The following is a 57,671-nucleotide window of genomic DNA, read 5'->3' on the forward strand; positions in this document are numbered from 1 at the left end:
GACCAACCTACGAATACGAAGCGATCGCGCTTGAGCCAGTCGTCTAAAACGTCAAACCACCCTCTACTAGGGGCGCGTCCAACTGCGATGGTCATGAGAGCAAATCTCCAAATGTTTATAAGTACAGGTTGTATCTATATTATAGACGGCTATATAAAAGCCATCCATAAGCAGAAAGTTAACCGGTTGTTAACCAAGTTTACAATTTTTTACGAACCTTTAATCATATTAGGTGTAAATCGCTAATTTTTCTAGGGGATTTGTCATAAAAATTAATTTTTGATCCAGATGAGGTCAAATTAAAGAGGTGGGGGGCAGGGGGTAGAGGAGCAGAGGAGCAGAGGAGAATAACCAATACAACTCTTGGAGAGGCTGCGCCCTAAGCGTAGCTATGCGGCAGGCTTTACGACGCCGCTCAGTACAAGTGCCCAATGCCCATTTACCCTAGAATCACTCAGCTGACGCTAAAATGAGTCCTACAGTTAAATTTGATTATTGCTAAATGTTTACCATCGATTTAAGCATCAGAAACACTGCTTTCCCGATCTCAGTACAACGTAAGTCAGCAGAGGATGCTGAGGCTGTCTATCAGCTAATTTTGGCAGCAATCCGTTCTGGGAACCCTGACATTGTAGAACTCAAGTGCGAGGGCAAGACAGAGAAAAAAATTGCTGTTCGCGCTAGTGAAATTTCTGGGGTGCAGATTGTTCAGAAAGATGGTACAACCCCTGGTGGTGGCAGACCACCTGGCTTTTTCGCTGTAGCTGCTGAGTAACCAAGGTTGACAAATGGCTCAAGTGGGCATTGAGGTCAAGGATTTAAATTTCAGTTGGCCTAATGGAGAGAAAGTTATCAAATCTTGCTCTTTAGAAGTACCCAAGGGTGAGTTTTGGATGCTCTTGGGTACAAATGGCAGCGGTAAATCAACGTTACTTAGACTGCTGGCGGGGTTATTAGCTCCTGAGTCTGGGAAAATTCGGGTTTTGCACCCCGTTGGCTTTGTCTTCCAAAATCCAGATCATCAACTGGTGATGCCAACGGTTGGTGCTGATGTGGCTTTTGGATTGGTGGAAGAAAAGTTGCCACCTGCTGCCACTAGAGCAAGGGTTGAGGAGGCGCTAGGGGCGGTGAATTTGCTTGCCTTCCAACGACGCCCTATCTATGCGCTCTCTGGGGGACAAAAACAGCGAGTCGCGATCGCAGGTGCGATCGCCCGTCGCTGCGAAGTCTTATTATTAGATGAACCCACTGCCTTACTAGATCCAGATAGTCAGTTGGATTTAGTTGCTGGTGTCCGCCGTCTGGTCAAAAGTCGAGGTATTACAGCCCTGTGGGTGACACATCGATTAGACGAGTTAAATTACTGTGACGGCGCTTTCTTACTAGAAAAAGGCTCTTTGGTAGATAGGGGTGAAGCCCAACGCCTCAAACAACGTCTGATGCAGGTACACAGCGAAGCCTCTTAATTAAGTGCCCAATGAAGTAAAAAGTACTCAGGACTTTTATACCTAGTACATGCTCCGCTTTTTATCGGTGGTCTTTTAACTTAGTACTCTTCATTTTCACCATTAGTGAAAATGAACTGCGACGCGCCTTTTAAACAAAGGCGCGTTTTAAGTTGGTGCGTCTGTCTTAGGTTTTAGTTTTGTGAGGCTGCCGTACTTTTTATTTATGTAGCATAGTGTTACAGACAATGCATCAATTATTATAAAACTTATGAATGAATTTTGTTAACTCTAGAAAATTGTGATTAAAAACCATGCCCCGTTCCTTACTCCAAGCCGTTTTGTTAGTAGACGGCTACAATATAATTGGCGCTTGGCCTTGCCTTAAAAAAACGCGTGATAGTGTTGGGCTAGAGGCAGCACGGGGTGAACTTGTGGAAGCAATGACTGGTTATAGTGCGTTTCAAGGTTATGCAACTCAGATAGTTTTTGATGCCCAATATCAGACTTCTTCTAGTAATAAAGAAATTATTACTGAGCATTTATCTGTTTATTACACTGATTTTGGGCAAACAGCAGATACTTATATTGAAAAATCTTGTGCCTCTATGCGCCAGCAAATAGCCCAGTGTTTGATTTCTCGTGTGATTGTTGCTACATCAGATCGGGCACAGCGGTTGATGATACAAGGGTATGGGGCTGAATGGTTGTCGGCACAACAACTCTGTGGGGAAGTGGAAGCTACCGTCTGTCGGATGCGACAGAAGTATCATACGCGCAAACAATCTAAGAGTAGGTTTTTAGCTAATGCCATTGATGCTAAGGCGCGGCAGCGTCTGGTTGAATTACGAATGGGATTACAGTAGATATTAGTATTTAAAAGTCTCTGCTTGAGTTGCTGAATGGATTTTGGCTGCAAAATTCTATAATTAAGCGTCTAAAAGAATATTGGCGAAAGTACTTGCCAAATCTTATTTTTAGTCCTAATATTATAAATCGTGAGTGATCCTCAGTAGCTCAGTGGTAGAGCGATCGACTGTTAATCGATTGGTCGCTGGTTCGAATCCAGCCTGGGGAGTTTAGTAATTTTGGATTTTAGATTATCCTTCAATAATCTATGGTCGCTTGATCCAGCTGTGACGTTTCTAAATCATGGGTCTTTTGGTGCTTGTCCTAAACAAGTGCTGGCAGTTCAACAAAGACTGCGATCGCAGTTAGAACAAGAACCCTTACGCTTTTTTGGTAGAGAATGGGAACCGCTATTAGACGATGCCAGAAGTAAGCTGGCGGCGTTCGTGGGTACTGATGTCCAAGATTTGGTATTTGTCCCCAATGCGACGACTGGTGTTAATTCGGTGTTAAGGTCGCTGACGTTTTCACCAGAAGACGAAATACTCACAACCAACCACGAATATAATGCTTGCCGCAATGCACTTGATTTTGTTGCCAGTCGCACTGGGGCGCGGGTGGTGGTGGCAAAAATTCCTTTCCCCATTGACTCGCCGCAGCAAGTAGTGGCAGCAGTAATTGAGCGAGTTTCACCAAAAACACGATTAGCACTTTTGGATCATGTTACCAGCCAGACAGGGCTAATTTTCCCGATTCAAGAGTTGGTGAAGGAGTTGCAACAACGGGGTGTAAATACATTGGTAGATGGTGCCCATGCACCTGGGATGATTCCCCTCAATTTGGAAGAAATTGGCGCAACTTATTACACCGGGAATTGTCATAAATGGCTGTGTGCGCCAAAAGGAGCAGCATTTTTGTATGTGCGACGAGATAAACAGTTAGAAATTCGTCCTCTGACAATTAGCCACGGGACAAATTCGCCACGCACTGATAAAACCTGCTTTCAGTTGGAATTTGACTGGACAGGTACAAACGATCCTACAGCTTATATGTGTGTACCAGAAGCGATCGCTTTTATGGGTTCTTTGCTACCTGGTGGATGGACAGAATTGATGCAGCAAAATCATCAGCTAGTGTTGCAGGGAAGACAGCTACTTTGTGAAGCGCTGGAAGTACAGCCGCCTTGTCCAGAAGAGATGATTGGTTCAATGGCGGTTGTGCCATTGCCTACCATGTTGGAAAACCGCGATTTCATGTCTATACATGATGAGTTGTTTGATAAGTTTGGTATTCAAGTGCAGATGATTCCGTGGCAGGAAAAACCTCGGCTGTTGGTAAGGATTTCGGCACAGATTTATAATACACCGGAACAGTATGAGTATTTGGCAAAGGTTCTAAAGGAGTTGCTCTCCGGTTAATCTAGTTTAAGGAAACTGGCGATCATCGCATCAAAGGTCTGTTCCAATACAGTTCAGTTAAGGCTTAACTCTTTATCAAAGTCAATTTTTTAACGAACCGCCTTCGCGCAGCGTCTCGTTAGAGAAGGGCGCAAAGAACGCAAAGGAAGAGAAGAATTAAATGCTGAAACCCTGAGTTTTATTAAACAGCAGTACAAAGTCTTTAGGGATAAGTGCTGGTATATCATCAATAACTTTTAACAAAATCTCTCGTTTTAGTTGAGGCTCTTGTTGAAACCTTTTTAGTTGAGCAAAAATGTTTTTGAGTGTGCTTTCTAGTTGATGTCCTTGAATTTGTAAAAACCATAATGGCAAGGAGATTACTTGTCCACCAATATATTCACACGATAACCTATCTCCTTCGTTCTGTTTTGATACATAATCTGTAACTCTTTTTACTATAAAGTCAGCTACTATCTGAAGCCGAATGCTATCAAATTTAGCAAGGTGGATATAAGTCTCATTTTCATCTAGCTCTACCACAGAACGTTCAATCCACTTTTCTCGAAGCAACAAAGCTGCTACAAGAATTGGATCAAGTATATAGTTCTCAATACTATAACGATTTCCTTGCCCAATGACTTTTACCCGTTCACTCTCAGAATTTTTTAAATCCCAATCAATTATTCCATAAACAGTTCTATTGCCACCAGAATATAGCTGATTTACAACCTCTTTCACTTGGTCACAGTTTCCCTGACCTCCTACCCCTGAGGAAATAAAATTGAGCGATATTTCGGGTATCAACTTATCCTTTAACTTTTCATATATTCGTTCATAGAAAAGAACATCATACTGACTTTCAACAAATATTTGGCGGCGATTCTCATAATCAATGCTTAGGGTAGGTACTCCTGTTGTCAGAATAGTTAATGCCTTATCTTTTGTAGTCTTTTGCAAACGTTTATGGTCTGCCTAATACATAGCATATAGTGAGGATCCTGGCGCTAAGGCGACTGTTGATGGCGAATGAGTTGTCAATATTACTTTAATATTATGCTGATTAATAAGTATCTCTTGAATTGTACGTAAGAGAGATTGAGTCATAGAAGGATGCAGAGGCGCATCAATTTCATCAAACAGTAAAATTTTTGGGTAATCTACAAGCTGGCGACGATCTTCAGCATAGTAAAAACACAATGCAAATGACATCAATATTTTTTCACCAGAAGATAGATCGGCAAACTTCACCTGTGTTCCTCTTACTTGATCAGTAAGAATTGGTTCGTAAGGACGATCTTCGTATTTAAGTGGTTGATTGATTCTGAAATCTAGGCTTGCAGCTTCAAGAATGCTATTTACAAAATTCCAAGGTGGTTCTCCATATCTCATTAAAAACTCCCCATCCGTCAGAAAGTTGACAGGTTCACCTTCAGAATTTGCAAAAGCTTTGAGTCGATTATTGAGCCAATTTCTCTGGTAATCTGCAAAAAGCCTGCCAAAGGACTGTTGAAACATATCAACAGGTGTCCAAATTCCAGGGAAATTCTCGTAAAAATCATCTTCCTCAAAAGCAATAAGAGGAATGTTGCTATTCTCTTCCAAGAGATTGACTAATCGTGGACGGTTATATGGATCATTTTGCACAAACCTATTAGTTACATTTTTAGTTACATTAGAGGCTACATTTTGGATCGCTTGGAAAATTTGCCTTGCTTGGTCTGGATCACTACCTGTTGCTATTAGGTCTGCTTCCGTCATCCTCACAAGGTTACGGATATTTTTACTTCCAAGATCAAGCCGATTCAATTGCCGTAATGTCTCTACAAACTGAGGGCGAAACTCTTTAATATGCTGAGAAATTTCAGTCCAAAATCCATGTCTTTCTTGGGTTATTTGATACGGTGCAAAAGCCCCACTGTCTTGAGTGCGGCTAGAGACTGAATCAGTATGGCGATTGAGCGAATTAGGATAGCGATCGCCAAAATGAGTCCGGTGTCAGTACCCGAATATTCCGGTGGGATTTGTAGGAAATCAAAATTAGTCGGGGGATTTTATGGACAGTTTACCTCGCTCTGATCCCCATTATTTCGTTAAAAGACAAGTCACTGGAAGTTATTGAAAATAATTATTAATTAATAAATACGTCCATCTTACCTCAATGCTAAATAGGATGCGATCAAGGTTGTAAATGCAATTATCCAACTTACTCGCTGTCAGCCTTATCTTGTTCAGTTGGTATGTTATGAGTTGGTGGAATTGCTAAACCGCGATATCAGAAAAAACAGGCCAGAAGCAGATACAGCAAAAGCTACTGTACAGGATGTTAAAGAAGTTATACCTGTTGTGCTGGAGCGAGGCGTTCAGTATTTTCGGGAATTATGGACGAGTTTAGCAGAAAGTGATCGCTCTCTCCTGCGCCAGATAATCCACGGTGAAACTCCCACACAGCAGGACAAAGGTGTTATCCGCAAACTAACGCGAAAAGAGATTTTGACTCAAGAAGGCAATGCTTTTCAAGTGCCTTTAGTGCAAAAATATATAGAACAGTTGCTAGAAGAAGAGTAATATAACAGTCCTATTCAAAATTTTCATCGTTATATGGCAACCGATATCGCTACAGGGACAACGGATGTCACTACAGGAACAACGGATGTCGCTACAGGGATGACGGATGTCGCTACCGTCGCAGCTTCGTGCTATAGCAACTTGCTAAATTAAAATTAACTATGAAATATGACAGTTAGTAGAGGCAGGAACGCCAACAAAAAGCCATGCCAGGATTGTAATTGAGCTTCTGGGGTTGCTTCTGGTGGTGCTAATAGAGCTTCTACTCTTTGTTCTAAGCGATCTGCACCAGATGAACCCAATGCAGCACAGCAAATTTCCGATAATACTGGGCTGGTACTAACTACTAATAAAAGTGATTCCGCTAACACCAAAGGGTCTACCTGCAATGCTGCATAACTGTCGGCACGGAGTTCACGCAAAGCTAACAGTTCTTCCCACAAAGGCTCTGTATTCGGCAACCATGCTGTGCAGGAACGCACCCAACCCAGCCAAAAAAACCAGAACGTATCCTTGTAATAGTGATGCCCTTGCTCATGGGCTAAGACGCTTTCTAAATGATCTGGTGAGAGAGTTTGCAGTAATCCCTGGCTAATCACTAGTTCTGGTTGCCAAAAACCAATTTGACCCGCAAACAACGCGCCTGTTTGCAGTAACCTGGCTCGTTTATCCCCCAAATTCACCACAGGACAGTTACGAGCAGATTCCACAGACTGCCAACCCTGGAAGGCAAGTTTAATGCATAAAATGGCAAAAAATGCCACATAAATTAATGCCACTACATAGCTGACGGAGCCTGTGTACATCCCGCCCATTTCTCCTTGGGGGCCCATAAACAGCACGGCGATCACTGTCATGAAAATTAGCAAGGGGGGGAAGAGGAACAAAAATAGCGATCGCTGCCACCGCAGACTCCAATTACCTTGGCGTTGATTCCAGGAGGATCTTAACCACCAAGCAACTGCCAAAGCATTCAAAATCATTATTAGATGCATCATTTTTCCTCCCTGGCTTGGCGTGCAGATTGAATACGTTTGGCGATCGCTGCTATTTGCTCACTAGCTGCTTCATCCAGACTATCAGCAAAGGCAGCAACAACATCGGGGTTCCCCACCGCTAGAAATCGCTGTAACTGCTCGTGAGCTTTGATCACATCTGCTTGTTGCTTGCTCAACAATGGTCGCCAATAGAATGCTCGCTCTTTCTTGTCACACGCTAGCCAACCTTTATCAGTGAGGCGACGTAAGACGGTAGTTACAGAAGTATACGCTAATTCGCGGTTGGGATCAGCCAGAATGCGATCATGTACATCCTTTACTGTGACTGAACCAAATTCCCAGATGATATTTAAAATTTCCGCTTCCAATGGGCCTAAAGATAGTTGTTTAGGACGGTAATCGGGTAAAGGTGCCATAGCGATTTCGATGGGGAGTGGGGAATGGGGAGTTGAAAATGGGGAAGGTGGGGCCCCCTCTGGGGATAAGGGGTAATGGGAAATGAGTGAATATCCGTCCCTTTGCGCTGTAATCTTGAAGCTGTAACTTTTTCCCCTTTTACAAGGTGTGTTCTTGTTTTAGATTACAAGATAGTGCAGCAAGTCTGAAAGTCTAAAAGCATAAAAATGGGCTTTTTGAGTTAGGGATTAAAGACTCTTAAGATTTAGTTAAAATCCTGCTCTTAGTAAGCGGATTTATTGCCTGACAATTCAGGTCATTTAGCAAAGCCCACGAAAAACCTAACCCCCTAACCCCCTTCTCGACACGGGAAGGGGGAAAATTCAAAGTCTCTCCTTTTAGGAGAGAAAAATATAAGTGAGGTTTTCCAGATGACCTGAATTGTCAGATTTCTTCCCTACTTCCCACATCCATTTATGTATAAAATGTCATGCATCGTGCATTTTGATGGGAAAAAATGCTCCACGAGCAATTGTGACTATAGTTAAGTGACACCAACTGGGTAGAATGTTATTTGCGGCAGTAGTATTAAACCAGGTGTATCCAGCGCGTGAAGCTATTCGTATACCACACTCCTGAATTAACTCCAACGGATGAAGCGCCAGAATGTGCGATCGCAGTCGATGTCTTGCGAGCCACTAGCACGATTGCGACAGTTTTGGCAGCTGGAGGCGAAGCTGTACAAGTATTCAGCGATTTAGATCAGTTAATTGAAGTTAGCGAAAAATGGCCACCGGAAAAACGGCTGCGGGCTGGAGAACGCGGCGGCGCGAAAGTACCTGGCTTTGAGTTGGGTAACTCTCCCCTCGACTGCACACCAGAATTAGTGCAGGGGCGTCGCTTATTTATCAGTACCACCAATGGCACCCGTGCTTTACAACGGGTGCAAGACTCCCCAAATCTATTAGCAGCAGCCTTGATTAACCGGGCGGCGGTGGTGCAATTTCTCAAAAGAAAACAACCAGAGACAGTCTGGATTGTCGGTTCAGGTTGGGAAGGCAGTTTTTCTTTAGAGGATACAGTTTGTGCAGGTGCGATCGCTCATAGTCTTTTGGAGCAAACCACGTTGTCACTGGAGGAATTAGCTGGTAACGATGAAGTAATTAGTGCGATCGCTCTTTACTCTCAGTGGCAAGATAATTTATTGGGATTACTTCACCAAGCTAGTCACGGTCAACGATTGTTGCGTCTTGACTGTCAAGAAGATTTAAAATATTGTTCCCAAACTGACATTTTAGATGTCTTACCCATACAACAAGAGACAGGAGTTTTAAAAAGTCAAAAAGGATAGGGGATGAGGGAGACAAGGGGAATAACCAATACAACTCTTGGAGAGGCTGCGCCCTAAGCGTAGCTATGCCGCAGGCTTTACGACGCCGCTAAGTACAAGTGCCCAATGCCCTATGCCCAATGCCTTATTTTCAAATCTGTGAGCATTTGTCGGAGTTTTTGTCGCCAATGAGGGGGATATGTTTCTAGAATTGCTGAAATTTTCCCACAAGCAAGGACGGAATAAGCAGGGCGACGGGCTGGTGTCGAATATTCGGCGGTTGTAATCGGGACAATACGTTCAACTTTTAAAGGGAAGCCTAGCTGTTGGGCTTCTTCAAAAATCGCAACGGCAAAATCATACCAGCTAGCAACGCCGCTATTAGTGTAGTGATAAGTGTCTCTAATTTCTGGGGTTAACTGGGGAATCATCTGGGCTATGACTGTGGCTATATCTTGCGCCCAAGTCGGGCTACCAATTTGATCAGACACAACACGGAGTTCTTGGCGTTCTGCACCTAGTCGCAGCATAGTTTTGACAAAATTATTTTTGCCAAAGGTTCCATAAACCCAAGCAGTGCGGAGGATGAGGTGATGGGCGCAAGTTTCCCGAATTGCTTTTTCTCCAGCAAGTTTGGTTTTACCATAGACACTCAAGGGATTAGTTGCATCGGTTTCCAGGTAAGGGCGATACCCATTACCATCAAAAACGTAATCGGTCGAAATATGAATTAGCAAAGCTCCTAACTTTTGGCTTTCTTGGGCAATAATTAGGGGTGCGATCGCATTAATAGCGGTAGCAAGTTCGGGTTCGCTTTCTGCTTTGTCCACAGCAGTATAAGCAGCAGCGTTTATGATGATTTGCGGTTGGTTGGATCTGATAACGCTGCATAGAGTATCAGGCTGGGCAAGGTCTACTGTTGGGCGTGCGACTGAGATAATATTGTCGGAGGATGAGAGGATTTGTTGCAGTTCCTTACCCACTTGACCGTTGCTACCAATCAGTAAAATTGATTTACTCATCCTAATTAGTTCTCGAACCTAACGCTCTTTCATCAAGCTTAATTAAATATTTCAGCAGTTTTGAAAGGTTTTCCGGCTTGGTCTTTAGCGGATAAAATCGGTGGCGCATTCAGAGGCCAATCTATTGCTAAATCTGGATCGTTCCATAAGATGGTGCGATCGCCTTGGGGTGCGTAGTAATCTGTAGTTTTGTAGAGAACTTCAGCTATTTCTGAAAGCACGAGAAAGCCGTGAGCAAAGCCTGGTGGTATCCACATTAGGCGTTTGTTTTCAGCACTGAGTTCATAACCTACCCAATTCCCAAACGTAGCCGAACTTTTTCTAATATCTACGGCTACGTCAAAGATGGTACCGACAACACAACGAATGAGTTTACCTTGGGGTTGTTGGATTTGGTAGTGCAGCCCACGCAGGACGTTTTGCTTAGAGTAAGAATGGTTATCTTGGACGAAGTTGACAACACTACCTGTCTGTTGAGCAAATTTTTGGTGGTTATAGGCTTCAAAAAAGAAACCGCGATTATCTGCAAATACTTGGGGTTCGAGTTGTATAACTTCGGGAATTTTGGTATGTACAATGTTCATTAAAATAATTCGTAATTCGTAATGATGCTCAATAGTGCAGTGATAATACTTTTCCTGTTTTTTACAAGTAAATTACGTTAGTTCAATTTTACAGTCATCGCCAATTAGAAATCGCAAGGCTTTAGGGCGACGAGGTGCAAGAGTCAATTGTGCCCGTTGCCCAATCACACTATCAATAATCCGCTGATGAATTCCAGCAATTTTAGCACCTTCTAAAATCACACTGTGTTCTAAATCAGTATCAATGAGTGTCGCATTGTTAGCAATGCTACTATAAGGGCCAATAAAGCAGTTTTCTAAATAACAATTGTTACCAATGATTACTGGCCCCCGAATTGTGCAGTTAATTACTTTAGATTTTGCACCGATTTGGACTCGGCCAATAATCTGACTTTGGGCATCAATTTCGCCGACAACTGATGCTGTCAGATAGGTGTCGAGAATCAATCGGTTAGCTTCTAATAAGTCATCTTTTTTACCAGTATCTAACCACCAACCTTGGAGATTGTAGGCTACAACCTGCTTTTTCTGATTAATTAGGTATTGAATTGCATCAGTGATTTCTAGTTCGCCTCTGGTGGAAGGTTGGATATTTGCGATCGCATCATAGATGAGGTGAGAAAAGAAATAAACCCCTACCAATGCCAGATTTGAAGGAGGAACTTTGGGTTTTTCAATTAACTGTAATACCCGTCCTTTTTCATCTACCTGAGCCACACCAAAGGCGCTAGGATTGGCAACTGAACGCAAGAGAATCAAAGCATCTGGCTGTTGTTGGCTAAATTGTTGCAGAAAGTAACTTAACTCACCTAGTTGAATCAGGTTATCGCCCAAGTACATAACAAAGGGAGAATCACTTAAAAACGGACGGGCGATTTGGACGGCGTGAGCAAGTCCAAGTGGCTGGTCTTGTACAATGTAGGTGATGTTTGCTCGAAAGTATTCTCCATTTCCGGTTTTTGCTTGGACTTCTGCCCCAGTTTCCGGGCTGATAATGATGCCAATATCAGTAATACCAGCAGCAACCATTTCTTCAATGCCATACCATAGAACAGGTTTATTAGCAACTGGTACAAGTTGTTTTGCTCCGCTGTAGGTGAGGGGACGTAGGCGTGTACCTTTCCCGCCAGAGAGAATTAGTGCTTTCATCAGGATTGAGGATTAGTTGTAAGTCATTAGTCAAGATAATCTGAAATCTGGACAAAATCCCAAATCCTGATATCTAACATTCTGGCGTTAGTTTATCTTTCATAGGTAGCGGGATAAAACTTCGACGGTTGCTTTTCCTGTTTTTTCCCAACTAAATTGTTGAGAGTGAGTGATCCCTTGGCTAGAAAGGCGCGATCGCAACTCCAAATCAGTTGCAATAGCCTGCATCGCTTCTGTAATTTCTCCGGTGTTGTAGGGATTGATCAGAATCGCCGCGTCGCCTGCTACTTCTGGTAAGGAGGAGAGATTGGAGGTAATAACCGGAGTACCACAAGCCATTGCTTCCAGGACAGGTAAACCAAAACCTTCCCAGAGACTTGGGAAAACCAGAGCGATCGCTTCATTGATAATTTTTGGTAATTCGCTGTAAGGAATATAGTCTAGGAACTTCACTTGATTAGTTATACCTAGTTCTGCAACTTGCGCTGTTAAAGTTGGGGTATAACGGCGATCGCTTGGCCCTACTAACCACAATTCATAATCCTTGCTATTAGCTAACGCAGCAAAAGCAGTGATCAGTCGCTGTATATTTTTGTAAGGGTCTTGGCGACCAATGTAGAGAAAGTAGTTGCGCTTAGGGAGGTTCAGGGGGCAAAAGTGAGTGCGATCGTAGGCGAGGGGGATGGAGGTAATTTTGTTTGCAGGAATTCCGTAAAAGTTGGTGATATCCTGAGCCGTAGTCTGGGAGATGCAAATAATGTGTTGTGCTTGCTTAAGAACTTGGGGAGTGTAGTAGCGGTGGTAGGGTGTAAGTGGTGAAAAGCGTTTAGGAAACCGCAACGGTATCATGTCAAAAGACGTGACGACAAAACGACAGTTGCTATAAAGGGGTGCTTCCGGCAGCGGAGAGAATAAGAGACTCGATTTGAGGTTTTTATATATTTGCGGGAGTTGAAATTGTGTCCAAACCAGGCGGTTAAAATGACCTTTTGTGCCGTGGTCTGGGGTTAAGTTTGACGGGATTAGATAGCAGTCAAAATCGGGATATTTTCGCGCTACTAATAGAGTGGGTTGGAGAGATTTTAAATAAGGAAAAATGTTTTGAGCATAGTTACCTATACCTGTTGGTTGAGACAATAGAATAGATAAGTTAATAATTAATTGTTTGGCAGAGGTGTTATTTACTATTTTCATTAAAGAATGGTTCTATAAGCATTTAATGTTTCTTGTGCCGTTCTTTCCCAGGAAAATAATTTTGCTCTAGCTTTCCCTTTATTAATTAATTCTTGGCGTAATTGGGAATCACTGATTACTTTCAGTATGGCTTCCGCTAGTTGGATAGGGTTATTAGGGTCAACTAGAATAGCTGCATCTCCTGTAACTTCTGGAATAGAGGAAGTATTGGAACTGATCACAGCAGCACCGAGAGTCATTGCTTCCAATACGGGTAAACCGAACCCTTCATAGTAAGATGGATATACGAAGACATCAGCTTTTGAGTAAAATAATGCAACTAATTCATTAGATAGGTAATTAAGATGATGAATTTTGTTTGCCCAAAGTGAATTCTCAATAGCTGCAAATACTGGCTCGTAATTCCATCCTTTCTTACCAATCAATATTAATTGGTGTGGAATTTTATATTGCTCTTTTAAAAAATTAAATGCCGAAATTATTGTATTAATATTTTTTCTTGGTTCTATTGTACTAATAAAAAGTAAATATGGTTGAGAAAAATCATAGTTAACTTGTTTTTCTAGCTCCTCAGTAGTTTGTGCAGATAAGTAATCAGGATAGTAGCGACTAGCTAGAGGGGTGACATAGACTTTTTTTGGGTCTACCTGCAAATGCTCAACAATGTCTTTTTTAGAACTTTCTGAAATTGTTAAAACTAAGTCTGTCCACTGCAAGCAGCGTCTAACTTTTTTTGTATACTTTTTGACAACTGAATCTATATAGTTAGGATATTTAATAAAAGTTAGATCATATATATTCATTACCTTTAAACTTTTTTTACATGGATAGACTGAATAGTTAGTGCCATGAACTATGTCTGGGAAATCTAAATATTTTTCAAAGTAAGATAAACTAGGTTTAAAAGCTAAAGCTAATAATAAATCTGAAATTCTTACAGGTAAAGGCAGAAAATGCCGTTGAGAATAATGTTTCAGGGATTCAGGAAAACTGAAGTCACCCCGAAGCCACTTTTTTAAACGTGGTTGATAGACTACTCCTAACTGAAAATTTTCCTCTTTTTGTAGTGCATCAAGAGCGCATATTAAATTAGCAACATAAAAGCCAACTCCACTTGGTTTTGACTCCACTGGGGTGGCATCAACTACAATTTTTAGCATCAGAATATTTAAGCTTTGCCGTTACTCAATTTTTTTAGATCATAATCAACCATTAACTCGACCAATTGTTCAAAGGAATGCTCAGGCTGCCAACCTAAGTCACTCTTAATTTTATCAACGGAACCAATTAACTGTACTGGTTCATCAGGGCGATAAAATGCGGGGTCAATTGAGACATAATCTTGCCAGTTTAGACCAACACATTTAAAAGCACACTCAACGAGTTCTTTGACAGAGTGAGTTTCACCACTAGCGATGATGTAGTCATAGGGTTTTTCTTGCTGCAACATCAGCCACATAGCGTAAACAGCATCCTTGGCGTAGCACCAGTCACGACGAGCATCAAGGTTGCCTAATTTTAGTTCATTTGCCAGACCCAATTTAATTTGAGCAGCTGTGTGTGTAATTTTGCGAAATACAAATTCTGTACCGCGTCGAGGGGATTCGTGAGTGTAGGTAATACCGCAGCAGGTATAGAGATTGTATTTTTGCCGATAGTTAATGGTCATCCAGTGGGCATAAGCTTTGGCAACACCGTAGGGGTTACGAGGACGGAAGGCGGTGCGTTCAGTTTGGGGCGATTCATCAGGTTGACCAAAAACTTCACTACTGGATGCTTGGTAAAATCTGGCATCAGGTTTGCAGCGACGGATGGATTCTAAGAGACGGGAGACACCAAGGGCGGTGTATTCAGCAGTAAGGGCTGGTTGAGTCCAAGAAAGAGGGACGTAGCTTTGAGAAGCAAGGTTATAGATTTCATCAGGTTGTGATTCTGCAATTACATCCATCAAGGAAGATTGATCCAGAAGGTCACCTGATAAGATTTGAATATTATCTGAAAGGTGATTAATACGCTCTAGATTGCTGGTGCTCGAACGGCGAACTAGACCGAATACTTGATAACTTTTTGTTAAGAGAAGTTCGGCAAGATAGGAACCATCTTGTCCAGTTAAACCTGTTATAAGGGCTTTTTGACTCATACTGATAATTCTGCTTTTAAAAAACTGAATTTAAGAAAGCTAACTGACTACGCCCTCGCCAAAAATTGCTCAACTGAAAACTATTATTTTCAAAGTAGTTTTTAGCATTTCGACCGAGAGCACTTGAGATAGATTTTTCACCAATGAGATATTTGAGACAAGCTTCTGCTTCCATCTCATCTGCATAAAATAGTCCAGATTGACTAGAGCGACATAGTTCTACAAGTTGATGATTACTCTCAGGAACTAGTAATGGTCGCCCTATTTTCAGAGCATTGACAATATCTTGTTTATCGCCTTTATCATCAACTATCCACAGCAGATCGACTAAATCCCAATCTTCAGAACTAATCCAGTCACTCATAATAAACTTGTAGCAAGTGCTATGGTTGGTCTGGTTAAAATGAGAAATGGCACGGAAACATTCTGGTGAAACGTGCTTGCCACTACATAGAATTATCCGATTTAAAACCGGGTTGGATACATAGTTTTTTTCTTGATAAACTTGATTAATCTGTTGCACATAATTTTCTAGAGTATCGTTAGCTATACACTGATAAGCATTTTGTCCCATTAACTCAACGTGAGCATGGTCGAGAGCCATGTCAACCATCTTCTCTGCAAGCATTTGAGCATTACCTGAGGCGAAAAGATAACCATTAACCCCATCCACTACAAGATCCAGATTACCGCCGAGTGCAGATGCAAGTATAGGTATACGAGCAGCCATTGCTTCAAGAATTGTGACTGGCTCGTTCTCAGGCCATATAGATGGATTTATTAATACATCAGTGGATTGATAAACAGCTTCAATTTCAGAATGCTTAACTTTACCCCATAGTTTAATGACAGCACTTAATTTGTTTTCGAGCACAAATTTTTTTATATCTTCAGCCATTCCACCTGTACCAACAATATTAACTGTGAAAAGATTACCAAGATAACCTCTTTGTAATAGTAGCTTTATGGCTGCCATTAAAACGTGAACGCCTTTATGAACACCTAAATAGCCAATAAAAGTAAAGCGCATCACAGCTTCAGGCAATTTCTTTGTAATTTGGGAAAAGCGTTTAACATCAATACCATAAGATATTACAGTAAGCCTATTTGATGAAAAACCAGCTTTTATATAAGCTGATGCTAGATAGGAACTAGGTGATACGAATTGATCTACCTTGCTGAGTTGTAAGGCAATATAATCGTTACGCATCCGGATATGAAGCCGTCGCTCTTGGTTATCCAGTAACTCCGGCAAACATTTTTCACACTGAGAAAAATCTTTGCAAACGATATCTGCTGCTTTCAATAACGTATTTTTGAAACAAAATCCCCAATGATCATGCAAGGTTAGTACAGTTCTAATTTTGCGTCTATATGTTATCTCTACAATTCCTAGTGATAAGCCAATAATGTTGTGAAAATGAACAACATCTGGTTGGAACTCATCAATTACTTTATTAAATAGTTTATGGATAACTGGTTTATAAAAATTATTATTGACCTGATAGTCTTGTGCATGTTGAATAACTCGAAATACTTGCAGTTTATCAAAAGTTTCCCGTGTCATTGAATAACGATGACAGCTATCATCATGTTTTGCACAGAAAACAGCCACTTCGTAACCAGCATTTCTCAATTTACACGCTTGTTCATGGGCAATAATTTCAGCACCACCTATAAAAAATGGCGGATAGAAATTACTACAAATGAGTATTTTGTTGACCATAGGTACTGTAAATATAAAGAATATCAACGGCGCGATTTAAGGGCTAATTCATAAAAACTATTTGCCGATGCAGAAATGGTGAGATTTGCATTCCGTGGTTTAGGGGACAATAGTGCCAGCGCCAGTCCTCCCCACATTTCACCTTTAAATACATTGTCGCCCTCAATGATACGTCCCGGTACAAAATCCACATCAATCCACGCTACATACGGTGAATCTTGCCACTTTGCAGTCATGATTCCGCGCCGACACTCTGGGTTAAAAGAATCATACATCATCACAAACATCGGTTGCTTAGGTACGTAAGTCAAAACAGTCTCAATGTCCCTACGAACTCCATCAGCAGTGTGGTCTCCATCGATGAGCAAGAAATCAATTGGTATATTTGCTTCATCAAGTGCTTGAAACAGCAATGGCAATACAGTCTGAGATGGTGCAATTAAAAAACTGACATTATTTATCGCTGGCATCCTCAAAGGCACTTCATGATCTATATCAATAGAAAATACCATTTGTGAATACTGTGAAATTAGAGATAGACTCCCACCATAATAAGTACCAATCTCAACACTACATCTTGGCTGATGCCTTGCCAGTAAACCGGTCAACGCTATCCTCTCTGAATCTGTCATTTGCCAATGTTCAAGTCGGCAATTAGGATATAGCAGTTGTTCGTAATAAATTACATTCGAGTTGATCTCAGCCTTATTTAAGTTTGCAAGCTGTATTTTTTGCAAACCCAAAATATTTAAAACTTCTGTAGCGTAATTATCCCAAGTTTTCAATTTGCGATCGCAGGCTGCTTGAGATAGTTCAGTTAGCAAATTTTTATCAGACGACAACGTATAAAGGGCTTGAGCAATTGCTAAAGCATTAGTCATATCTACTACTAAGCAACCTCCTTCAGCTGCTAATTCCGCCATGACTCCTTGGGAATGACATAGGCAGGTTCTTCCATGCCAAATACTTTCTAATATAGGCATTCCAAAGCCTTCAACTAAGGAACTGTAAATTGTAAATGTAGCTTCTTCGTACAATCGATTTAAGGTAGCATCATCTACTATCCCCAGCCAACGAATACGAGAGTCTCTGGCTGATGCCTGCTCCACAGTTTTATATATCTCTGACGCGCCTTCGTAGCGGTTTCCTACCAGTGTTAGTTGCCAATTTATTTCAGGATGTTCTTTTGCCAGAATTTCACAGGCTTTTAAGAGTGTTAAATGATTTTTGCGTGGTTCTAAGGTAGAAACGCATAGCATCTGTACAGTACTCGACTGTAAGTTAGGCATCGTGACATGGCGGGAATGCTGTCCAAATTGTCCTGGTAATAGTGCCGTGCTGACTTGGCCATGGGAGCTTTGATTTTGTTGCCAATAATTCAAAAGGCATTGGGCAGAAAATTCAGATATAGGAATAATAATATCGACTTCAGATAACATCTTCAAATAAGGAGTAAATAGTGAACTCACAGTATGATTACAAAACTGTGGATACATCACTGGAATTAAGTCATATAGAATAGCAGCCGTTTTCCAGTGCTTTTGTTTTGCATAAGCAACAACTTCGGTACCACGAGGTTCTAATATTATTTCTGCCAATAAAAGTAGTACTGATCTTCCTTGTATGCTAAGTTCAACTGCAAGGAATTCATCTAGGGAAACTGTTTCTAAACGGTTGAGTCTATCTTTTTCGATAATGGGAATTTTGGGACCGTTAAACTGTGCGAACTGAGCATAACCAGTTTGGGAAGGCAGTGTATAGTTCTGTTTTGTAAAATCCCAAATTACAAATACCAAGTCATAATAGTTCTGTAGAGTCCGACAAAGTTGGCGAGTGACTCTAATAACACCGGAGTTGGCAGGATCTCGGCAGCTATTAGTGACATCTACAATCAGAAGTGGGTGATTAGAAGATATTTCTTGAGTAGTCTGCACACTCTTCTCAAAATAGTCACAATATTTTTGAATTACGGTTTCCCAACGGAATTTTGCCCTAAAGTTTTCGTAGGCCACACTGACGGCTTCATGAGGAATGCTATCAGATAGGATACAATCCGCTTTTTCTACCATCTCAGCTATATCGGTACAGAGAAACCAAGGATGTACGATAACTTCCGGATGAGCAGCAAGATTAAATGCTAAAGCAGGAAGTTTTAGCCACTGCATTTCTGCTAACGGTAAGTTGAACCCCTCCCACAATGAAACAGATATTCCCAGTGTGGTAAGTTGCATAATTTTTTCCAATTCTCCATCATCTGGAAATCCAATTGGTAGAACGTACTCTTTTATATCAGGTGGAATATTAATACTATTAGCATCTATTAACACTAGTAATATAGCTTGTGGATGTCGCTGCACTAGCTGGCGCATAATCTCGAAACAAGCTGCGGAGTTCTTGTAACAATCAGGCTCCCAGCGTCCAAGATTTAAAATAAAAAATTTTCCCTGCTTTAGTAACTTTTCAATTACTGATAAACTAACCCCATAAGGCTTTTTTTGACTAACCATCTGTGCTTGCCAAATGGATAGCTCCATGTGGTCAGCACCTAATAATATTGTTTGGATACCATGATTAAAACCCCGGTCAGGTAGGCTCTGACATTTAGCAATAAATTCACTAATCGGTAATATGCCTGTTGTTTTACTCAAATAATCTTGGCGGAATTTTCTGAGTTTCTGTTGAATAAACAATCCATGACCACTGAAACCATCCAGTGGGACTGCACCAGCATCAATGAAAACAACGTTTTGACAAACTCTAGAAAAGAAATCAATTGCTTTAAAAAACGGCCATCCCCCAATTACTATTACATCTGGCTTTTCTGTGTTGGTAAATAAGCCATTCCAGCTGATTTCTAACCACTGAGCCGTAAACTCATTAGAGTTAGCGTAATCATCTGGCGCTGGTGGTAATAAAATAAATTTGTTGGCGAACTGCTTAACTATATTTTCATCATACCGAGTTCCCATCATATAAACATGATGTCCTCGTTCTGCCATGCTCTTTCCGATCAGGATAAGGACACGATCTAGACCAAAACGAAATAGAAATCGCTCATTACAAATTAATATTTTCATAGCTATACCCGATTTATGCCTTCCATCCAATAACTGCGTAATCCTGACAACCAAGCAACAGACTATTCAAAAATGGATTTTCTAAATTATGGTTTTCAGTCATTGGATGAAGACGTCGAATTTCAACTTGAGCAAATCCGCGACTTTCTAATATGAACTTTGCTGTTGGTGGTGGAATCGGGTTACGGTGGGTTGGATCTAGATAAAAATTACAAGCTCCCACAATTAGATTTTCGGGATTTGGTGTCTCTAAAATTACAACCCCGCCAGAACGCAGTACACGTAGCACTTCATCAATTAAAGAAATAAGCTTTTGCAATTGCAAATGCTCAATAACATGGAAGGAAGAAACAGCAGCCAAAGAATTATCTGGCAAAGAACGTAAATATTCCAGTCCATCACCTAAAACAGCGTCAAGACCAAGATTTTGACATTCTTGTACCATTGCAACATTAATGTCAATTCCAGATGCTTTAAAGCCTTGCTTCGAGAGTAAATCAATCCATTCACCTCGACCACATCCTATGTCAACAATAGGGGCATTTCCGGTGGATGTGATTGCTTTTTCTACCGATGAAATATGAGTTATTAATCGATTCTTTATTTCCTCACGGCTACCCCGAAACTGGTCTTCAAAAGCAACATAAAAAGTATCTAGTAAATGCTGATCTTCACTAATTAAAGTTTGCAATTGCTCTTGATTAAAAGGTTCTGGCAAACGTCGCTGTGCTTCTTCCAGGAAAAGACTAATCAAACGCTTCTGCTGGATTAAGTCATTCTTTAAGTAAATATCGTTTCTTGCATAACGCTCATCTATAGCACTTAAGCGATTATTCACATCTTGGATATGATTATCCACAGATTTCAGGCGTTCATCTATTTTTTCTATTCGACTATTTCCAGCGTCAAAACTTTCTTTTGTATCAGTTAACCAGCTACTGACTAAAGTATCAAAACTGTTGAAGCTGTTATCCATACTTTGGATATTCTTATCTATAATCTTCAGTTGTTCTTCCAAACTTTGAACTCTGCTATCGATAACGCCTAGTCGGTTTTCCAAGCTTTGAACTCTGCTATCAGTAACTCCTAGTCGGTCTTCCAAGCTTTGAACTCTGCTATCGGAAACTCCTAGCCGATCTTCCAAGCTTTGAACTCTGCTATCGGAAACTCCTAGCCGATCTTCCATTTGCACTCTTAAAGTTTCAATTTGTTCAATAAGCTGTTGATTAAGGGTTACAGACTCTTGCAAACAACTAATTAAATTAAAATTTACCTCTCGTTGATCTTTGAATAAGAAATTTATAATTGTTAGGATAATTTTTTGTAATTTTGGATTTAGATTAAAGGGGAAACGATTTAGCTTATCAGGCCACTTAGTTCGACTATTTGCTCTAGATTGTGCATTTTTAAGTAAAGCTTCAATATAGTTAATATTAAACGTACTTTTGGATATTGAAAACTCATTCAATGTAGTCGATTTTAGATGTTTAAACTTATGCTTATTTACTTCTTCACGGATCTTTTGCATTAAATTATCAACATCAATCTTAGGATTATTTGATTCAGTCATGGTTCTTTTTTTTTAAATCACTAATTAATAATTTTTGATACTTAGAGTTTCTGTATCTGTTTCGCTGCTAAAGTTAATGGCAGAATTTAAGTCTACTACGCCATCACACGAAATCCTATTGTTTACTTCAAACACAACGAGTTCATCAATCCAGTCATAACTTAAACCTTCTTCAGAATGTATTCCTACAGTAACTGTATAAATACCCTTATTCATATAACAGGGAACCTGAAAACTAACTATTAATTGCTGTTCTTGGTTTAAACATGGTAATTTTATCTTCTGTAAATGAGTATTTGTTCCATAAATTACTAAACCCATTAAACTTTTTATCGAAATCCCGACGATTAAATCGGAAATTTCTGTTTGCGCTTGCATTAAAACGCCAATCTGAAAACTTTTTCCTGTTTCTATTTGCGTTATTTCCCTTCCTTTTAAATCACTGATTATAACTTTATTAATAGTAGCTAATTTATTTCCGTGTCTACATGTGTAATTATCGTGTTGATTACTCTTGACAAAACCTGCATTGGTTTCAATAAAATTTGTCTGTTCTGGATTATACTGCTCAAGCTCAAATTCATTCTTATCTGAGCTTAATAAAGCAATATAATGATTTACTACCTGCTTAGGCTCACCTCTTTCTAAAATTCTTCCATGATTCATTAATATTGCGCTGTTACACAACATTTTGACGCTGCCAGAATCATGAGAAACAAATAATATAGTTACTCCTTCTTCTTTTAGCTGACGAATACGCTTCGTACAGCGAGCTTGGAATTTCGCATCTCCTACAGCCAAGGCTTCATCTACGATTAAAATACTTGGTTCTGTATTAGCAACTACTGCAAATGCTAATCTTACTACCATGCCACTGGAATAGGTTTTAACGGGATGCTCAAGAAAATCGCCAATTTCAGCAAAAGAAGCAATTTTGTCAAACTTAGCTTCTATTTCTGCTCGGCTTAACCCTAAAACTTGCCCATTAAAAAATACATTTTGCCGCCCAGTAAACTCAGGATTAAACCCACTACCAAGTTCCAATAATGCTGATACTCGACCATTTACGTACAATTTACCTGTAGTTGGTGTCAGCGTTCCGGCAATAATTTGTAGCAGTGTACTTTTGCCAGAGCCGTTTTGACCAATGATGCCCACAGTGTCACCTTTAGAAATCTCTAAGCTAATATCTTGCAATGCCCAAAACTCCTGAGCGTGGGTTTTAGCAGGTAGTAAAAGTTCTTTTAGTCGATCTACCGGACGAGCATACCGCTTATAGCACTTCGAGATATTCTTCAGCGAAATTGCAATCTCCTCACCCATATTACTGCACACTTACTATTACTTTATCCAGACTGCACAACTATAATAAGTCAGACACATTATCAACTCATCAAACTTTTTACCCTTTTTTGAATCATATCGCTATCGTGTACTGTATAGTTCACCTTGCTATTAAGCTGATTTAAGATTTAGTGGATCAGTAAAAATTTCCTACAAAACATCGGCAAAGGCTGGACGTAAACGCTTATACACTGTAAAACCGCAACAAAATATGATCGAGGCTATCGTAGAAGCTACTCCCCATTCGCCCCAATGCTTCACTTCCCCAACTAAAACTATGTCACGATAAACTTCAGCGATCGCTGCTATTGGATTTAACCAGAATATCAAACTCCGCCATTGCTCTGGAATTGCGGATGCTGGATAGACAAGCGGTGTTGCATAAAACCAAATATTTAAAATCACTCCTAAAGTCTGCGGGATATCTCGCAAAAATACCGTTAGTCCTGCTGCTAAATAGCCCAACCCTGCTGTGAGCAATAACTGCGTTAGCCAGACCAAGGGTAACAGCGCCAACGTAGCATGTAAAGTATGAGTATTTACCGCCACGAAAAAAATTAATGCCATTAAACCAAAGGAACTCTCAATGAATGTTGATAATATTGGCACGAGCGGTAACAAACCTAGTGGAAATACAACCTTCTTGACTAAATTCGACTGTCCTACGACTGAACTAGCAGACTGCATCCACCCCCCCGAAAAAGCAATCCAGGGAAGCAAACCCGCAAATAGCCACAAACCAAAGGTGAAGTTATTTTCTGGTAAACTTTTGATACTTAACTTCACTCTCAATACAATCGAAAACACATATGTGTAAATAAGTAATTGTGATAGCTGATTTAGCAAAGGCCACAAATTACCTAAAACAGAACCTTTATACCGCGCCTCTAAATCCCGACGCACCAAAGTTCTCAGCAAGTCAAATTTTGCCCACAATCGTTTATTTATCGGCAGTATATGCCTTCTATTTCCTAATTTACGTATGAATATTTGTAATTTTAGTAACAATTACAACTTCCTTATTTACTACTTACACATCCAATTTTTCTATAAAGATTCATACCTATAAAATCATTCTTGCCTCCCTTGAAGAATACATCATTCCTAAAAAATAATACCTAAATTGTTTTGGCAATTATACAATAAATCAGCAATTGCTTAGTGTATTTTTACTACAAATATAATTTCTGTCGGCAATGCTGCTTGATTTGTAAAAGGGGCAAGTTTTTGCTTAACTCAAACTATCTAGATTAACTCCTAACGATCGCAAATGTTCCGCCAACCGTTGCGATCGCAGCTGTTCTTGTTCAAACCGCAATTGCGCCTCAGATGCCTGTTGCTGTGCCTCAATAGCCACCTGTTGCGCCGCAATAGCAGCTTCCTCTGGTGTTGGAACTAAATCACCATCGGGTGTAAAGTAGCGCAATTTATCTCCTTCCACGCCTAAATACAGCTTAAGCACATCGCTCCAACACCATCCTTGCGTATTTGGGGTAATTGTTTGATACTTGTTACCTACCAATTCAAAACCCACAAATTCCAAATTTTCCGGTGAAAACCAAAAATATTCTGGTGTGTGAAATCGATTTTCATAGAGATTTTTCTTCAAATTCCGGTCAATATCAGCCGTACTTTCAGAAAGTAATTCAATAATTAAATCTGGATAACGACCATCTTCCTCCCAGACTACCCAGGAATTGCGCGATCGCTTTTCGGTGTCTTTGACCAAAAAAAAGTCTGGGCCTCGAAAATCTCGATTTCGCAACTGCTGACGGCTAAAATAAATCGTTAGATTCGCACCTATAAAGAAATCATTACAGTCACGCCACAGCCACTCAAGGGAAGTTACTAGCAGCAGTAGCTGCATATAGTGCAACGAAGTTTCCATCTCTGGCTCATCACTTAACAACCGAGTTGCATCGGGCATCTGCTGTTCTAGCTGTTGCGCTGTGACAAACATGGGTATCTACCTGTTTGGTTGTTGATTTCATTTTAAGCTGTTAGGTCAGGAGTTAAAAGTTATGAGTTTGGAAAGACGCGATTAATCGCGTCTTTCCAGGAGTTTTGAGTTATGATTCTCTCCCTCATTCCCTCATTTCCCCTGAATTTGTGAGAGCAGGTCACGGATTCAGCTACACTGAGACGAAGGTTTATTGCATTCTAATCAGGCATGGAAATCGGACAAAAGGTTAAAGTCTTTCGTTTGCGCGATCGCGTTTCTCCCCCCATTGTAAAAAAACTAGGACAAGTGGGTACCATCCAAGGCTACAAAGTTACCGATGGTGGTATCGGTGTAGTGGTGCTGTTTGACGACAATTCTTCCAGTTGGTTTTTTGAAGATGAAATCAAACCTGTGTAGTAAAAAGAATTCAAAGCGGGGTTTATTTTGGACTCGGAAGTTAAAAGCACAGGTTGAGAGTCATTGTTGAGTGCTAAGTTGGAGTTGAAAAGATCGGCGGTGAAAATAGGAATCAAATAATGGCTCTAATATTGACATTTTTGGGCAAAGGCGGCACCGCTCGTACCAAAATTGCGATCGCCGCCGCCAAATTGTTGGCAAGTCAAGGCAAGCGCGTACTCTTAGCAGGACATCCGGAACCAGCATTACCAATTCTGCTGGGTACTCCCATTGCTGCCGACCCACAGGAAATCGCTCCCAATTTGCAAGCAGTCCAGTTTCAAGCATCTGTACTGTTAGAACGCAACTGGGACGAAGTGAAAAAGCTTGAGGCGCAATATCTCCGCACGCCCATCTTCAAAGACGTTTTTGGTCAAGAACTGGTAGTATTGCCAGGTATGGACAGCGCCTTGGCCCTGAATGCTATCCGCGAATATGATGCCAGTGGCAAATATGATGCGATCGTCTACTATGGCACGGGTGACTCATTAACGTTGCGAATGTTGGGTTTGCCAGAATCTCTCAGTTGGTATGTCCGGCGATTTCGGCAATTGTTTCTCAACTCTGATTTGGGGAAAACGATTACTGAATCACCCTTGATTCAACCCCTGATTAGCAGCTTTTTCAATGTCAACTGGACAGCAGATAACTTTGCAGGCCCCACTAACCAAGTCAATAATTTCTTAGAAAAGGGGAGAGCCGCTCTTACTGACCCCAAGCGTCTCGCTGCTTTCTTAGTGACCACAGAAGACCCGATTGAGGTAGCAAATGCTCGTTATTTGTGGGGTAGTGCTCAACAAATCGGTTTAACTGTCGGTGGTGTTCTGCTTGTGTCTACTGAGACAAATGTCAACCTGTCAGAGGAATTTATCCCCTTACCTGTGAGCGTCGTTCCCGACTTGCCAACAGGTGACTGGCAACCACTGATAGATGCCCTACCCAACTTTGAAGCACAAGCGTTACAGGCTCCCAAACCAATTGAGATAGACATCCCCAATCGTCAAGTACGCTTATTCTTGCCAGGTTTTGACAAAAAACAGGTCAAGCTCACCCAATATGGACCAGAAGTCACTATAGAAGCAGGAGACCAGCGACGGAATATTCCCCTACCCCCGGCATTGAGTGGCAGACCTGTTGCTGGAGCAAAGTTTCAGAATAATTATTTGATAATTTCGTTTTAAGTTAAGAACAAAGTTAGGAGTTAAAAGTGAAGAGTTAGGAATAAAAATAATTTATAACTTCTAACTTCTAACCAATAATTCATAACTCCTAACTTCTAACTTCTAACTCATTAATAAACCTTATGTCAGAATCAACTCCCATTAGCCCAGACCCCAACCCATCTGAGGCACTAGACTCAGGGGCAAATAATCTCAATGAGCAAGCTCTCACATCTGCCTCGCGCAGTGCAAAAACTAGGCAGCTGCTGGGGATGAAAGGTGCAGCACCAGGGGAAACTTCAATTTGGAAAATTCGTTTACAGCTAATGAAGCCGATTACCTGGATTCCCCTAATTTGGGGCGTAGTCTGTGGTGCGGCTTCTTCGGGTAACTATACTTGGACACTGGAAAATGTGCTAAAGGTAGCAACCTGTATGCTGCTGGCTGGGCCATTGATGACAGGTTACACCCAAATCCTCAATGATTACTACGATCGCGAAATCGATGCTATTAATGAACCCTATCGCCCCATTCCTTCTGGGGCAATTCCCCTACCCCAGGTAATTATTCAGATTTGGGTATTACTGATTGCTGGCATTAGTTTGGCATTTGTGCTAGATGTGTGGTCTGGTCATGAATTCCTTACAATTACAGCGATCGCGATCATCGGTTCTTTCATCGCCTACATTTATTCTGCACCTCCCCTGAAACTCAAGCAAAACGGCTGGCTAGGCAGCTACGCCTTGGGTGCAAGCTATATCACCTTACCTTGGTCTACAGGACACGCTTTGTTTGGTGATCTCAATTCCACAATTGTGATTTTGACAATGTTCTACAGCTTGGCTGGATTGGGTATTGCCATTGTCAATGACTTCAAGAGTGTAGAAGGCGATCGCCAGCTGGGATTAAATTCACTACCCGTAATGTTTGGCATTACCACTGCGGCTTGGATTTGTGTATTGACGATTGATGTATTTCAAGGATTGATTGCAGCTTATCTCGTCAGCATCCATGAGAATTTGTATGCAGCAATACTAGTACTGTTAATCATCCCACAAATCACCTTACAGGATATGTATTTCCTGCGCGACCCCGTGAAGAATGATGTTAAGTATCAAGCCAGCGCCCAACCGTTTCTTGTTCTGGGAATGCTGGTCACTGGTTTAGCGCTCGGTCATGCTGGCGTTTAGCTTATACCTCTATAGTAAGAAGTTATGAATTAGGAGCAAAGCGGGAGACGCTCCGCCTCGGTTAGGAGTTAATATACTTCTAACTCCTAATTTGTACCAGGACATACTGTGTTTCAACTGATATTTTTCCTCATTCATGGGATTCAACCTTTTTTAATTCCGATTTGCTTTGTTGGTGCTTGGACTGTAACTATTCTCGTTGTTTCGAGTCTCTGGACGGCGGCGCGAGATAGTATAAATACAGCCAAGCAAATGCATCAAATTCCTTGTACTGGTTGTCAATTTTTTACCGACAATTACCGTCTCAAATGTACTGTACGCCCATCTATTGCCAATACAGAAGAAGCAATCCATTGTTTGGACTATCAACCGAAGACGAATCCTTATCTGTACTAAGCAGGCGAAGCAGGGGAAGCAGAGGGAGAATAATTAATCACCCTTGACCCTTGATCCTTGACTCTTAACTAATTCAAAACCTTAAACCAAAAATTGATTGATGCTAGTTCAAAAACTTCAGGACTGTGCGGAATTCATCGCAGGAGATAACACCATTCTGCGAGAACTGCTACATCCAGATAAGCAACCTCTGGCATTGCGTTATAGTTTGGCTCATGCAACACTGCCAGTAGGAAAAACCTCTCAGCCCCACTCGCTCTCTACCTCAGAAGTCTATTATATTCTCAATGGTACGGGAGAGATGCACATTGATGATGAAACCCAGATAGTTCAGCCGGGAGACGCTGTGTATATTCCTCCTAATATGCGGCAATTTATTTATAACTCTGGCATCGAACCTCTGGTATTTATTTGTATTGTTGATCCAGCATGGCGTAAAGAAGATGAAACAGTTTATTAAAAACCAGTTACAGTTATAGTCTCAAAGTCTAGAAAAAAATCTCAGCATTTTTCAACAATTACTCACTTTCAGCCGTCAATTTTGCTTAACCAAGTAACCAGGTCATCTGAGTCAAGTGCTATCTCGCTTCCTAAAGTTTTGATATAAAGAAGTCCGTCGCTAATGATTAAATCTCTAATTGGATACCATGATTCTCGTGTCCTGATCAGAAGTTCTAATGGAATCCCTGGTCTTAAAGTATACTTGCGATATTTCCACCAAGCTCGCCATAGAAGTACAGATTGAGTACAGTGCATCCGATAGCCTTTGGGAACTTCGCAGTATTGATACTGATAGAAACCCCGACTATCTACTTTTCCTTTAAGGAGATAATTATATTCTGCTAATGCCTGATTTATCAATTCCCACTGGGATGATTTTGGAGAAATCCAGAATTGAGATAATGTGTTAGATAGTTGGACGGTAGCAATCACACCTTCAGCTTTTGCTGTCAGTTGGTTAGTCTTGTACACTGTTTGCGCTGTCAAAGAAGGATTTGACAACAAAACTTCTTTTTTCTGGATAGAGTTTTGCACAAACTCTCGAATTAAATCTAAATTAGACAACATAAAATTATTTATACTAAATCAAGCAGTGTGATGGAAGTCACGACGGTACTTGAATTAGTAACTACACTGGTATTGAACTAAAATCAGAATTATTACCAGTTTTATTTATACTCAATTCTCTGTCTGACTAGGGCTTTGTTAACTTTAATGTCGGATATGTCGCCGCTCACTAGGCTGGTTAACAAAATCACTGTTTCCAGGTACAAGAGCGGCGGATTAGTTAAATTTTTACGCCATCTAGAAAAGGTTGAAATACCGGAATTAATTCGGGACGACTGACAACAAGGGTGGGAAAAGAGCGATCGCTATAATCTTCTCCTGGTGATAAAGGAAACGGCTCGGAATTGAGCGATAACCAGACGCCGCCAGCAGCCTGGACAATTACCCAAGCCCCTGCTAAGTCCCAAACTTTTGGTGTCGCCTCAATACCTCCTAGAGTAGCCCCAGTGGCAACTGTCAAAAAGTTATAGCTAGCTACACCCAACATCCGAATTTTGCAGGGAAAGCCGTTTCGGATAACTGCGGTGCTACGGGAACAGAGGTTAAAAAAGTGATTATTGCTGGGACTATCTACACTGGTGTGAATGGGGTGGAGGTTGAGAAATGCTCCTATTGGTGTTGCTAAACCAGATGAACCTGCCCAGAAACCATGAAAAGCTTGATTCAAGGTAGGTGCGTAAACATAACCAAAAATCGGTGTGCCTTGATACAGTAAACCTAGAGAAATTGTCCAGATGGGAATGCCGCGTGTAAAGTTGGTTGTACCGTCTAATGGGTCAATTACCCAGCACCACTCCGTACCGGGAAATGACTGATCGCTCTCTTCGCTCAAAATGCCGTAACCAGAAAAATTAGAAGCGATCGCATCCCGAATTTCCTGATCTGCCCATTTATCTGCTTGCGTCACCAAACTACCATCAGCTTTCTGGTCAGCCTGTACTTGCCCAAAATCTTGCATAAGCTGCTTGCCCACTCTGGTAGTGGTAATTTGGGCAAAATCAAGAATTGTTGTCCAAAAATCACTCATTGATTAATTCTCGCGCAAAGACGTTCCTGAGCCAAGATTAGGTAGATTCGGGTTGGGTTAAGTTTCTAGTTTAGTCTAAATCGCTTTCTAAAACCGAAGCGATCGCTTGTTTGGTATTTGTTTGAAATTCTGTAACGTTCACCCGATTCAGAAACCAAATCGACACAATCATCCCTACAGCTTCGAGGGCAAATACTAGTCCATAAGCTAAAACTAAATTGGGTAGTAGCTTGCGACCTATATCCAATAAACTACCACCTAAAACCACTGCCACTCCTCTAGAGACAGACTGCGCTAATCCCCATGCCCCAATAAACGTACCTGCGGCTTCTGCTGCTGTGAGATCCAACATTAAACTAACTGCTGCTGTAGTTAAGACACCAGTTGCTAAACCGAACAAAATTAAACTTAGCTTCAGGAAAGCTGGATTAGCTGTAAAGCCTGAGATGCCAATTAATACTGTACAAAATGCCACTAATATGCACCCTAGTCTTGCAGTTCTCCGCTTACCTAAACGCGGCACAATGAAAAAACCACTCACACCGTAAGCAATCAGTACGCCTGTTCCATAAAAAACGTTCAGTTTAGTACTTTCAGCCAAAGGCATTTTAAATACCTGACCTGCGTAGGGTTCCAAAACGGGGTCTTGCATAAACAAGCAGAGAGTCATCACCAGTAAAAAGGTGAAAAATAAACCCGTTTGCGGACTAGCCGTCAAAATTTCCCAAGCCTTGGCCAGAGTAATGCTGTCTTCTCGATCTACCAGTGTGGAACGGCTTAAGTATTGGGAGTATTTTTTTTCCACGCCCAATGTTGCGGCGATCGCCAAAGCAAATACAATTGCTGGGACAATAATAAATAATCTGTTGACGGAAGCCTGTAAAGTTACTGTCGTTGCATCTGGTGTTAGCAACTTGGAACTGATAATCGCCCCGACAATAATCCCCACCATCAACATCGACCAAACCACACCCACTACTTTGGAACGGTTATCTTCTTCAGATATATCCACCAATAAAGCAGCAAAAGCAGTACTACTAGCACAAATTCCTAGACCGTATATAGCGAAGATTAAAGACAGAAGCGCAGTCCAGCCCATTGTTTGGGTTGTCCATACCCAACCACCTGCACTACTTGCGGCAAGATTTAGCTGCCACATCACTTGTACAGCTAAAAATGCTGCGATCGCAAATATTGCCGCACCCACCCAAACATAAGCTGTGCGGTGGTGTCCCCATAACGGCTTGGCATCCGATATCTGGCCGAACCAGACACGGGAAGGAGCAACAAATAAGGGCAGTGCTAGAACTACTGATACCAGCGTCGCCGGAATTGCTATTTCTTGAATCATGACTCTGTTGAGTACGCCCAGAGTCAAAATGGACATCATGCTCAACCCCATTTGAAATAAACCCAGCCGAAACATAGTCAGCAGGTTTACCCTTGGCACAGATAGGGATTTTGTCTTGGTATCAAATACTTCACCACTTGCCATAGCTAGTTTTTTGTATGGTTTATAGGATTTAATCTCTCTCTCTTTAAATAAAGATAAACCCTACCTGCTCGAAATCAGCGAACGAAAAGTGAAAGTTGCGATCGCGCCAAAATGCGACCGATTACGATGCTCATGACTTCATCGGAGTTGAGACTTGGTACGAAGTGACCCTAATAACAACTTCAGTTCTGGGAACCCTAATATATAGGCGTTACTGTTTACAACATTTTGTGCAGATGATATCCGCCCAAATAATTAAGTTTAGTAACGATTTATTAGATTAGAAGATTCTATGGAATTCTATCCCGACAATATTTTTGATGCGAATAACAACGCTGAGAAAGAAGTTTGGCAACAAGTAAAATCTGCCTTTAGGGATGATCCTGGTGAGGCATTTCATTGTTATCAGCTATTTGACAGATATGGAAATCTTGAGCGAGAGATTGATATTCTTATTGTCCATCGTCAGCTCGGACTATGGGTGATTGAATGTAAAGGATGCTACATCAATGATATAGAAGCTATTAAGGGTGCTGAATGGAAAATGAAAAACTGGTATGAAGACCACATAAAACCAGTTAACCAAGCACAATACCAAATGTTTGTGCTTAAAAACCATTTGCGTAAACAGCTAGATTTTTGCGCCTCATTAAACTTAAACTTTAGAGTTGCTATTCCCTTTATTAGCCAAGAACAGTGGCAGAATAAAGGATTTCATAATTTGCCAAATATTCAAGGTGTTGTACTGACTAGAGAAGATTTAAAATCTTATACTTTAAAACATAATTTTACTCAGAGTGTTCAAAGTAGACAAAGAAATTTAACCGATGAACAATGGCGAGCGCTGATGTGTGTTTTTGGTGGAACTAATCAGACACCTGTGGAAAAAGCATCATTTTCAATATCCAAAGACATCTCTGTAGAAAAAGAAAAAACGCATAAAATAGATGAATCAAAAACCCCTCGTCCTGTCTGTAAAATAATCAAGTTGCCCCGTTATAAGTTTTCTATTAATAGCTTTCCTATTATTGGTAGTAACGTACTCGAAAGCATATTTCAGCCTGACCTAGAAATAATATTTCAGCCTGAGATCGAGTGAAAAGAACTCTTAATTAATGAAGAAGAGGACTTACTGATCATCGATGAAGGTGAAGACAAATTTTTAGAGGCTCCTAAATCGCGTCATCGGACACAAAGTAAGAAAAAGCATTATACCGAAGATTCGATTCGCCTTTACTTGCAAGAAATTGGTAGAATTCGGCTGTTGCGGGCAGATGAAGAAATTGAATTGGCGCGTAAAATCGCTGATTTGCTGGAATTAGAAAGGGTACGGGAAAAACTTTCAGAACAGTTGGAGCGTGACCCTAATGATAGTGAATGGGCAAAAGCTGTACAACTCCCATTACCAGCCTTTCGTTATCGGCTGCATGTTGGTCGCAGGGCGAAAGATAAGATAGTGATATCTAACCTGCGCCTTGTGGTTTTAATTGCTAAGAAATACATGAATCGCGGCTTGTGTTTCCAAGACTTAGTTCAGGAAGGTAGCCTTGGCTCATCGGTGAGAGGTTAAGACAATCTTACTTTTGTCAATTAGAAATCATGCTAAAAATTTGGGGTAAGCGGAGGTATGAAGTTAACTCTTGTACTGAACTGATGGGTCAAGAATGAATGATGCCTATTAAGATGACGCGTAGACGTAGCCCACCGTAGGCATCGCCTGCTCAAAAATTCTATTTCCAACCCCGATTTCCCACAATAATTTAAGTACTATTGCTTATTGACAAATGTTATTTGACCTTAACCTATCACGAATGGCCTTGGCTTGATTCGTGCCGCAGAAAAGTTTGACCACGAAAAAGGTTATAAGTTTTCTACTTATGCTACATGGTGGATTCGTCAGGCAATTACCAGGGCTATAGCTGACCAATCCCGCATGATTCGCCTTCCAGTTCACCTTTACGAAACCATCTCTCGGATTAAGAAAACTACCAAGCTGCTGTCTCAAGAAATGGGTCGCAAACCCACTGAAGAAGAAATCGCCACTCGCATGGAAATGACCATTGAGAAGTTGCGGTTTATTGCTAAATCTGCCCAGTTACCCATTTCACTAGAAACGCCCATTGGGAAAGAAGAAGATTCTCGATTGGGTGATTTTATTGTATCCGATGAGGAAACCCCAGAAGAACAACTTTATAAAAATACGTTGCGGGAAGATTTAGAAAAAGTTCTCGACAGTCTTAGTCCTCGTGAATGTGATGTTATAAAACTGCGCTATGGGTTTGATAATGGACGCATGAAAACCCTTGAGGAAATTGGTAAGACTTTTAACGCCACCCGCGAACGGATTCGTCAAATTGAAGCGAAAGCACTCCGCAAGTTACGCCACCCTAACCGTAATAGTATTCTTAAAGAGTATATTCGTGGCTGCCAACCACATGAGTTGCAACAGAATAAATATGAGCAGCAATCTCAAGAGAACCAAAATTATACAAGAAAGAGAAAGACAAATAATGCTACTAATTACGTTCAAAAAGGGCTGATATGTCATCGGCATCAGGATTTTTTGGGAGCAATTGAGAACTTTACCCAAGCACTGAAGCTTAACCCCAATAATGCCCAGTTATACTACCAAAGAGGGCTAGCCAAGACTAAGGGAGAATTTCAGAAAGGGGCGATTGAAGATTTTACTCAAGCTATTAACCTAAACCCTCAATATATAGATGCTTACTACCAGAGGGGTCATGTTCACTACAGTTTGGGAGATAATCTAAAAGCAATTGAGGATTACAGCGAAATAATATTCCTTAATCCCAATGAAGCCTTAGCTTACTTCTACCGTGGTTTTGTCCGTAGCAATTTGGAAGAGATGCAGGAAGCCATTGGTAATTACAGCCAAGCATTGAAAATTAAGCCTGACCTTGCTGAAGCTTATTTTCACCGAGGGGTTGCCTTTTATCGCTTAAAAGACTTACATAGAGCAATTGAGGATTACAATTATACTTTACGGATCTATCCCGACTTTGCTGAAGCTTACAGTCAGCGAGGGCTTGCACACTATTGCCTGGGAAATTACCAAAGAGCGCTTGAAGATTATTCCCAAGCCGTGCAAATTAATTGTAAAGATACTTTAACATACTACTACCGTGGACTTGTGCATGAGAACTTAGGTGACTATATAAAAGCACTTAAGGACTATAACCAAGTTTTAGAAATAAATCCCGCCTTTACCGAAGCTTACTATAATCGGGGTATTGTTCATTACAATCTGGGAAACTATCAACAAGCACTTGAAGATTTAAATCAATTACTGCGTATTAATCCTAATAATTCTCAAGCTTATAACAAACGAAGTAGCATTCGTGCTGCCCTGAAAGATTACCAAGGTGCAATGGAGGACTTAAAAAACGCTTCAGTATTCCACTATATGTAATAGCAAACGCAAAATAACTTTATCAGATGTAATCAAGCCACATAAAAATATCGGTGTTAAAATGTGGTTTTAACTACGCCATTCCATTGAATTAGTAAGATAAACTTGCCCTATGTATGTCATCAAACTACTTCCCTTCATCTAGTAACCAAAAAGGCATAAGCAATGAGTAAAGAACCAGTCAAAGTAATATTATGGGAAGAAAACCAAAAAGATTTTCTAAAAAAGTTCTATGATCTTCAATTTACTCCTAGAGTAGGAGAGGAAGTTTACCTCAAAAAGGAGAGATGGAAAGTAACCAGAGTTGAGCATGATTTAGAAATTAGTGAGATTAATGTCTACATGGAATTAATCAAAAAATCTAAGCAGGAGAAATCATCTAATTCATAAATATAACTAAATACACTCAACTATAGCAATCCTATTTGATTTGTGAGAATTGCAACCCGCAGATCCCTAACTTCGTAAAAGTTGTCGGGGATCTTGTTTCTAGGCGTTTGATTCAGGATTTAAATCTTTATCCAAGCTGCAACCTCGCAACAAGAGTTGCGGCGAAGTGCTGGCGATCGCGCTGTAACGATAGACTATAAAAGTAAAGAAATGTAAAGAAATTAAGTTTTGCAACCGTGGAAAATATCACATTGGGGCAAAATGGCCCAACTGTTACACCTTTGTGCATAGGCACTTGGGCTTGGGGTGATAAACTCTTTTGGAATTATGGCAATGCCTACGGACCAGAACAGTTACAAGAAGCCTTTACAGCAGCCTTAGAGGCTGGTGTTACCTTCTTTGATACTGCCGAAGTCTACGGAATGGGAAAGAGCGAGAAATTTTTGGGACAATTTTTGCAACAGACACAACAATCTGTACGAATCGCCACAAAATTTGGCCCCCTACCGTGGCGATTTACAGCCCAATCCGTCTCTGATGCTTTAACTCAAAGCCTCAAACGCTTACAATTAGAGCAAATTGCCCTGTACCAAGTGCATTGGCCTTTTGCCTTCTTTTTAAGCCAAGAAACTTTGATGAATGCCCTAGCGGATGAAGTGAAGCGGGGTAGAATTGCCGCAGTCGGTGTGAGTAATTACTCAGCAGAGCAAATGCGAGACGCGCATCAAATATTGGCAGCCCGTGGAGTGCCTTTGGCTGTAAACCAAGTACGCTATTCTTTACTCAGTCGCCAAATTGAAAGCAAAGGTATTATGGCAACTGCGCGTGATTTGAGTGTGACTATCTTGGCTTATAGTCCTCTAGCACAAGGATTACTCACAGGCAAGTACACTATTGATAGTGCTGAAACCCCCACTGGTGCCAGGAAAATAGACCCGCGATTTAAGAAAGAAGGTCTGCAAAAAATTGCCCCAGTCATATCTTTGCTACGCAACTTCGGGGAAAAATACGATCGCACCCCTGCCCAAGTTGCTCTCAACTGGTTAATTGCTCAGGGGAACGTTATTCCTATTGCTGGGGTGAAGACAGCTGAACAGGTGCGGCAGAATGCTGGTGCTTTGGGCTGGAGATTGAGCGACGATGAAATTGGAGAATTAGAACTAGTTAGTCGTCCTTGGCTGTAATATTTTTGAACTACTCAAACACAGGAGGCCAAATTTCTGACACTATTAGCTCCCAACCTGGTAATAAGTCTGGTAGTGTCAGTTTGTCGTTGTCCTGCAAAACTATTGGTTCTTGGTTGAGTCGATAAAGGGTAAGCGTCAATTTGTCAGGATTAATCAGGATACCAACCGTAGATCCGAGTTGTAAGAATAGCTGAATCTTTTTTACCGATGGTTTGATCCGGTCTAACTTAGATTTTATCTCTACCATCAAGTCAGGCACCAATTCCACAAAGTCGCGCTTACTTGTTTTTAATCTATCAGCCAGAACAAAAGATACATCGGGAGCGCGGAGATTTCGTTTTTCGTTATCAGCTTCTTTTCCGTTTTCAGTTTCTAATGTAGCAAAATAAAACCAGCGCTAGAACCAATCACCCGTCCTAAACGCTGTGGGCGCACCGAGTTGCCGAGTAATCTAGCTAACTCAGCACCTATTTCCTCTGACTCATAATCTGATGGGCCCATAAGAACTATATTTCCGTCTACTAGCTCCATCTGCCATTCTGGATGTTCTGCTTGTAGTTGCTCTAAGTCTGGAATAGTGAACATAAGACCACGAGAATGTATCTTTAATTTATCTTTCTACAAACGGGTAGAAAAAGTTACCTAAAAAGCCAAAAAGTCAAGAGCCAAAGTCAAAATCTTGACTTTTAACTCTCAACTTTCCCATTTTAGGTTTGGATTTCGGATTGAAGAAAAAATCTAAAATCTAAAATCCAAAATTGATTAACTTCTAACTGTTGACTAAGAAGCTGATTCTCTAGCTGTAGGTGAACCTAGCTTTTTATTCGTAGGGGATGCAGAAGACTCACGACCACTTGTCCGCAGTTTGGGCTTGGGGGAAGCCTGTCTTTCTTCTTCTCCAGTGCTGCTGTCTGATTTCCATGCAGAACGGGGGCGATCGCTGGAAGATTCACGACGCTTGCCCAGTCTGGGTTTGGGAGCGGAAGATTCCTCTTGGGGAATTTCCACGTCTGAACTCAACCAAGCGGGACGAGTTTGATCGTAAGCGATTTGCAGCGCCGCAGCGGCGATCGCTTGAGGATCATATTCTTCAATCAGTTCGCTGACAATCGGTAAGAATGAAGCTAAACGCTCACCTGTCAAAGCTTCCCGCACCTGTTCTTGCAATTTCAGAATGTGTCGCGCTTCAATCTGTGCCCGTGTGGGAATCGTCAGCACTTGCCAATTTTGGCGGTTATGACGTTCAAATGTTTGCTGTTTGCGCCGCTCAAATGGCTGAACTAAAGAAATTGCTGTTCCTTCTTTACCAGCACGACCTGTACGACCAATGCGATGGACGTAGGTTTCTACGCTATCGGGTAAGTCATAGTTGATCACATGGGAGAGTTGATCAACATCTAACCCTCGCGCCGCAATATCAGTTGCTACCACCCAGCGGACTTGACGGTTACGGAAACGGCTCAATAACCGTTCCCGTGCTTGTTGTGACAAGTCACCGTGGTATTCATCTACACTGTGACCAGCGCCTTGTAACTGACTGGTGAGTTCTGCGGCTGTGCGTCTGGTGCGAACAAAGATTAAAGCTGTTTCTGGATCTTCCATTTCCAGAATTGGCTGTAAAGCTTTGGCTTTAGTCCAGTGGCGGGGAATCAGATAAGCTACCTGATTAATCTTGTTGGGAGCGGCTTTTGGCTGCTCAACGGTGACAGTTGCAGGTGATCGCAAGAACTTGTTCACCAACATCCGAATCGATGGTGGCATTGTTGCCGAGAATAAAGCTGTTTGGCGATCTACGGGCGCTTGCGAGAGGATTTTCACCACATCGTCGATAAAGCCCATGCTCAACATTTCATCAGCTTCATCCAACACAAACCACTTCACTTGATCGAGCTTTAAACAGCCGCGATCCAGCAAATCAATCACCCGTCCTGGAGTGCCCACTACCATGTGAACGCCACGTCTGAGTTGTAACATTTGGCGGTCAATTGATTGACCACCGTAGATTGCTAACACCCGCAATCCTTCATCGCCGATGAACTGAGTGATTGCATCGTGAACTTGCATTGCTAATTCACGAGTTGGCGTTAAAACTATGGCTTGTACGGCTTTTTGATTAATATCCAGCCGCTCTAAAATTGGCAGTGAAAATGCTGCTGTTTTGCCTGTTCCAGTTTGAGATTGACCTACCACATCACGACCAGCTAGCAATTGGGGAATTGCTTGCACTTGAATGTTAGTTGGTTCGGTAAAACCGATTTTTTCTAGTTGTTCGACACGTTCTTGGGAAATGCCTAATTCTTGAAATGAAAGAGTCATTAATTCTCCTAAATTTTCTCTAAGGATTTTTGGATTAGTCATTTAGTCATTAGTTATTAGTCAGCCAGCGGAATCTTAGGGGAAACCTCCCATGAGGAAATACCTCACCAGAAGGGCGAACCCGTAAGGGTAATTTAACAAAAAACAAATGACAATTTAGTTATTGACTACTTGACCATAGAGGTCGTATGTATCAGCGTGGTGAATCGCTATTGGCACAATGGTTCCTAACTTTGCCTGGCCTTTGACATACACCAGACCATCAACCTCTGGGGAAAATCTACCTGAACGACCAATTAACTCACCACTTTCAGGATTTTCTTGCTCAATCAGGACATCAACGATTTTGCCTACTTCCTGTTGATTTTTCTTTTGAGAAATCGGTTGCTGGAGTTCCATAAGTTGGTATCGGCGCTCGTCCATCACCAATTGGGGCAACTGATTTGGTAACTTGTAAGCTGGGGTTCCTTCCTCAGAGGAAAAGGTGAAGACACCAACATGGTCGAATTCATGCCGCTGAACGAACTCTAATAGATGCTCAAAATTCTCGCTTGTTTCTCCTGGGAAACCAACAATAAATGTTGTCCGCAGTACGGCTGTTGGTAGCGCCGTTTTGATGCGATCTATAATCCCATCATTTACCCGTCCTTGCCAAGGACGGTTCATGGCGCGGAGAATATCTGGATGAGAATGCTGTAAGGGCAAATCCAGGTAAGGCAAGACGTTGGGTGTTTCTTGGATCGCTGCTATCACATCTGGGGTCAATCCCGTGGGATAAGCGTAATGCATTCTGATCCACGGTATATCTACTTTCCCCAAAGCGCGAAGTAATTCGGCTAACTTTGGCTTACCGTAAATATCCAAACCGTAATTAGTGGTGATTTGGGAAATTAGAATAATTTCCTTTACCCCTTGACTAACTAACTGCTCCGCTTCGGCGACTATAGATTCAATAGTACGCGATCGCTGGTTTCCTCGAAGATGAGGAATTATACAAAATGCACAATGATAATCACATCCTTCTGCAACCCGCAGGTAAGCTACGCCCTCGGTTGTCGTGCGATAGCGCGGTGTAGTTTCGTCGGCAATGTAGGTTGGTTCGATACTAACCTGTTTGACCCGCTCGCCAAGTTCAACACGCTCAATTACATTTACAATTTTGTGATAATCGCCTGTGCCCACCACCGCTACTGCTTCGGGCAACTCCTCCAAAAGTTGCTCTTGGAAGTGTTGCGCCATACAGCCAGTAATTACAATTTTTTTGTTTGCCTCTGCCAGCTCTACCAAAGTTCTGACAGATTCAAGTCTCGCTGCTTCAATAAAACTACAGGTATTAACAATAACGTAATCTGCTAACTCTTCATTTGTATCTACACCGTAGCCTGCTTCTACGAGCATTCCCAGCATGTGTTCTGTATCAATTCGATTTTTCTCGCAGCCCAAGTGAGAAATGGCAATTGTTGGCTTGTCACCCATATTTTGAAAAAATCTTCATTTTTTTCTTGTAGTCAAACATTCCAGTGCTAACTTCGCTTTTTTGCTATCAGCATCCTCATGAAAACAGTGCGGGGGCAAATCCCCACTGTCAGTAACTGTCTGCGGACTCATAATCCTATCAATAAATAAAAATAGAGGTCATGTTATGATATTCCTATCAATCTGTTCCCCAGGGCAAATTGAAGTGTCTTTGGGTACATTTGACACTCGTAATCTTTTTTAACAATTCGCCTATTGGTATTTTACATTACCACAGCGTGTGCGTTGTTAACCTACCCATCGGGAAGCCGCCCAAAGGGCTTGTTGTGAGAAGTCGCTACCCTCAGGGAAATCGACGAAAGCGACTACGCCTATAAAGCAGTAATGCTACCCTGGCGATTGGCAAGTCCTACGACAGTGCGCGGACGAGACGCCTAAACCACGGAAAGCTGCCTCGCGTCTAGTAAGTGGCAAACTCCTCTTGTAGCCAAGTTTTATCTTAACATATCTTATGGGAGGTTTGATGCCAATTTCCATCTGAGGAAGGAGGCAGGAAACCGACTATCAGAAAACACATTTGACTAGTTAATGAGAAGTCAAGAGTCAAGGGTCATATAGTCAATAGTCAAAAAATTGTGGACTCTGGACTTTGCGAGGCGGATTAAAGACGTGGACTTATATCAACTATTTAAAACTCGCTCACCGATTATTGGCGTGGTTCACCTACTACCACTGCCGACCTCACCTCGTTGGGGAGGTAGTCTAAAAACGGTGATTGACCGCGCCGAACAAGAAGCCGCAGCCCTGGCAAGCGGAGGGGTTGACGGACTGATCGTGGAGAATTTTTTCGATGCGCCGTTTACCAAAAACCAAGTTGATCCAGTGGTTGTGAGTGCCATGACCATTGTGGTGCAGCGGATACAAAATTTGGTGCCTTTGCCTATAGGCTTAAATGTTTTGCGAAACGACGCCAAAAGTGCAATGGCGATCGCTAGCTGTGTACAAGCGCAATTCATCCGTGTCAACGTTCTCACAGGGGTGATGGCAACCGACCAGGGATTAATTGAGGGAGAAGCCTATCAACTACTCCGCTATCGACGGGAGTTAGGCTCTGATGTTAAAATCCTGGCCGATGTGTTGGTGAAGCACGCCCGTCCTTTGAGTTCTCCAAATCTCACAGTCGCCGTGAAAGACACCATTGAAAGGGGTTTAGCAGACGGGGTGATTTTGTCAGGCTGGGCTACTGGTAGCCCTCCTAACTTAGAAGATTTGGAACTAGCTTGTGATGCAGCATCTGGCACGCCAGTGTTCATCGGTAGTGGGGCCAATTGGGAAAATATTGATACATTGATGCAGTCAGCAGATGGTGTAATAGTTTCCAGTTCCCTAAAACGTCACGGACGCATAGAACAACCAATAGACCCAATTCGCGTCAGCCAATTTGTGGAAGCCGCACGTCACAATTGGAACTCCAAAAATGAAAGCAAATCAGCAGAACAAGTGAAGTTACATTCTTAGGGAGTGGCGAAAGAGAGTTAGGAGTTAGGAGTTATGAGTTATGAGTTTTAAATTAATTGTTCTTAACTCCTTATTCTTAACTTTTCACTCCTCACTCTTAACTCTTAACTCCTAACTTTTACCAATCCTCAATCCCCAATAGCAGTTTATGATTCGCCGCCGTTCTACTCCTTGGATTCATAGATGGTCGCGGCCATTGATTGCCGCGATCGCTGGATGTGGTGCCCTGACAACAGGTTATCTCACCATAGAAAAGTTAACAGGAAACAGTGCAGCTTGTGTAGCACAGGCTGGTGTCAAAGGCTGTAATGATGTGCTTTCCAGTGCTTGGGCAACAGTTTTTGGTCAGCCATTAGCCTTATTTGGGTTTTTAGCATACACCAGTATGGTAGTACTGGCTTTGGCTCCCTTGGCAGTTAACCGAGAGCAAAATAAACAGCCGCGCTCGAACTTAGAAAACTTGACCTGGTTGCTGCTGCTGGCTGGAGCGATCGCTATGTCTGTCTTTAGTGGCTACTTAATGTACCTGCTGGCATTTCAAATTAAAGCCACTTGTCCTTACTGTATCGGTTCAGCTTTGTTTTCTCTTAGTCTTTTGGTACTGACAATTATCGGTCGGACTTGGGAGGATGTTGGGCAAATCTTCTTTACCGCCATTATTGTGGGGATGGTAACGCTGATTGGGACTTTAGGCGTCTATGCTGGCGTGAATCCAGTAGCTGATAACCCAGCTGAATCAACTTCTGGACAACCCGTAAAAATTTCCTTTGATCCCAACAAGAAGGAACCTAAACCTGGAGTTGGTTGGGAAATTACCACTACTTCTGGTGAGGCAGAAATTCAGCTGGGGCGTCACTTGACAAACATCGGTGCTAAAGAATATGTTGCTTGGTGGTGTCCCCATTGCCACGAACAAAAGCTCATCTTTGGCCAAGAAGCTTACAAGGAAATTGCTAAGGTTGAGTGTGCTTCTGCCAATAATCCAAATGTGATAGCGGACGAGTGTAAAGCTGCAAAAATTGAAGGCTTCCCCACTTGGATCATCAATGGTACAAGGTATAGCGCAGTCCAAAACTTAGAGGAACTGGCGAAAGTTTCTGGTTACACAGGCCCCCGTAACTTCAAGTATTTCAAGTAATTGCCTTGAGGAAGCCTGCACCGACCTAGCGGTACCGTGTAGTTCTCACCCCATAGTCAACTGGATGAATACAGCAAAGTTTGTTTCCAGTTGGCTTTTTTATTTTTGGTAATAGACAAGAGGTGTTGTCCAATACGCTTTTTCCCAATTTTCCAGCGGCTTTTATCCGTAAACACCTTAGCTCGACTTTATCCAAAATGAGCACCTAAGTTTTCTTTCTCCAGCAAAAACCCTAGCTTTTTAGCACAAACTTTTTCCATGTCATTAGTTATCGTTGAACTTCATAAAGTAAAACTACTGTCCCAGAAAGGTTTCACTTTCAGCGTTGGTGTTTCCAAAAAATGGATAAAGTCGACCTTAGAGGATGTTTTAAAAGTATTGTTATTAATATTAGCGCCTCTATCCGTCAATTAGTTTTTGACAGACTACTAGGTAATGGGAATGAATCAGCAGCTAGGCAAGCATTGTGTGAAGTTAATCTTTGGACTGAAACAATCGCTTCGTCGAGGACAGAGGGAGTTAATTACTGCCGCCACCGTTGCAGTCTGCGTCCTACTTTTGCACTCCATCGGATTATTGCAATCTTTGGAGTTAGCAGCTTTAGATCAATTTTTTCGCTTACGTCCATATGAATCGCCAGAAGATCGTATTACTATCGTAGTAATTGATGAAGCCGATTTAGACGAAGTAGGTTCGTGGCCGATTCCAGATATAAATATTGCCCAGCTGTTGCAAAAATTAAACGTCCACAAACCCCGTGCTATTGGCTTAGATATCTACCGAAATTTGCAAGTAGAGCCTGGTAATCAAGAACTGTGTAATGTTTATAAGTCAATGCCCAACTTGATTGGTATTGAACTATTAGCAAATGACAAAAACAAAAACGTTACTGTTTTACCTCCACTGGGACTAAATCAGAATCAAGTGGGCTTTAACAATGTGCTGTATGACTCTGATGTTAAAGTCCGTCGCAGCTTGTTGTATTGGCACGTTGATAATCAGGTACACGAAAGTTTTGCGCTGAAGTTGGCTAAATTGTATTTAAAGTCAGAAAATATTACTCCCAGTAAAGCAAAAAGCAACCCTGAGTATTTGCAATTGGGTAAGGCAGTATTTACTCGTTTTCAGGCTAATGATGGTGGTTATGTGGGAGCTGATGCTGGAGGCTACCAAATTTTGACCAATTTTCCCAAACCAAAATATCAAAGCTCATCTGGAGAATTTTATAGTTTTCGCCAGGTATCGATGAGAGATGTATTGGCAGATAAAGTCGAAGATAACTTAATTAAAGATCGGATTATACTCATTGGCTCCACCGCACCCAGTCTCCAAGATTTTGTACTTATTCCCTACTCCAGCAGTCTGATGGGTACGGCAGAGCCTGTACCTGGTATTCAACTGCAAGCTTATTTTATTAGTGAGTTAATCTCCGCTGCTCTGGAAGGACGACCCTTACTCAAAGTCTGGCCTGACTTTGTGGAAAACTTGTGGATTTTTATCTGGTCTTATCTGGGAGCCGTGACGACATGGCGGATAGAACACGCGACTAGGAACCTGCTCAGTATCCTAGTTTCTTATTTTGTATTAACCTTGAGTGCGTACCTTGCTTTCTTGTATGGTTGGTGGATACCGGTTATTCCCTCACTGTTTAGCTTTGGAAGTTCAGCTATTTGGATAACCAGTAATATTGCCCACATGCAGGAAGAGTGGAAACGTTCCAAAGAATTTTTGTATCATGTAATCAACACAATTTCTGATCCAATTTTTGTGAAAAATGAACAACATCAGTGGATTGTTTTAAATGAGGCATATTGTCGATTTATCGGTTATCCGAATAATTTGTTAATTGAAAAGTCAGACTATGACTTTTTCCCAAAACATGAAGCTGATGTGTTTCGACAACAGGATGATCTTGTTTTCCAGACTCAGCAACCCCAGGAGAATGAAGAAGAATTTACAAATGCAGATGGTCAGACTCATAAAATCGCCACTAAGCGATCGCTTCACAAAGACGCAGCTGGCAATTTATTTTTAGTTGGGGTCATCCGAGATATTACTCAGCGCAAGCTCATGGAGGAACATCTCAAGCGTACTGCTGATGAACTATCCCGCTCTAACGATGAATTAAAACTCAAAGAAGACCGTTTGCATTATTTAGCATATCACGACCCCCTCACTGGTCTATCCAATCGCAAATTTTTTGCCGAACAACTTTACGAGTCATTACATGGGGCGCAACACGACAACTTGTTGCTAGGAGTGTTGTTTATTGATTTAGATGGCTTTAAGCAAGTCAATGATACTCTGGGGCACGAGACAGGCGATCGCTTGCTAATGACTATCGCTGGACGACTTAGCAACTCTTTACGCACTAGTGATACAGTTTCTCGTTTGGGTGGCGATGAATTTACTGTAATTTTACGGGCAATTCCTAATGTCCAAATAGCTGCTAAAGTCGCTGAAAAAATTTTAAGCAGTATTATCAAGCCAATTGCTGTAGACGGCGATGCAATCCGAATCTCTGCCAGTATTGGCATTAGTATCTACCCATACAACAGTCAAGACAGTGAAACTTTGATGAAACAAGCAGATGCAGCAATGTATCGTGCCAAGCGCCTGGGTAAAAATCGCTACGAGTTTGCCTAATTAGTCAAGAGTCAAGTCTCCAGACTTTTCTCACTTTAGTCAATATTTTTACTCTAAAATTAGGAATGTGGACTTGAAACACGTTTAAGGCACTGTCTTGAAAAAGCATTGCGTATATGCCTAAAGGTGACTTTTTAGGCAATATGAAGACTTAGTAAGGCTTTTGACTAAACCTAAGAACATAGGTAGGAAAGAAATTAGTCATCAAAGCTAATTAGGAAACTATCTTAATTTTAAAAGTATTTTTACTTTCAATAAATATACTTATATTTACTCGGTTTATTACGGGATTTTATAGTTCAAACATTTTGAAAATTATTGTAATCTGAGAATTTCGTTGTTTTATCTTTACTGGTAATTAAATTTAAACTATACAAATAAATAAGTATTATTTGAGATTTTTATGAACTACGTTTTTTGAAAAACATAGTGTTTATACTGATGAAGATGAAGATACTATTAATAAAATAGTGATTTAGACGAAATTCTCATAGGATTCATCAACATATCTAACTTTAGACTGATGTAAAAACAGCATATTTAAGAATACCAATTAAGTATCAAAACTATTTGATACCAGCAGATTAATCTTTAACTACAAGTAGATATCACCATGACTTCTACACTAACCGTAAGAATTTAATAAAGTTGAAATCTTTTTACGAAAGAGTAAGTAAATATACGAAAGACCATAAAAAAACGTTTTGAAATTAAAAACTAGTAATTTTACTGAAATTTATGAAAACTAACTTCCGAATTACAAAGTTTATCATATTGTGCATAAGTGCTTATATCTTACTACCTAAAATTGCCACTTACACATGTATTTTCAGCAGTGCAAGTGCTAATACTTTGCCCGCTACTAGCAGTAACGCTTTAATCGCTCCCAAGGTCAATTCTCAAAATTTAAAAGACATATATATCCCACCAAATTATGGTGGTCCCGACAGTCAGCATGGTAGCGGTACCCGCTAATAGCAATAACGCTAGCGAGTTATCGAGTATGGGGGGACTAGTAGTAACGATGTCGGAGCATCACCCGTCCCTAGCGCAGCGACCACAGGATCAGGAATTAAAAGCCTGTTATAAAAACTACAATCAAGACAATAGTGGAGATTTCCACCAATGATGTGTTTGTACAAGTGTGTGAACTTGCCAATTTGGGTCTGGTTGAGGATAATCTAAACGGTAGTGTCCGCCTCGGCTTTCAGTTCTAAAAACAGCACTTTTGAGAATTAAATCAGCCACATCTAATAAATTGCGGGTTTCTGCCCAAAGTCCCAATTGCCGTTCAACATCTGGTAAGTCAAAACTAGCTGGTTCTGCGGGACGTAAAGCAAGCAAGAATTGACTTAAATGCAAAGCCGCGAAATCTTGCTGCCAAGATTCAATAGTGGCGATCGCAGTTTCCAACCGTGATTGCTCCCGACAAATACCAGCACTTTCCCATACTAGACGTGGTAACTTTTCCCTGAGTGCTTCTAGCTGTGCTTGCTGGATGTGCCACTCACTAGCATCAGCACTAAATTTCCGTAATGGCAGCACTGGTGTTTCTGACGGCAACTCAATATTTTCCAATTCAATTTGGTCCATCTGGGCCCCAAACACAATACACTCCAGTAGGGAATTACTAGCAAGGCGATTTGCCCCATGCACCCCGGTACTAGCGGTTTCACCCACCGCGTACAAACTCTTAATATTCGTGCGATTCATCAGATCCGCGACAATCCCGCCCATCCAGTAATGGGCAGCAGGGGCCACAGGAATTGGTTCATGGAAGACATCAATGCCCCAATGCTGACAAACTTTGATGATGTTGGGAAAGCGGTGACGAATCTTGTCGGCGGGGATGGGGCGCATATCCAACCACACATGGGCAGTCGCCAGATCAACGGCGGTACGTTGTAAATGGCTGAAAATTGCTCTACTGACTACATCTCTGGGTGCGAGTTCACCCGCCGGGTGATAGTCAAAGGCAAAACGCCGCCCTTCGTTATCGACAAGATGTGCCCCCTCACCGCGTACAGCTTCGCTAATCAGAAAGCGATCTGCACCAGGTTTAGTCAGGGCTGTGGGGTGAAATTGCACAAATTCCAAATCGCGGAGCATGGCCCCAGCCCGAGATGCGATCGCTACCCCATCACCCGTACTCACAGCCGGGTTAGTGGTTTGGGCAAATACTTGACCGCCGCCGCCAGTTGCCAATACCACAGCACCAGCTCTTACCCATGTGATTTCACCTTGATAAAACAGGCTTATTCCCTGACAGCGACCACTTTCGGGTTCGATCCACAAACTCAAAGCCAAAGCTTGTTGAATGACTTGAATATTCTGGCGACGTAATACTTGGGCGGTGAGGGTAGTGGTAACTTCCCTCCCTGTAGTGTCAGCGGCGTGGAGAACGCGGTTGCGAGAATGGGCAGCTTCTAAAGTTAAAGCCAAGGCTTGACCATGACGGTCAAAAGCAACCCCCAAGTTAACTAAGGATTGAATACAGTTAGGGGCAAGTTGGGCGAGAAATTCTACAGCGGTGCGATCGCATAAACCTGCACCTGCCCGGATCGTATCTTCAATGTGCAGCGTGGGAGAATCTTCCGGGGAAACGGCTGCGGCAATACCACCTTGCGCCCAATCACTGGCGGACAAAGCAACAGTTTCTTTGGTAATTAAACCGACTCGCAAGGACTCTGGTAGACACAGCGCTGTGTATAGTCCAGCCGCACCAGCACCGACTACTAAGACATCAAATTGGCTAGGAGTATCTATCTGAGGCAAGGTAATGGGGGAGGGGGAGAGGGGGGAGCAGGGGGAGCAGGGGGAGTAGGGGAGGACAAGGGAGAAAATTTTACCTTGTCCTCTTTATCCCCGTCATCTCTAATAGAATAATCCCACTCCCTATAATCAGGAGTGGGCTGCTATTTGCTACATTGACTGCAAGGTGCAGTTATCTGTAGATGCCGTTGTTAAAGCGATCGTCTCCCTCGTTAAAGGCAGGCTCTAGGTCTGTCACGGTGAATTTACCGAAGTTGGCTTGCAGGGTTTCTTTTTGGCGATCGCTCAATCCTGGAAGATCCAATACATCCTCTACTTTTTGGTAGGGAGCATTTGTGATGATCTTCTTAGCCAGGGTGGGATAAAGTCCTGGATACTGTTGAAAAGCTCGGACGTTGGTATTATTCAAATCAATTTTTTTACCAAATTCCGTTCCTAGCTTCGCGTCTGCCCGATTCTGCCGCTCAATTGCCAGAACTGGGACTTGAGGAAAAGCAAAACTGTTGAAACTAGCAGCTTGGGCTATTTGAGTTGTTCCCAACCATCCCCAGCAACTAAGTAACAAACTAAACACTGTTAATAAACGCACCAATCCTTTCACGATTTTCTACCTCTTTCCATCAAACAGAAATAAAAGTTTTAAGTTAACAGGCGTCAGCGGTCATTAGTCATTAGTCAGAGCGCTAAAGACAATTGGACTTTGGACAAAATCTGATAGCTTAATTAACACAGCAGTCATCAGAAACTAATATACAGCGGATTAATATCCACAATATTTACTGTTACTGGGTTTGACTGTAGTTTTGGCAAAAATTTTCATCGTGGTCAGAGTGCCTGCATAGCTGTAATAGCCTTATATCAATGATCTCGGTAGAATCCCCAGCAAAACGAAATCTTTTCAGAGTGGCTGATTCTACCTTCCAAGCAGACACAAAACTGTCCGATGTCTAATACCGACAACCCTAGCAATAACACTTGAGGCTGATAAACTGTTATGTAATATTTCTTAACTAATTAATTATCTACAGCATCATTCTTGATGTGCCGTATAGTGGGTTGGAAAAAGTTTTGGTTTTGATATTAACCAATTTTTGAATATTTAGGCTGCGATCGCAGCTAACAAAAATAGGCTGTCTACCAAAATTGTGCTTAAAACTGCGCCACTAAAGGCATACCAGTGTCTTTGATTTCTACCTAAAGGTAAAATCCCGACTGTTAACAGCACTAAGGCGAGAATTATCGCCCAAGTTTGTCCCCAAGGTGCTTGTACTTGCATTAGGGCATTTTGTAAAATTTGTGGTGCGCCATCTGCATCTACTCTCATGATTTGCCGCCAATAGGGCATCAAGTCTGCTAGATAAAAATATACATCTGTTAAAACTGTACCGAGTAAAGAACCTAAATAAAACCAGCTACCTACCTTACCCCAATTCTTCGCCAGACACCAGCAAGCAAGCGGTAAGCCTATAGATTCTACTGGCAGATGCCAAAAAGGTTCCCAACGTAACCAGCCCCAGTAAATCGCTCCTGCTAACCAACTCCAGCTAAATCCTAAGAGCAAATCTCCCCAGACATAAGTTGCAGTCCGTGACATTAAGGTAAAACTTAGCCACACCCAAAACGCTGTCAGCGCTAAACTTAAACTTGGTAGCGATCGCACTATAGGCGCTTCTACAAATACTGGTACTGTTACCAAAAACACCGCCGCCGCAAACACTAACCAGGTTTGTCGGGCAGAAATAGATAAGGAAAGAGAGGGAGAGGAGAGTGTAGATTCCAATTGCCTGATCCCCTTCTGCCCAAGATCAGCCAAATCCAACTCGGTATCAATAGAAGGGGTAGAAACAGTGTAGGAGGACAGTGTATTATTTATCAAAGTTTTTAATATTTGTTACTAAACTTTATCTTACTTAAGATATCACATCTAAAAATCCCCCCTATGGGGATTTTGATTGGATCTAATTTTATCAAGGTTGGATGTCACCCGGAAAAACTGAGTACAACAACGTAAAGTTGGATAATTCGTAAAAGTACGCATCCATTTTAGGAGTCTAGTTAATGGTGACAACCTTAGAAGCGGGCGGGATGAATTTACTCTTCTGGCAACTGTTACAGGTGGGAGGATCGGCAACTGAAGTTAACTTGATACAGCAACTGCTTGAGGCATTTATTCTGGGGATTGTACAAGGCATCACGGAATTTCTGCCCATTAGCAGTACTGCTCATCTACAAGTGTTCACCAATGCGTTCCACTGGGAAGAATTGGGGTCAAAAGCTTTTCTAGCGACGATTCAATTTGGCAGTGTGATTGCTGTCTTAATCTATTTTCGATTAATTATTGCTCAAGTTTTAACTGGAGGCTGGGCGGCTTTTCAAGAAAAAGACTGGCAGCGAGAAGAATGGAGATTATTGGTAGGAATAGCAATAGGAACCTTGCCTGCTCTAGTCGGGGGATTTCTGCTGAAGAAGGCACTAAATAATGAAAATTCCGGGATTAACAGCATGACCACCATAGCTGTGGCTTCTATTGTGATGGCACTCTTATTAGGTGCATCTGAAAAATTAGGCAGTCGCAAGCGAGATTTTAAAGACATAACCATTCTAGATGGACTGCTGATCGGATTAGGTCAGATGCTGGCTTTAGTACCGGGTGCGTCTCGTTCTGGCTCAACTTTAACAACCGCCTTATTTCTGGGGCTGGAGAGGCAGACAGCAGCAAGATTTTCTTTTCTCTTAGGAATTCCCACCTTGACTATTGCCACCTTATATGAATTTTTTAAAGAAGCACTGGGCAAAATTGACTTGCTAGTGGTAGCAGTAGGGACATTATCAGCGTTTGCATTTTCTTATTTCTCGATCGCCTGGTTGTTGCGATATCTTCAAACTAAGAACACATGGATATTTGTCTGGTATCGTTTGGCATTTGGAGCGGTAATCCTCAGTGCGATCGCGGCTAAATTGTTGAAAAATAGTTAATACTCATTGGTCATTTGTCATTTGTGATTTCTCCAAACCAGACGATGAATGCCCAATGATGCCACTTGCTCAATGCCCTATGACTACAATTCATCCTGCCCGAATTACCAAAGTTCTTCCAGACTCAATAGCCGCAGAGATTGGCTTTGAGGCTGGGGATGTGATCGTTGCAATCAATGGTACACGTCCCCGCGATTTAATTGATTATCAGTTTTTGTGTGCTGATGAAGTTTTGGAATTAGAAGTTTTAGATGCTACAGGTAAAACTCATAGCCTGGAAATCGAAAAAGATTACGACCAAGACCTGGGGCTAGAATTTGAAACTGCCCTATTTGATGGCTTAATTCAGTGCAATAATCGCTGTCCATTTTGCTTTATCGACCAACAGCCACCAGGTAAGCGCACCAGCTTGTACTTGAAAGACGATGATTACCGTCTGAGCTTCTTGTACGGCTCTTATCTTACCTTAACTAATTTGCCAGAAAGAGAATGGCAGCGAATTGAGCAAATGCGCTTGTCTCCGTTGTATGTTTCTGTTCACGCGACGGAGGCTGATGTGAGAATTCGACTGCTAAAAAATCCGCGTGCGGGACAAATTTTGCAACAACTCAAGTGGTTTCAAAAAAGACGACTACAAATTCATGCTCAAGTAGTTGTTTGTCCTGGTATAAATGATGGCAAACATCTGGAACAAACTCTCAAAGATTTAACGTCCTTTCATACTGGTGAAGTGCCTGCGGTGGCATCGGTGGCAGTTGTGCCAGTTGGGTTGACACGGTTTCGTCCTTCAGAAGACGAACTCACACCCGTAACTAAGGAAAAAGCAAAAGAAGTGATTTCCCAAGTGCAAAGACTCTCGCGGCAATTTCGTCAACAATTCGCCTCCAACGTTGTTTGGTTAGCCGATGAGTGGTTTTTGATTGCAGGTGAGGAATTACCCAGCGAATCTGAATATGAAGAATATCCCCAAATTGATAATGGAGTTGGTTCGATTCAATTATTTCTCAAACAATTTGCCACCGTTGCAGCAGAATTACTCCCGCGAAAAGTATATCCTCAAAGAAAATTCACTTGGGTAGTGGGCAACGCCGTAGAAAAAGCATTTCAACCCATTTTGAAACGCTTAAATTTTGTTGAAGGTTTAGAAGTCAATATGCGTGCTTTATGTAGTGATTATTGGGGACAAACTATCAGTGTAACAGGATTACTAACTGGTCATGATTTGCTTTTAAATTTAGAAGGACAAGATTTAGGTAATGGGATTTTACTACCGAATGTCATGTTAAAAAATGGTGAATTAGTGTTTTTAGATGATATGACTATTGAGGAATTAGCTGGACAACTAAATACCAAAGTTTTTCCAGTAGCAGGAGTTGAAGATTTAATCAAAACATGTATTTTCAATTCTGTTCAGCTTTAATTATAAAAGTTCAGTTGTTTTTCGGAGGTAATTTCTTGTTATGTTAGATGATAAATAAGAAGTAATGCATAATAACTAATCCATTCAGGAGTCAGTAGTGAAGAATCGGGAAAAGTATCATGAAAAGGCTAATTTACAAATAAAAAAAGCCGGATTCTTCATTTTAAGTTTTAATATTTTAATCTTGAATAGTTTTAGTATTTTGCCAGTAACGGCAGCGACTGAAGAACCTATATTGAGCGTAGTCCATAGCCAAGAAAATGCAAATCAATGGACAGGGATAACTGACCGCTTACAGGCAATAGGGGTGAAATATTGTGTAATTCCCCTAACTGATGTCAAGAGTGTGGCAGATTGGGGCGATCGCCGGGTATTATTTTTGCCAAATGTTGAGACATTAACACCAACCCAAGCGATCGCTCTCGAAGAATGGATGAGTAAAGGAGGGCGCTTGATTGCTAGTGGCCCCGTAGGTAGTCTATCAGCGCCAGGAGTGCGGCAGTTATTGCGATCGCTTTTGGGAGGTTATTGGGGATTCAGCCTCAGTGACACAGAACAGATCAAACCCACAAAAACCAATATCCCTGAATGGGCAAATCAAACTCAACTCTTTGGCAAAGTCCGCGGCGGCGTTGTGATTCCTAATGATATGGGCACTGAATCTGCTGCTGTTTGGAATTCCAAAGATAATCCTGCTGCTGTAGTGACAACTGAGCGTTCCACCCTTTTGGGCTGGCGCTGGGGAACAGATGCAGCCTCAGCAGCTGACTTAGATAATGCCTGGTTAAAAGCTGCTCTCAATCACTATTTGACAGCGCTACCACCATCGAATCGCATGAAAAAAATAGCAGGAGGTTCCCAAAACTGTTCTACAACGGTGGCGGCTGCGCCAAGGGAGCAAGGGGGCAGAGGGGCAGGGGCGCAGGGGGGCAGTTCATCTCCCACTCCTCCTAAAACTGCCACTGCTCCCATCCCTAGAGCGCTGACTACAGTCAAACCTTCAAATTCTGAGGCTATTGACCAGTTGGAACAAGCGGTGCGTCTAGATGTTGCACCTAACTCCAATGAGCCGATTGACAACAATGAAGCGATCGCTCTCCAGCAAGAGCTAGAAAATCTAATTGGTCGGGTGGAAAGCGCTAATTTAGCGGTGTCAGCTGATGCAGCTAATGAAGGTGTTGCGATATCTGACGACAAGCAGTCCTCTAGGCATCTGGATACCTATACCCCCCAACCTCTCAAGCAGCAGCCAACACAATTGGCCTCAACTAAATTGGGGGGACTAGGTATAAGTAAAGACCAAGCCTTAGTACAGGTAAGAGTAATTGCCAAAAACTTACCCCAATTGATTGCCCAAAAAAACTATGCTCTAGCTCGTCAGCAGTGGCTGGTAGCGAAGACGATTTTGTGGCAGCAGTTTCCCGTTGATCAAAGGCTGGCTCAACCAGAAATCAGAGCAGTTTGGTTAGATCGGGGGACAATTGTCCGTGCTGGTAACAAGGCGGGACTAGCCCAGATTTTTGATCGCCTAGCCCAAGCTGGGATTAATACCGTTTTCTTTGAAACTGTTAATGCTGGCTATACCATTTATCCGAGCCAAGTGGCAAAAGAGCAAAACCCATTAATTCGTGGATGGGACCCATTAGCAGATGCGGTGAAATTAGCCCATGAGCGAGACATGGAATTACACGCTTGGGTTTGGACTTTTGCTGCTGGTAACCAACGGCACAATCAGATTATCAACGTTAATCTTGATTATCCAGGGCCAGTACTGGCGGCTCATCCTGATTGGGCAAACTACGATAATCTTGGCAACATGATTCCCCTTGGTCAGACTAAGCCATTCTTTGACCCAGCCAACCCCGAAGTGCGGCAGTACTTACTCAAGCTGTACGAGGAAATCGTTACTCGCTATGACGTGGATGGTCTGCAGCTAGACTACATTCGCTACCCCTTTCAAGACCCATCAGCAGGTCGAACCTACGGCTATGGCAAAGCTGCAAGAGCGCAGTTTCAGCAACTTACTGGTGTAGATCCGATAAATATTTCCCCCAGCCAACCAGACTTGTGGCAAAAGTGGACGACATTTCGCACCGAGCAAGTTGATAGCTTTGTTGCCCAAGTTTCACAGCAGTTGCGACAAAAACGACCGAATTTGATTTTGTCGGTTGCAGTATTTCCGCTGCCAGAACTAGAGCGGATTCAGAAAATTCAACAAAACTGGGAAATTTGGGCAAGGCGGGGAGATGTAGATTTAATCGTTCCGATGACTTATGCTCTGGATACTTCGCGCTTCCAACGACTAGCCCAACCCTGGATCGCCTCTAAACAATTGGGAGCTACATTGTTAGTGCCGGGAATTCGCTTACTTTCTTTGTCAACAATTGGAGCATTCGATCAACTCCAGTTGGTAAGGGACTTGCCAGTTAGTGGTTACGCACTTTTTGCCGCAGAGAATTTTAACAACGAGCTACAAAAACTCTTTATTAGCACCCAAGGTAAGGTTCAATCCACAACAAGTGAACCGATTCCTCACCGCCAGCCTTTTCAAACTGCCGCCATCCGTTACACCGCGCTGCAACGGGAATGGAAATTTGTTTTCCAAAATCACCAACTACAAAAGACTACTCAGACAATATCAGATTTTAACAATCAAGCAGAAGTTTTACGCAGTGCTTTAAATCAGCTTGCCGTTTCCCCTTCTGCTAGTAAGTTAGTAGTGGCGAGAGCCTCTCTAACTCGGTTCCAGTCTCAATTTCGGGTATTGATGAGCCAAGAGCTTAAGTCAAACTCCTATCAAGTCAAAGTTTGGGAAAATCGGCTTGTAACTATAGAAAGGCTATTGCGCTATGGGGAACGGCGGGTGCAGTTGCGTCCTTAGTGAAGAGGCAAGTTTAGGACTTACGCACCCTTTACGATTCTTCGCGCTCTTCTCTAACGAGACGCTACGCGTTGGCAAAAGCCTCTCGCAGAGATGGCGGTAGCCTGCGGCAAGCCACTACGTGCCTACAATAAATTAGGCTTTTTGGCGATTTTTGCGTAAGTTGATTAACTAAGAAAAATCGGACTTTAGAATGGCGACAATTATTAAGTATCAAGTCTAGAGTAGGAAAATTGTATATAGTATCTGCAATCATGAAACTCTCTGGGCGTTTCTTGCTGCCAGTTTTTTTACTGACCTTTGCAGTAGCCTGTAACCAAACTCGCGCCTCCTTAGATAATCGCACGTCGCAAGCATCTGTACCTTCTGCCCAACTGACACAGAATCCTACACAGCCCAAAAATCTTGTCCGAACTGAAGCACTTTCACCCACACCCATCCGGATCAATCTGAAGAATCTACCAGCACCCTTCGCAACAGAAAGTGCCTCGAAGCGACCTGAGGTTGTGCCCATTCCGCAAAATCCGGTGCTGCGCGTGCCACCAGGCTTTACAGTTAACGTCTTTGCCGAAGGTCTAGATGCCCCACGCTGGCTAGCTTTAACCCCCAGTGGTGATGTCTTAGTGACTGAAACCGAGCAGAATCGGATTCGTCTGTTGCGTGACAGCAATGGTGACGGCGTAGCCGATGTTCGAGAAACCTTTGCTAGTAGGGACAACGGACTCAATAGACCCTTTGGGATGGCTTTTGCAGGTAATTCCTTTTTTCTAGGGAACACAGACGCTGTGGTGCGTTTTCCCTATACTCAAGGTCAGAACAAGATTACAGGTAAGGGAAAAAAAATCGCCAACTTGCCTGCTAAAGGTTATAACAACCATTGGACGCGCAATGTCGTTGTCTCGCCTGATGGCAAGAAATTATATGTTTCAGTTGGTTCAGGAACCAATGTGGATGAAGAACCCCTACCACGGGCTTCGATACAGGTGATGAATTTAGATGGTTCCCAGCAGCAGACTTTCGCTTCCGGCTTGCGTAATCCTGTGGGGTTGGACTTTCACCCGATCACTAAGCAACTTTACGCCACTGTTAACGAACGGGATGGAATCGGTGATGACTTGGTTCCAGACTATCTGACACGCCTTCAAAAGGGGAAATTTTACGGCTGGCCCTATGCCTATCTGACGCCAAACAACCTTGATCCTCGTCAAAAAACAGATGGTAAAAGTAAACGCCCCGATTTAGCAGCCCGTACCCAAACGCCAGATGTGCTGTTTCAGGCGCACTCAGCAGCATTGGGTTTGCAGTTTTATGATGGTCAAACGTTTCCAAAAAAATACCGCAACGGTGCTTTTGCTGCTTTTCGTGGTTCTTGGAACCGCGATCGCGGTACCGGTTATAAAATTGTATTTGTTCCCTTCGATGCTAAAGGGCGATCGCAAGGCTACTACGAAGATTTTCTCACAGGATTTTTGCTAAATCCTTCTGTACCAACCACTTGGGGACGACCTGTAGGTTTACTCGTGTTGCCAGATGGCAGTCTACTACTAACAGAAGAAGTTAATAATCGGATTTATAGAATTCAGTATACGGGGAGTTAAACAATTCAAAATTTACGCATTCAAAAATTCAGGAGTAATATCTCTTATCTGGGGGCAACTTAGAGCAGTTGTCATCAATAGAGATGCTGTGACCATTTCCTTCGCAGGTTTATTGCCTTTACGCTAGATTACTTAAAAATACTCATAATCATCTGGTTGAGAAATTAATTATGGCTCAGAATGAAAATAATACTCAGTCAAATATCAGCGAATTCTCTCCCCATTCAGGTACACGATACTGGGGTGAGGTGGAGGTGATTGAGGAGGGAGAAACCTATAGAATTAGTCGTGTTGAAATCAAGCCCAGGCACGGCATTAAACCACAAATCCATTATCACCGTAATGAACATTGGGTTGTAGTCTCCGGTGTAGCCAAGGTGACTTGTGGCGATGCGGAAAT

The 57,671-nt window shown here is 42.0% G+C and carries 47 protein-coding genes, 1 tRNA gene and 4 pseudogenes (1 of these 52 running past the window's edge); 27 read left to right on the forward strand and 25 right to left on the reverse strand.

Annotated features, from left to right (window positions below; translation table 11 throughout):
- Window positions 1-502 precede the first annotated feature (502 nt).
- The 5 genes from V7K21_RS23400 (at window position 503) to V7K21_RS23420 (ending at window position 3,712) form a co-directional block, all read left to right on the forward strand.
- Window positions 503-775: a hypothetical protein gene (locus tag V7K21_RS23400; RefSeq protein WP_012410874.1), complete on the forward strand. Its 273-nt coding sequence runs from the start codon at window positions 503-505 to the stop codon at window positions 773-775.
- A 13-nt stretch (window positions 776-788) separates the two neighbouring features.
- On the forward strand, window positions 789-1,466 hold the full coding sequence (locus V7K21_RS23405; protein WP_335024060.1) for an ABC transporter ATP-binding protein: 678 nt from the start codon (window positions 789-791) through the stop codon (window positions 1,464-1,466).
- A 293-nt stretch (window positions 1,467-1,759) separates the two neighbouring features.
- Window positions 1,760-2,311 (forward strand): NYN domain-containing protein, encoded by a 552-nt coding sequence (locus V7K21_RS23410; protein WP_335177581.1) that lies wholly within the window; start codon window positions 1,760-1,762, stop codon window positions 2,309-2,311.
- 140 nt (window positions 2,312-2,451) lie between these two features.
- Window positions 2,452-2,523: transfer RNA gene (locus V7K21_RS23415), tRNA-Asn, on the forward strand.
- A gap of 10 nt (window positions 2,524-2,533) precedes the next feature.
- The gene (locus V7K21_RS23420; RefSeq protein ID WP_335177582.1) at window positions 2,534-3,712 is read left to right on the forward strand and encodes an aminotransferase class V-fold PLP-dependent enzyme; all 1,179 of its coding nucleotides are present in this window, start codon (window positions 2,534-2,536) and stop codon (window positions 3,710-3,712) included.
- Window positions 3,713-3,868: 156 nt separating this feature from the next.
- Here V7K21_RS23420 and V7K21_RS23425 read toward each other — a convergent pair whose 3' ends face one another.
- On the reverse strand, window positions 3,869-4,651 hold the full coding sequence (locus tag V7K21_RS23425; protein WP_335177583.1) for a DUF4435 domain-containing protein: 783 nt from the start codon (window positions 4,649-4,651) through the stop codon (window positions 3,869-3,871).
- 15 nt (window positions 4,652-4,666) lie between these two features.
- Window positions 4,667-5,452: an AAA family ATPase gene (locus V7K21_RS23430; protein WP_335177584.1), complete on the reverse strand. Its 786-nt coding sequence runs from the start codon at window positions 5,450-5,452 to the stop codon at window positions 4,667-4,669.
- A 189-nt stretch (window positions 5,453-5,641) separates the two neighbouring features.
- Between V7K21_RS23430 and V7K21_RS23435 the strand changes: the two genes are divergently transcribed.
- Both V7K21_RS23435 and V7K21_RS23440 read left to right on the forward strand, forming a co-directional pair.
- On the forward strand, window positions 5,642-5,770 hold the full coding sequence (locus tag V7K21_RS23435; protein WP_335177585.1) for a hypothetical protein: 129 nt from the start codon (window positions 5,642-5,644) through the stop codon (window positions 5,768-5,770).
- A gap of 180 nt (window positions 5,771-5,950) precedes the next feature.
- Window positions 5,951-6,259 (forward strand): hypothetical protein, encoded by a 309-nt coding sequence (locus V7K21_RS23440; protein ID WP_335177586.1) that lies wholly within the window; start codon window positions 5,951-5,953, stop codon window positions 6,257-6,259.
- A 155-nt stretch (window positions 6,260-6,414) separates the two neighbouring features.
- On the opposite strand, the gene V7K21_RS23445 is transcribed toward V7K21_RS23440, so the two are convergent.
- Together V7K21_RS23445 and V7K21_RS23450 are read right to left on the reverse strand one after the other, a co-directional pair.
- Window positions 6,415-7,254 (reverse strand): M56 family metallopeptidase, encoded by an 840-nt coding sequence (locus tag V7K21_RS23445; RefSeq protein WP_335177620.1) that lies wholly within the window; start codon window positions 7,252-7,254, stop codon window positions 6,415-6,417.
- On the reverse strand, window positions 7,254-7,673 hold the full coding sequence (locus tag V7K21_RS23450) for a BlaI/MecI/CopY family transcriptional regulator (protein ID WP_334797688.1): 420 nt from the start codon (window positions 7,671-7,673) through the stop codon (window positions 7,254-7,256). Before V7K21_RS23450 ends, V7K21_RS23445 begins: the two co-directional genes overlap by 1 nt.
- 590 nt (window positions 7,674-8,263) lie before the next feature.
- Between V7K21_RS23450 and V7K21_RS23455 the strand changes: the two genes are divergently transcribed.
- Window positions 8,264-9,004 carry a 2-phosphosulfolactate phosphatase family protein gene (locus V7K21_RS23455; RefSeq protein WP_335144565.1) on the forward strand — a complete coding sequence of 247 codons (741 nt, stop codon included), beginning with the start codon at window positions 8,264-8,266 and terminating at the stop codon, window positions 9,002-9,004.
- Window positions 9,005-9,114: 110 nt separating this feature from the next.
- Here the strand turns inward: V7K21_RS23455 and rfbD are convergent, their stop codons facing one another.
- The 12 genes from rfbD to V7K21_RS23515 form a co-directional block, all read right to left on the reverse strand.
- Entirely contained in the window at window positions 9,115-10,005 is an 891-nt protein-coding gene (gene rfbD / locus V7K21_RS23460; RefSeq protein WP_335177587.1) for a dTDP-4-dehydrorhamnose reductase, read from the reverse strand.
- 38 nt (window positions 10,006-10,043) lie between these two features.
- Window positions 10,044-10,589: a dTDP-4-dehydrorhamnose 3,5-epimerase gene (gene rfbC / locus V7K21_RS23465; RefSeq protein WP_335177588.1), complete on the reverse strand. Its 546-nt coding sequence runs from the start codon at window positions 10,587-10,589 to the stop codon at window positions 10,044-10,046.
- A gap of 72 nt (window positions 10,590-10,661) precedes the next feature.
- Window positions 10,662-11,738 (reverse strand): glucose-1-phosphate thymidylyltransferase, encoded by a 1,077-nt coding sequence (locus V7K21_RS23470; protein WP_335177589.1) that lies wholly within the window; start codon window positions 11,736-11,738, stop codon window positions 10,662-10,664.
- Between the two features lie 99 nt (window positions 11,739-11,837).
- Complete coding sequence (locus V7K21_RS23475) at window positions 11,838-12,932, reverse strand: glycosyltransferase family 4 protein (RefSeq protein WP_335177590.1); 1,095 nt, start codon at window positions 12,930-12,932, stop codon at window positions 11,838-11,840.
- Window positions 12,932-14,092 carry a glycosyltransferase family 4 protein gene (locus tag V7K21_RS23480; RefSeq protein ID WP_335177591.1) on the reverse strand — a complete coding sequence of 387 codons (1,161 nt, stop codon included), beginning with the start codon at window positions 14,090-14,092 and terminating at the stop codon, window positions 12,932-12,934. Before V7K21_RS23480 ends, V7K21_RS23475 begins: the two co-directional genes overlap by 1 nt.
- An 8-nt stretch (window positions 14,093-14,100) precedes the next feature.
- On the reverse strand, window positions 14,101-15,072 hold the full coding sequence (locus V7K21_RS23485) for a GDP-mannose 4,6-dehydratase (RefSeq protein ID WP_335177592.1): 972 nt from the start codon (window positions 15,070-15,072) through the stop codon (window positions 14,101-14,103).
- 16 nt (window positions 15,073-15,088) lie between these two features.
- Window positions 15,089-16,798 carry a glycosyltransferase family 4 protein gene (locus V7K21_RS23490; RefSeq protein WP_335177593.1) on the reverse strand — a complete coding sequence of 570 codons (1,710 nt, stop codon included), beginning with the start codon at window positions 16,796-16,798 and terminating at the stop codon, window positions 15,089-15,091.
- 23 nt (window positions 16,799-16,821) lie between these two features.
- Complete coding sequence (locus V7K21_RS23495) at window positions 16,822-19,875, reverse strand: glycosyltransferase (RefSeq protein ID WP_335177594.1); 3,054 nt, start codon at window positions 19,873-19,875, stop codon at window positions 16,822-16,824.
- A gap of 13 nt (window positions 19,876-19,888) precedes the next feature.
- The gene (locus V7K21_RS23500) at window positions 19,889-21,445 is read right to left on the reverse strand and encodes a class I SAM-dependent methyltransferase (protein WP_335177595.1); all 1,557 of its coding nucleotides are present in this window, start codon (window positions 21,443-21,445) and stop codon (window positions 19,889-19,891) included.
- Window positions 21,446-21,469: 24 nt separating this feature from the next.
- Window positions 21,470-22,768 carry an ABC transporter ATP-binding protein gene (locus tag V7K21_RS23505; protein WP_335177596.1) on the reverse strand — a complete coding sequence of 433 codons (1,299 nt, stop codon included), beginning with the start codon at window positions 22,766-22,768 and terminating at the stop codon, window positions 21,470-21,472.
- Between the two features lie 171 nt (window positions 22,769-22,939).
- The gene (locus V7K21_RS23510; protein ID WP_335177621.1) at window positions 22,940-23,779 is read right to left on the reverse strand and encodes an ABC transporter permease; all 840 of its coding nucleotides are present in this window, start codon (window positions 23,777-23,779) and stop codon (window positions 22,940-22,942) included.
- A 241-nt stretch (window positions 23,780-24,020) separates the two neighbouring features.
- A complete protein-coding gene (locus tag V7K21_RS23515) occupies window positions 24,021-24,749 on the reverse strand; it encodes a Uma2 family endonuclease (RefSeq protein ID WP_335177597.1) in 729 nt (242 codons plus the stop codon).
- A gap of 210 nt (window positions 24,750-24,959) precedes the next feature.
- On the opposite strand from V7K21_RS23515, the gene petP reads away from it, so the two are divergent.
- The 5 genes from petP to V7K21_RS23540 all read left to right on the forward strand — a co-directional run bounded on the left by petP (window position 24,960) and on the right by V7K21_RS23540 (window position 28,393).
- On the forward strand, window positions 24,960-25,148 hold the full coding sequence (gene petP / locus V7K21_RS23520) for a cytochrome b6f subunit PetP (protein WP_335177598.1): 189 nt from the start codon (window positions 24,960-24,962) through the stop codon (window positions 25,146-25,148).
- Between the two features lie 119 nt (window positions 25,149-25,267).
- On the forward strand, window positions 25,268-26,368 hold the full coding sequence (locus V7K21_RS23525; protein WP_335177599.1) for a Get3/ArsA fold putative tail anchor-mediating ATPase NosAFP: 1,101 nt from the start codon (window positions 25,268-25,270) through the stop codon (window positions 26,366-26,368).
- A 122-nt stretch (window positions 26,369-26,490) separates the two neighbouring features.
- Window positions 26,491-27,537, forward strand: coding sequence for a chlorophyll synthase ChlG (chlG, locus tag V7K21_RS23530; protein WP_335177600.1), 1,047 nt, complete (start codon window positions 26,491-26,493; stop codon window positions 27,535-27,537).
- Between the two features lie 108 nt (window positions 27,538-27,645).
- The gene (locus V7K21_RS23535; protein WP_335177601.1) at window positions 27,646-27,933 is read left to right on the forward strand and encodes a hypothetical protein; all 288 of its coding nucleotides are present in this window, start codon (window positions 27,646-27,648) and stop codon (window positions 27,931-27,933) included.
- A 100-nt stretch (window positions 27,934-28,033) separates the two neighbouring features.
- Complete coding sequence (locus V7K21_RS23540; RefSeq protein ID WP_273769341.1) at window positions 28,034-28,393, forward strand: cupin domain-containing protein; 360 nt, start codon at window positions 28,034-28,036, stop codon at window positions 28,391-28,393.
- Window positions 28,394-28,461: 68 nt separating this feature from the next.
- Here the strand turns inward: V7K21_RS23540 and V7K21_RS23545 are convergent, their stop codons facing one another.
- The 3 genes from V7K21_RS23545 to V7K21_RS23555 form a co-directional block, all read right to left on the reverse strand.
- On the reverse strand, window positions 28,462-29,001 hold the full coding sequence (locus V7K21_RS23545; RefSeq protein WP_335177602.1) for a hypothetical protein: 540 nt from the start codon (window positions 28,999-29,001) through the stop codon (window positions 28,462-28,464).
- A gap of 220 nt (window positions 29,002-29,221) precedes the next feature.
- Entirely contained in the window at window positions 29,222-30,028 is an 807-nt protein-coding gene (locus tag V7K21_RS23550) for an inositol monophosphatase family protein (protein ID WP_335177603.1), read from the reverse strand.
- 70 nt (window positions 30,029-30,098) lie between these two features.
- A complete protein-coding gene (locus tag V7K21_RS23555; protein ID WP_335177604.1) occupies window positions 30,099-31,523 on the reverse strand; it encodes a BCD family MFS transporter in 1,425 nt (474 codons plus the stop codon).
- A gap of 292 nt (window positions 31,524-31,815) precedes the next feature.
- Between V7K21_RS23555 and V7K21_RS23560 the strand changes: the two are divergent.
- From V7K21_RS23560 to V7K21_RS23585, 6 genes and pseudogenes are all read left to right on the forward strand, one after another.
- Window positions 31,816-32,139: pseudogene (locus V7K21_RS23560) on the forward strand (nuclease-related domain-containing protein); the annotation flags it as partial.
- A gap of 408 nt (window positions 32,140-32,547) precedes the next feature.
- Window positions 32,548-33,069, forward strand: a pseudogene (locus V7K21_RS23565) (sigma-70 factor domain-containing protein); the annotation flags it as partial.
- Between the two features lie 270 nt (window positions 33,070-33,339).
- Window positions 33,340-33,945, forward strand: a pseudogene (locus tag V7K21_RS23570) (sigma-70 family RNA polymerase sigma factor); the annotation flags it as partial.
- Window positions 33,946-33,963: 18 nt separating this feature from the next.
- Window positions 33,964-34,953: a tetratricopeptide repeat protein gene (locus V7K21_RS23575; RefSeq protein ID WP_335177622.1), complete on the forward strand. Its 990-nt coding sequence runs from the start codon at window positions 33,964-33,966 to the stop codon at window positions 34,951-34,953.
- A gap of 165 nt (window positions 34,954-35,118) precedes the next feature.
- Entirely contained in the window at window positions 35,119-35,343 is a 225-nt protein-coding gene (locus tag V7K21_RS23580; protein ID WP_335177605.1) for a hypothetical protein, read from the forward strand.
- 236 nt (window positions 35,344-35,579) lie between these two features.
- Window positions 35,580-36,527, forward strand: coding sequence for an aldo/keto reductase (locus tag V7K21_RS23585; RefSeq protein ID WP_335177606.1), 948 nt, complete (start codon window positions 35,580-35,582; stop codon window positions 36,525-36,527).
- A gap of 10 nt (window positions 36,528-36,537) precedes the next feature.
- Here the strand turns inward: V7K21_RS23585 and V7K21_RS23590 are convergent.
- From V7K21_RS23590 to rimO, 3 genes and pseudogenes are all read right to left on the reverse strand, one after another.
- A pseudogene (locus V7K21_RS23590) lies at window positions 36,538-37,115 on the reverse strand (Uma2 family endonuclease).
- 195 nt (window positions 37,116-37,310) lie between these two features.
- On the reverse strand, window positions 37,311-38,846 hold the full coding sequence (locus V7K21_RS23595; protein WP_335177623.1) for a DEAD/DEAH box helicase: 1,536 nt from the start codon (window positions 38,844-38,846) through the stop codon (window positions 37,311-37,313).
- A 156-nt stretch (window positions 38,847-39,002) separates the two neighbouring features.
- Window positions 39,003-40,322 carry a 30S ribosomal protein S12 methylthiotransferase RimO gene (gene rimO, locus V7K21_RS23600; RefSeq protein ID WP_335177607.1) on the reverse strand — a complete coding sequence of 440 codons (1,320 nt, stop codon included), beginning with the start codon at window positions 40,320-40,322 and terminating at the stop codon, window positions 39,003-39,005.
- A 669-nt stretch (window positions 40,323-40,991) separates the two neighbouring features.
- On the opposite strand from rimO, the gene btpA reads away from it, so the two are divergent.
- From btpA to V7K21_RS23615, 3 genes are all read left to right on the forward strand, one after another.
- Window positions 40,992-41,840, forward strand: a complete 849-nt coding sequence (gene btpA / locus V7K21_RS23605) for a photosystem I biogenesis protein BtpA (protein WP_298919491.1) — start codon at window positions 40,992-40,994, stop codon at window positions 41,838-41,840.
- Between the two features lie 148 nt (window positions 41,841-41,988).
- On the forward strand, window positions 41,989-42,978 hold the full coding sequence (locus tag V7K21_RS23610) for a vitamin K epoxide reductase family protein (protein WP_335177608.1): 990 nt from the start codon (window positions 41,989-41,991) through the stop codon (window positions 42,976-42,978).
- 441 nt (window positions 42,979-43,419) lie between these two features.
- Window positions 43,420-45,624, forward strand: coding sequence for a CHASE2 domain-containing protein (locus V7K21_RS23615; RefSeq protein WP_335177609.1), 2,205 nt, complete (start codon window positions 43,420-43,422; stop codon window positions 45,622-45,624).
- Window positions 45,625-46,722: 1,098 nt separating this feature from the next.
- Here V7K21_RS23615 and nadB read toward each other — a convergent pair.
- From nadB to V7K21_RS23630, 3 genes are all read right to left on the reverse strand, one after another.
- Window positions 46,723-48,399 carry an L-aspartate oxidase gene (gene nadB, locus V7K21_RS23620; RefSeq protein WP_335177610.1) on the reverse strand — a complete coding sequence of 559 codons (1,677 nt, stop codon included), beginning with the start codon at window positions 48,397-48,399 and terminating at the stop codon, window positions 46,723-46,725.
- A 169-nt stretch (window positions 48,400-48,568) separates the two neighbouring features.
- Complete coding sequence (gene psbU / locus V7K21_RS23625; RefSeq protein WP_335177611.1) at window positions 48,569-48,997, reverse strand: photosystem II complex extrinsic protein PsbU; 429 nt, start codon at window positions 48,995-48,997, stop codon at window positions 48,569-48,571.
- 498 nt (window positions 48,998-49,495) lie between these two features.
- Window positions 49,496-50,272 carry a DUF3120 domain-containing protein gene (locus V7K21_RS23630; protein ID WP_335177612.1) on the reverse strand — a complete coding sequence of 259 codons (777 nt, stop codon included), beginning with the start codon at window positions 50,270-50,272 and terminating at the stop codon, window positions 49,496-49,498.
- A gap of 182 nt (window positions 50,273-50,454) precedes the next feature.
- Here V7K21_RS23630 and V7K21_RS23635 point away from each other — a divergent pair, with 182 nt between their 5' ends.
- The 5 genes from V7K21_RS23635 to V7K21_RS23655 form a co-directional block, all read left to right on the forward strand.
- A complete protein-coding gene (locus V7K21_RS23635; RefSeq protein ID WP_335081618.1) occupies window positions 50,455-51,372 on the forward strand; it encodes an undecaprenyl-diphosphate phosphatase in 918 nt (305 codons plus the stop codon).
- Between the two features lie 79 nt (window positions 51,373-51,451).
- Entirely contained in the window at window positions 51,452-52,792 is a 1,341-nt protein-coding gene (locus V7K21_RS23640) for a TIGR03279 family radical SAM protein (protein WP_335177613.1), read from the forward strand.
- A gap of 97 nt (window positions 52,793-52,889) precedes the next feature.
- Complete coding sequence (locus V7K21_RS23645) at window positions 52,890-55,673, forward strand: glycoside hydrolase family 10 protein (RefSeq protein WP_335177614.1); 2,784 nt, start codon at window positions 52,890-52,892, stop codon at window positions 55,671-55,673.
- Window positions 55,674-55,927: 254 nt separating this feature from the next.
- Window positions 55,928-57,271: a PQQ-dependent sugar dehydrogenase gene (locus V7K21_RS23650; RefSeq protein WP_335177615.1), complete on the forward strand. Its 1,344-nt coding sequence runs from the start codon at window positions 55,928-55,930 to the stop codon at window positions 57,269-57,271.
- 170 nt (window positions 57,272-57,441) lie between these two features.
- Window positions 57,442-57,671, forward strand: the 5' portion of a protein-coding gene (locus tag V7K21_RS23655) for a phosphomannose isomerase type II C-terminal cupin domain (protein ID WP_335177616.1). Its footprint extends 178 nt past the window's final position; 230 of the gene's 408 nt are visible here — the first part of the coding sequence; the start codon lies at window positions 57,442-57,444; the stop codon falls past the right edge of the window.

The sequence above is a fragment of the Nostoc sp. genome (assembly GCF_036919595.1).
GTDB lineage: Bacteria > Cyanobacteriota > Cyanobacteriia > Cyanobacteriales > Nostocaceae > Nostoc.

Bases quoted from the DNA above. Each gene is read 5' to 3' on its own strand.
- V7K21_RS23400 (WP_012410874.1), top strand. From the start codon at position 503: ATGTTTACCATCGATTTAAGCATCAGAAACACTGCTTTCCCGATCTCA.
- V7K21_RS23405 (WP_335024060.1), top strand. From the start codon at position 789: ATGGCTCAAGTGGGCATTGAGGTCAAGGATTTAAATTTCAGTTGGCCT.
- V7K21_RS23410 (WP_335177581.1), top strand. From the start codon at position 1,760: ATGCCCCGTTCCTTACTCCAAGCCGTTTTGTTAGTAGACGGCTACAAT.
- V7K21_RS23430 (WP_335177584.1), bottom strand. From the start codon at position 5,452: ATGACGGAAGCAGACCTAATAGCAACAGGTAGTGATCCAGACCAAGCA.
- V7K21_RS23435 (WP_335177585.1), top strand. From the start codon at position 5,642: ATGGCGATTGAGCGAATTAGGATAGCGATCGCCAAAATGAGTCCGGTG.
- V7K21_RS23445 (WP_335177620.1), bottom strand. From the start codon at position 7,254: ATGCATCTAATAATGATTTTGAATGCTTTGGCAGTTGCTTGGTGGTTA.
- V7K21_RS23450 (WP_334797688.1), bottom strand. From the start codon at position 7,673: ATGGCACCTTTACCCGATTACCGTCCTAAACAACTATCTTTAGGCCCA.
- rfbD (WP_335177587.1), bottom strand. From the start codon at position 10,005: ATGAGTAAATCAATTTTACTGATTGGTAGCAACGGTCAAGTGGGTAAG.
- rfbC (WP_335177588.1), bottom strand. From the start codon at position 10,589: ATGAACATTGTACATACCAAAATTCCCGAAGTTATACAACTCGAACCC.
- V7K21_RS23470 (WP_335177589.1), bottom strand. From the start codon at position 11,738: ATGAAAGCACTAATTCTCTCTGGCGGGAAAGGTACACGCCTACGTCCC.
- V7K21_RS23475 (WP_335177590.1), bottom strand. From the start codon at position 12,932: ATGAAAATAGTAAATAACACCTCTGCCAAACAATTAATTATTAACTTA.
- V7K21_RS23480 (WP_335177591.1), bottom strand. From the start codon at position 14,092: ATGCTAAAAATTGTAGTTGATGCCACCCCAGTGGAGTCAAAACCAAGT.
- V7K21_RS23485 (WP_335177592.1), bottom strand. From the start codon at position 15,072: ATGAGTCAAAAAGCCCTTATAACAGGTTTAACTGGACAAGATGGTTCC.
- V7K21_RS23490 (WP_335177593.1), bottom strand. From the start codon at position 16,798: ATGGTCAACAAAATACTCATTTGTAGTAATTTCTATCCGCCATTTTTT.
- V7K21_RS23495 (WP_335177594.1), bottom strand. From the start codon at position 19,875: ATGAAAATATTAATTTGTAATGAGCGATTTCTATTTCGTTTTGGTCTA.
- V7K21_RS23500 (WP_335177595.1), bottom strand. From the start codon at position 21,445: ATGACTGAATCAAATAATCCTAAGATTGATGTTGATAATTTAATGCAA.
- V7K21_RS23505 (WP_335177596.1), bottom strand. From the start codon at position 22,768: ATGGGTGAGGAGATTGCAATTTCGCTGAAGAATATCTCGAAGTGCTAT.
- V7K21_RS23515 (WP_335177597.1), bottom strand. From the start codon at position 24,749: ATGTTTGTCACAGCGCAACAGCTAGAACAGCAGATGCCCGATGCAACT.
- petP (WP_335177598.1), top strand. From the start codon at position 24,960: ATGGAAATCGGACAAAAGGTTAAAGTCTTTCGTTTGCGCGATCGCGTT.
- V7K21_RS23525 (WP_335177599.1), top strand. From the start codon at position 25,268: ATGGCTCTAATATTGACATTTTTGGGCAAAGGCGGCACCGCTCGTACC.
- chlG (WP_335177600.1), top strand. From the start codon at position 26,491: ATGTCAGAATCAACTCCCATTAGCCCAGACCCCAACCCATCTGAGGCA.
- V7K21_RS23540 (WP_273769341.1), top strand. From the start codon at position 28,034: ATGCTAGTTCAAAAACTTCAGGACTGTGCGGAATTCATCGCAGGAGAT.
- V7K21_RS23545 (WP_335177602.1), bottom strand. From the start codon at position 29,001: ATGTTGTCTAATTTAGATTTAATTCGAGAGTTTGTGCAAAACTCTATC.
- V7K21_RS23550 (WP_335177603.1), bottom strand. From the start codon at position 30,028: ATGAGTGATTTTTGGACAACAATTCTTGATTTTGCCCAAATTACCACT.
- V7K21_RS23555 (WP_335177604.1), bottom strand. From the start codon at position 31,523: ATGGCAAGTGGTGAAGTATTTGATACCAAGACAAAATCCCTATCTGTG.
- V7K21_RS23580 (WP_335177605.1), top strand. From the start codon at position 35,119: ATGAGTAAAGAACCAGTCAAAGTAATATTATGGGAAGAAAACCAAAAA.
- V7K21_RS23595 (WP_335177623.1), bottom strand. From the start codon at position 38,846: ATGACTCTTTCATTTCAAGAATTAGGCATTTCCCAAGAACGTGTCGAA.
- rimO (WP_335177607.1), bottom strand. From the start codon at position 40,322: ATGGGTGACAAGCCAACAATTGCCATTTCTCACTTGGGCTGCGAGAAA.
- V7K21_RS23610 (WP_335177608.1), top strand. From the start codon at position 41,989: ATGATTCGCCGCCGTTCTACTCCTTGGATTCATAGATGGTCGCGGCCA.
- V7K21_RS23615 (WP_335177609.1), top strand. From the start codon at position 43,420: ATGAATCAGCAGCTAGGCAAGCATTGTGTGAAGTTAATCTTTGGACTG.
- V7K21_RS23635 (WP_335081618.1), top strand. From the start codon at position 50,455: ATGGTGACAACCTTAGAAGCGGGCGGGATGAATTTACTCTTCTGGCAA.
- V7K21_RS23640 (WP_335177613.1), top strand. From the start codon at position 51,452: ATGACTACAATTCATCCTGCCCGAATTACCAAAGTTCTTCCAGACTCA.
- V7K21_RS23650 (WP_335177615.1), top strand. From the start codon at position 55,928: ATGAAACTCTCTGGGCGTTTCTTGCTGCCAGTTTTTTTACTGACCTTT.